We start from the raw sequence: 56487 nt of genomic DNA, 5'->3' as shown, positions 1-56487 counted from the left end.
GCGGCCGTCTGCCTTCTCGCGCGGCGCGAGAGCAAGGATATCAGCCTGCGTTTCCTCGCGGGCGCCGAGCCAGGCCGCATAGTCATCCAGGAAATACCAGCCCACTTGCCGCTGGGTCCCCAGTTCGCGGTTCGCCAAGTACCGGCTTAGAACGACGCCGATGAGCTCGCTGGCGGCCTCTCCACGCTTGGCTGCGCGCAACACGATATCGCCCGAGACGTCATTAGCGGCATCGATCAGCTTGTCCGCCAGGGCGCGTAGCGCGTCTTCACCGATGCCAAGATTGAGGTCGGCAAGCCGTGATCGGACCATGGCTCGCAGCAAACCCAGCGGCGCTTGGGAGGAGATGACGACGTTGCGGCCCTGGGTTGCAGACTGCTTGTAGCGAATGACGCGGACATTCTGGTTGCGCAGCTGCCTCCTGTCCAGGAGTTCGTCATAATTGACTACCCATGCGCCCAGGTCGTGGGTCTCGGAGAAGATACGGGCGGTTTGCGGGTCATGAAAATCGAGTTGGCGCGTAGGGAGAAGTCGCCGGCCCCCATCTTCCAGAAAATCACCCTTAAGGAAGGTGGTGGCAGCGGAGAGGAAGGACCAGCCTTCGAGGCTTTGAACCGGGCAGCACAGATAGACGGCGGATTTGAGGTCATCTGCCGAGGCCGGTCGCCGCCGCGACCAGCGCGCGGGCAGCAGCGTCTCCAAATCCGCCGGCCGCGCGTTTTCCGCATGCCATTCGAGAGCCGCGTGCCGGGATATCACGTCCTGACTGAAAACGATGTCATAGGGGCGGCCATCCCGGGGATCGGGCGGCGGTGCTTCGTCGGCGATGACGCTGATACGCAGTCGAGCCATGAAATCCTGCGTGGCCTCCGAAGCCGAGTACGCATCGGCATCCTCGTCATCCATGAGGATCGAGCGGTAGAGTTCGCGCAGCCGCGCCGGATCGACGTGGCGGAGCAGAACCTGACACCGCACATCTTCCGCGTCATCGTTGATGCCGCCCATGCCCTGGACAACCTGCTGGGGCAGGCGCGCAGAGTCGCAGTTGAAGAGGACAACCGACATGTTGGCCCGTTCATGGGGGTGCAGCGCGAGATAGCGCCGGACCAGGTCCAAAACCGCCTGCGCGCCCTCAGCGGGATCGTCATTGACATCGGCCGAAGCGTCACCGCGCCACACGGGTGTCTCGTGCAGTGAGTAATCCGCCCGGGCATCGACGAGCGACAGGAGCTCTGCCTTGCGCTCGGTCCAGGACACGACGACTTCCGGGTAGAGGGGGTGTGCCAGGTCCGCGGCCAGATCGCGGAAATAGAGTCTGGTGTCGCCTTCCTGGACGCGGCCGGATAGCGCCATCCTTACCACGGATGCCACGAGTTGTGCCTTGCGCCACATGGCTGCCAGCCGCAGCGGGTGCCAGGGCGCCACGATGGCTGCGGGATCGCCGTCATCGACGGCCACGGTCCCGAGTTCCATCAGCGGCCGAAGCAAGGCTTCGCGGTTTCGGTCGCCCGGCGCCAGACGAATCAGAGCGTCCAGCAGCTGGGCATAGTCGGCCGCCTGCCCGCGATTGGCGGGGGCGCCCGGCCCATCCGTGCGGAACCGTGCTATCGCTGCGGCGTAAATGGCTTCGAAGCTCCGGAAACGTTCCTCGATCGTCGCTATATGGGCAGCGCTCACCAGACCGGCTCGGGCTTGCTCGGCCAGCCGCTCGGGCCAGAAGCGGGCAAGGTCGCGTTCCTTCCGGTAGGCGGGCAGCAGAGAGCCACGATCTCTATCATAAGCAGGCACCAGGGTGCGCACGTCGGCCAGATCGATTGCGCCGGCGCGTCGCCCTGCGATGGCTGGTTCACGTGCGGTTCGCCCAGCGGTGAAGGGGTGTGCTTCCAGGCGGGACCAGTCATCGACGAATTGAGACGATATGGCTTTGGGATCGTAACGCCAGATAAGCTGGGTCGACGTAGTTTGGACCGAACCGGTCGCAGTTTCGGTTTCGAAGTCCAAATGGAACCGAAGCTGATAGGCGGCTTTTGCCGTCGAGCGGTTGGGAAGGCCCTTGACCTTGTCACGGCGCCAGCTTTCGACGAGTTCGGGAAAGCTGAGCAAATGCCCGAGTTCCAGCTCAACCTGGGGTCCAAGCAGCCGCTGCAGGCCGGCGTAGCGCAGCGCGAAATACTCGCCCGCATCGACGTTCAGTCCGCGCAGGTCGCGCTTAGTAGCCTTGTCGCAGCGAATTCGGAGTTTTCGGTTCGCGCCAGGCTGCAACGCGAAACTTTCCATGGCAGCGGCAATGCCTGCCAGGAAATCGAGTGTCTCTCGCGCCTTGCCATAGATGAGCTTGTCCCAAGCCGATCTGAGCTTGCGATCGCCGCCAAGTTCCTCGCGATGCGCTTCGTAGAAGTCGATATCGTCTTCGTCGGGTTCTCCAGGATTTCGGATAGCGAGGAGGCGCAGATATTCTTCGTCTTCACTCGAGAGCAGCCCCGGCTCGCCTTCTGCATAGTATCGCAGCGTTTCGGCGCCCAGGTTGAACTTCTCGCGGACCAGCCCCTCGAAAAGGGGTTTTATCTGCTCCCAATCACATTCAGCCAAGGCCGCGGCCGCCTCGTTCCATCCCGGGTGCGCGCCAATGAATCTCTCGACGGCAGCGTGGTGGTCCTCCGGGATGACATCGCGGGATTTTGCAAATGCGGCACGAAGCTCATCTTCGTTGAGAAGGAGCTGAGAGGGCGTCTCCTTCAGCAGATAGCCGCGCCGTCGCCGAAAAAGGTTGGAGAATTCGCGCTGCCACGCCGAAGTGTGGCGCCGTGAGCGTTCCTTGATACCGGCGAAGGCCTTGGGATCGTTTGGAAGCCGCAGGGCGGGCAAAGCTGCGCCAAGCGCATCGATCAAGGGATGGCCTTCGATTTCCACGGCGTGACGAACGCGCAGGGCGTAGGCGGCGAAGCGATCGAGAGAGGTGGCCCGCAACTGCGCCAGGCCGTTAAGCGCGCGTTCGAAAATGATGCGGGCTTCTTCATCGAGCCCCAGCCCCTCGTCGATCGCTTCGACCCAGGCCGCCAACCGCTCCAGCAATTCCGCACCGCCAAGGCGGCTCAGATCCTGGAGCGACTGCCCCTCGCCATCTTCGCCGACGCTGGTGACAAGGTAGGCCAGACGGTCGCACTCGGCGTCCCGGAAGACCGTCGCGGGATGCACAGTCAGAATGTCGTCTGGCAGGTTCTCCGCCGCGAAGATGTCGAGGGGCAAGCGGATAGCGACGCGCTCCGCCAGCCAGGTATCGGCCAGAACAGCGCGGGCGACCGCAGCCGTCTGCTCCAGGCCCAGGCCATCGATGACGTAGCGAGCGGTGCCGCCATCCTCGCTACCGGCCAGTTCGCGACGAAGGTAGCTCGCTGCGACACGACCTATGAGTTCGCGGGGCGTCACCTTGCGCTCCTAGTCATGGGGTTTTCGACATAGGCGCAGGCATCCGAAAGGCGGCGCAGCATGCCCAGGGTCCGCAGTCGTCGTTCAAGCCGGGCAGAGTTGGCGGCAAAAGCTTTTTCGTCATAATCATCAGGATCGAGCGCAATTCGTGCCTCTCGTTCGCCGATCACGAGGCCATAGCGCTCGTAGAGCCGCGCCAGGAGCCCGCGATAATCCATCCGCGAACCCACATTGGCCAGAATAAGCGCCTTGAGGAGAGCGTCAGTGGGCGCATAGCGCAGTCTCGTCGTGCCGCGCCGCGACACAAGACCCGCGCCCAGGCCGTAGGAACGGTGGACATTGGCGACATGATTGCGGTGGCGGGCGACGGCGGCCCGGCGAAATTCACCAAGGAGCTGCTCAGGATCGTGAGGACCTTCATAATCCTGCGCGCTCGGCCAGCGGACGCGATCGACCAGGATGCGGCGGCAATCGGTATAAGGCGCCTCGCCAGCCTGCGCGGCTTGCCAATCGGGCTCCTCTGCTATCGCGGCGACGAACCGTTCGACCGCGCGCTCGGGCAGGGCGTTGTTGCGCTGGTAGCTTGTCACCGAAAGCTCGCGCACCAGTGTCTTGCGCGGCGCGACGATCTCGCAAATGAAGCTGGGCGCCGGGCGCTCGGTGATTTGGGCGCTGACAACGAGCTGATAGCGCAACAGGTGTAGCGCGCCCAAAAGGGCCAAATGAGGGTAGGCGTCGAACCGTGGCAGTCCCAGTTCGAGCACAGCGAGCCAATCCCGCCCGAGTTCATCGAAACAGTCGTGGGTCCGGTAAGGCAGAAATGCGTTGCCCCTGGTTTGTCGATCTTCCTCATAGTCGGGTTCCACGAGCGCGAGCAGCCGATCGCAGGGGTCCCCTCCAAAGGCCTTGGACAAGTGCGGGCGCAGGGCGGCGGCAGACGAAGAGCGGCAGAGCATCTGGTAGATGAGTTCGCCGGGCAGTCCGAAGTTGATATATTCGCGCGAAGCGGTGCCGGTCGAAAGATTGAGGTCCTCATAGAGGGCATGCCGACCGAAGGGAAAGACGAAACGGGAACTCCAGCGCTTGTTGCTACCGCTCTCGATCGTCGAAGAGCGCAGCATGCCGACCAGGTTCGCAAAATCGCGGAAGGAGGTGAAGCGGCGGCGAAGATAGCCAAAGTCACGGACAGGAACGCCCTGCGCGCGCTCGTTCATCGTGGCGATCCACTCGTCCCAAGCGGATGCATCGTTGCCCCCGCGTGCGGCGAGGCGAGTCAGGGACTCACTGTTGTAGAGAATGTTGCGTAGGTAGAGGCGGCGGGCGGGTTTGAACCGCAACGGATAAGGCTGTCCTCCGTCGTCGAGCAGCCGCCCCTCCCGTTCGCAAGCTTCTGCGACGCCCAGAAACTCCAAAAAGATCAGCCAGGGGGTCGTCGAGTCCCAGAGCCTGTGGCCCCAGATCTGTTCGTCCACCCACATGTCGTTGCGCGGATGGTCATGGACCGGCGGGGAAGGCAGGATATCAAGCATCCATGACCTCGATCACTTCGTCTTTTGGCTCGCCAGCCTCGTTCAGGGTCAGAAGCTTGAACACGAGGTCTCCATGATCGTCTGCCGGACGTACTCGCTCGAGCGCCGCCAGTATCGCGCTCTTGAAGGCAAGAATGTCTTCATGGCACTCCCGCGAGAAGCTTCCGGGAAGAGCGCCAGCAGCGACACGCATGAGGAACTCATAGCGGACCAAATCCAACGAAAGGCTGCACTGCAGGGCGTGGTCGAGCTGGACCACCAGCACCGGCTGGTCGTTCTCGAGCGCGACGTCGATGCGTTCGTGACGCTTGGGAGAGACGGATAACCGCTCCTCGAGCAACTGGCTGACGCCAGATCCGGAATAAGAGAGATTGGTTGCCAGCAGCAGCTCCCGTTCGGTCGTGACCAGCATCCCGGTGAACACGCGATTGAGCCCATTGACCAGACGCGCGACGATCCGCCTGGGAACGCGCCCGCTCGCCCGCAGCGGCGCCACAAGGTGTTCGAGATATTCGCCCGCGCGCGAGAAAACGCTTAGGTCCCATGGGCTGAGGTCTTCGATCAGCTCTTCGGGGATGCGAAAGAACATGGCGCGCCGCTGCGCCGCCATGGTCGCTAGAAAAGGATGCGGGCCGTCGGCATCACTGTCGGGGCTTTCCAGATAGGCGGCGCGCGCGGTTCGCAGCTCCGCCAGACGGCGGGATGAAGCATCCTGTTCGACCAGAATGTCAAAGTAGCGGCGCAGCGCCTCGTCTTCCGAACCGAAGAGCAGGATATTGTCGATCCGGTTCGTCGTTTCGTTGCCGATCCCGAAACGGGAAAGGAACTCCATGATCTCAAGGCCGTCGCGGCGAGCCTGGGTAAGATTTTCGCCGAAGACGTTGTCGAAGATATCAGAGCGGTGCGCCGTTCCGGTCGCGATCAGGTGTGCGACGTCGCCAGGCGTCATGAGGCGGTCCTTCACGCCCGGATGACCAAGCAGAATATTGGCGACCAGCAGCAACATGCGCCGGATGGGAACATGGAGGCCGCTGTGATCGAGCAGCTCGAACAGTTCGCGCAGCCGGCGTTGGAACAGCGGTTGGCTGAGGGTTTCGTAATTTCGGCGGATAGGACAATCAGGACCAAAGAAGCCCGCTTCGGACGCCTCGTCGTAGCTGGCCTTCCACCCTTCGTGGCCCAGAACGGCCCCCAGGACTAGGTCAAGAATTTGCGCGCCCGGCACCGTGCTCAGATTGTGGAAGGCGACCCCGTCGGAGAGCTGGTCGCGTTCCCCAACAAGGAGATTTTCCAGGAGCGCATGGGCGCGCCGGACATCGGGGTGGTCGAGCCGCCGCCAAGTTTCCATCAGTTGCCCGTCGTTGGCGGCAATGATAAAGACATGGTCAGGATCCGCGGCCACAATCGATTGGCTGATCGCGACAAGAAGTGCTTCACGGTCAACATAAGGTCCGAACGAGCCGCCGCGCAGCTTGGTCAGGTCCCGAACCACCCCGACGGTTCGCTCTCGACCGGCGATAATGGCCGAACTTTCATAGAAGACTTGATCTGCTGCCCAGACCTGCTCATCCCCGCCAATGGCAGTCCAGGCGTGGGCGCAGAGCCGGCTCTTGCCATCGCCCGCCGTGCCGGTGAGGACGATGCAGCGGGCTCTTTCTGTCTCCGACGATAGCTGATGTAGTAATTTGGCCTCTACGGGATGCGGGAAGGCGATCGGGCGCACGCCCAACCGTCGTGCCGACCGCTGGATATGTTCGTCATACATATTCTCATTCTTCGGTGCGGGCCCATAGAGCCGCAAAAACCGAAGCCAGCGTTCTCCAAGACCCGACATCAATCCCCCATCTGCGCACTTCGTTTGATCGCAATCACCTAGGCTTGTCGAGAGAAATGCTCCTTATGATGCGGTTATTTGGGCAATTGTTTGAGTTTCCGCCCCAATGAAGGCGCATGTGAACAACAAAGTGGGGGCGCTCCTAAGATTAGCGGCCCTCAAGTCGAGAAAATGCGGCGCGGCACGCTGCAGTGTCAGGCGGGCAGCGGCTCGCGGCTTACCGTCGCGATGGTGAGCAGGCGTTCATGACCATCCCGGTCGGGCCAGAGGATCGACTGTCCGGCACGCAGGCCGATGAGCCCGGCACCGACCGGGGTAAGGATGGATATACGTCCTTCGGCGATGTCGGCGTCCTTGGGATAGACGAGCTGGTAGCGATGTTCCTTGCCACTCGCTGCGTCCGTGAACTGGACGACGCTGTGCATCGTGACAATATCGGCGGGAATTCGATCAGCCTTGTGGATGGTGGCGCGTCCCAGTTCTTCCAGCAGCAACTGGCTGACCTGAGGCAGGCGGGTGGCGGCGCTGGTGGCGAGATCGGCCAGGATATCGGCTTCGCTGTCGATCATATGGATGGGCGGCCGGCGGGCCGCTTTGGTCTTGGTCATGGCTATAGCTTTCCGGAATAGAGACAAGGCGCACCAATCCTGGCGGTGCGTCACATTGCAATGATCGAGCCCCGGGCTCGGGGCAGGATGCGCCGGAACCCGGGGCTAAATGCCCGCGAGAAGCTGTCCCCCGTGGTGGCGGAACCGGAAGTGATGACGCAGCATCTGCATCGGGCGATGATGTCGCCCTTGCGTGGCCAAGTCAAACCCCATGCCAGCCTTCCGCCGAGATGTCGCTCGCCGGCCTTGCGCGTAGCACGGCGCATGGGCAACGTGTGCGGAGGGGGAAAGTCGATCGCAACCGTCAGCCCAGACCGCAGCCCAGCTGCCTTGTCCGAGCGCGCCAGTCCATTGGCGGCCTTGCCCCCGCGCGCCCATATCGAGCGCATCGCAAGTCGGAAGATCAAGGGCTTCTGCGGCACAATCGACGAGGACGGTGTTTATTACGATCCTGTCCACAAGCAGAACCAGAGCCTGTCCCAGCACATCATCGCAGACTATCACGGCCGCTTCCTGATCGAACTTATCCAGAACGGGCACGACGCGCATGATAAGGCGCGACGGGATGGAGAGATCGCTGTCCTGCTCGCGGGTGATGAAGGCGACAGCGGCACGCTCTATGTCGCCAATCGGGGGCAACCTTTTGCGTCCAGGAATGTCGACGCGCTCTGCGAAATGGGTTTGTCGAGCAAGCCGCCGGGCGAGGCGGTCGGCAACAAGGGCCTCGGCTTTCGCAGTGTCCGGCACGTCAGCGATATTCCGCAAATCTATTCGCGCCTGGCTGAGGACAGTCCGGGCGATCTCTTCGACGGCTATCGCTTCACCTTCGCCCGCGGCAGCGAACTTGATCCGCTGCTTCCCGACGAGGCCACGCGAGCACTCGCGCGCACCGACCTTCCAGCCTTTTACATCCCTCGCTGGCTGGACCAGACGCCGGATACGGTGAAGGAATTCGCGCGCAAGGGATTCTCGAGCGTGATCCGATTGCCGCTGCGCAACCAGGCTGCCCTCGATGTGGTTCGCGCCGAGATATTGAGCCTGGCCAAGGCCGAAGCGCCGATGCTGCTGTTCCTGCGCCGAATTGCGACGCTGCGCGCAGAAATCCAGGGTGACCGGATCAAGGAGGATGCGCTCGATCTGAAACTCACCCGGAGCGAGACGCCGCTCGATGACGCTCAAGGTCCAGCTTTGGTCGATTTGGGCGAAAATGGCTCCTTCTGGGTCGCGCGCGCGGAAATCCCCGAGGGCGACATGCAGGCCGCGGTTGCAGAGGGCCTTGAAAGTGGCGCACTGCCAGAGAGCTGGAACGGGTGGAAAGGCAGCGGCGAAGTGGCCGTCGCCGTCCCGATCGGCGAGACGATGCCGGACTTTCATCCTCGTCTTTACACCTTCCTGCCGATGGGTCGCGGCGCCACGTCTCCCTTCCGCGGCCATTTGCACGGCAGCTTTTTTCCAAGTTCGAACCGGACGAGCCTCGACCCTGCCGTGCGGGTCAATGCCCTGGTGCTCGATCATGCGGTAAAGCTAGCGTCTGCGACGGCGGCCTGGCTGCAGCGACGTGGCTCCGCGCAAATGGAGGCGAAGGTCCCGGTTCTCACCGCTGTGCGGGCAGCTGTCGACCTCTTGCTCTGGAATACGCCAACGAGCCTGCTGCAGGGCGAGAGTGATGGCGAGGGCGAGGAGGCGATTGACCTCGGCACCGCGATGACCGCTGCGATTGTTCGGCAGTGGGGGGCATCCTCGCTGGCGGAGGCGGACTTCGTTCCATGCCTGGCCGAATGGGCCGGGGATGCGCTCGCCCGGCCTCCCTTCGGGCCGGTTGCCTTCATCAGTCCGGCAGGTTCGCGCCGAGTGCAGGCCGCCGACACGTCCTTCTCGCTCGACGTGATCGCGCGGCACGGGCAATCCGCGGGCCTCGCCCCCTTCTGGCCGGGACTTGGCGAGCAGCGGAGCGAGAAGTTGGCGCTGTTTCTGCGCGGCCATGCCGGCGGCCATTTCAAGGATCGCCTGACTGCCTCGGAGCGGGCCATCATCGTCGAGGGGCTGGCCAAGGCGATCGCGAGGCCGCGCAGGCCCGATTGGGCGCGCTGGACCGCCTTTTATCGCGACCTGTCCGACTTCATGGGGAGCGATGCCTCGGCCCTGGCGGGCAAGACGATTCTGATTTGCCAGGATGGCTCGCTGCGCGCGACCCGGTCGCAAGCGCGACCCGAGCCGTCGTCGGGGGAGACGCACAAGCGCCGCACGCGCCGTGCGCCGCGCGAAGCTTCGGTGTTCGTGCCGCCACGGCGCGGCGACGCCGAGGACAGCATCGGCGAGGATTTCTATCCCCCGGCCCCGCTACGCGAATTCTTCGCCTTCCTGCACGACAGACTGCCCTGGTATGGGGAGCTCGCCGCCGCTCGTCAGTTCCTAGAGAAGGATCTGGCGACGGCATTCGAAAGCGAGGCGCTGCTCACCCGCATTTCGCAGATTCTCGAGCGGGACGAGACGAAGAAGGTCAGGGCAGCGGGACTGCGCTGGGCCTTCGCCATCTGGCGCCGCTCGGTAGCGATCAAGCGCGCCGTTACGCTGTCTCCCGCTTATCGCCTCTTCGTGCCGACGATCGATGGCGAATTCATCCGCGCGTCGGAGGCGGTCTTCTCCTCGGCCTGGCCAGACCGCACCTTGGGCTACGATCTGCAGCAATTTCTCGAGCTCGCGCCTGCCGGCTCCGCCGATCTAGCCGAGGTGCGCGCCCGGCGGCTGGCCGCGCCGTCCGCCGCCGTGTTTGGAACGCGGTTCGTGGACGACTGGACGGATTTTCTAATCGGGATTGGAGTGCAGCGAGGCCTCGAGCCGCGGACGAAGGAGCTTCAGCATTATGTCAGCGCCGGACGGGTGACGAGCTTCGATTTCCTCAAGGACCTCGGGTTCCCTGACAGTTTCGGATCACTGTTGAAAAAGGACATCGCGACCCGGCCGGGAGTTTCGCTCGGGCTGCCTACATCGACCGATTATGATGTCGGGGCGGTGTGGTGGATGCCAGGGCAAGCAGATGTCGACGCCTTCAGCGACGAGGCGCTCGACGCCTATGCCAAGCTCGTTCTTGCCTGGATCGGGCGTGCTGCGCACCGGCATCTCTGGATGCCGGTCAAACATCGATACAATCATCGCTCGGACAATCGCGATTGGCCCACACCGCTAGCGGCTTTTCTGCGATCCGCCGCATGGCTGCCCTGCGAAGAGCCGGGCGCCGACGGGCTGAAGCGGTCGCGGCAGGAAGGCGCCAAGGTCTGGCTTCCGCGCGGAAGTGATCGCTTCCCGCCGTTCCTTCGCCGCTTGTCTTATAAGCTCGCCCGGGCGCTGGACCGAACGCCCGACGCGGTCGCCGATACCCTGCGTAAGCATGCCGGGCTCAAGACCTTCAATGCGCCCGACACGTTGCTCGAACAGGCAGGCTTTTTGGCCGAACAATTTGCCCAAGGCTGCGTCCGGCGGTTTCACGAGCGCGAGCTCGTCAACATCTATGCACGCTGCTGGGCCCGGCTTGCCGAGAAATATGGGGCGGAAGATGCGACCGTGCCGCCGGGCAAGCCACCCGCGACGCTGTTGGTGCGCAGGCGAGGCCAGCTCGGCTTTGCCACAGTGGCGGCCGGTGCCGCCGAAACGATCTATGTTCGGGACAGCACGGATCTGATCGCGACGAGCCTTGTCGAGGTGCTTGGCGATCCGCTGCTCGACGTCCGCGGGGCCGAGCCGGAGCGCCTGGGCGTGCTCCTTCACAAGCTGTACGGCCACGGTGTGCGGCGAACCTCGCAGCTCGCTTACGCGATCGAGGTCGATGGATCGCCTCTCGAAGAGCTTGGCCTGGGCCCCAAGTTGGTAAGCTGCTGTCCCTGGCTGCGCTTGATGCTCGCCGTGGCGCTCGAGGCCCTCGACAGTGTCGATCTCAATCGCTTGCCGGCGGACCGTGCCGCCATTCTGCAAATGCTCGATCGGCTCGAGCTTCATCAGACCGCCGCGCTTCGCTTCCTGCTGAACGGCCAGGACGTAACACCGCCCACTGCGCGCGGAGCCTACCAGTTCGAGCGGGCCGAGGGCGAGCCACTGCTTGTGGTCATGGGAACCGGCCCGCTCGACTGGGCCAAGATCGAAGCGGCGTTGCCGGCGATCGGTGAAGCTATCGGGCATTCGGCGGTTGTTCCGCACATGAAGCTGCTGGCTCGCCAGCTGCTGCTCGACGATGTGGCGGTCGATGAGCAGCCTTCAGGTCAAGAGGACCTGCTGCGTCTGTGCCGCGCGCTGGAACTCACCGAACAGGCGGGCGAAGCCGCGCGTGACGCGCTTGGCGAAAGACTGGACCAGTCGGCGCCCTGGCTTCGCGCAGTGATCTTCCACCATGGCGGGGAGAACGCGTTCGAGACCTGGATGCAAGGCGAGGCCGCCGCGCTGGAGGATGCGGGCGCAGCGGCCGAGCAGTTGCGATCCCTGTTGCCTGCGGTGAGCAGCGTGGACGAAATCGTGGCGGCGGCCCGGGCTTCGCTTTCGGCAGGGGAGCTGCGCGAACGGCTGGGCCTGGAGTTCGAGAGCTTCAATGCCAGCCTGGTTGCGACGGGAAGCGCGCCGGACGTCGACCCGGAGGGCCAGCAGCAGCAGCTCGACTTCTATATCGCGGACAATCGCATCCTGATCGTCGACGCGCTTCGCAATCTGACAGCGCCGACGCTGCTCGCGTTCACGCCCGATCCGCGCTACAAGGCGGCCGTCGAAGCCTTGGGCGCCCTCAAGCCCGATCCCGATTGGCTTCTGCGATATGAGCGGATACCCGAGCCGCTCCTGGCCGGTCATGTGGCGGCATGGTTGGCGGCGACAGGCGCGCCGGCACTCGGGGAGAATCCGGAAGGGCTAGGCGATCTCGCGGCCGTTCGCACCGGCAACGCCACTATCTTGCGTCAGGTCGCTCGTACAGCGCCGCCGCTCGTGCGCGCCTGGGGCGTGCAGCATTCAGTTTCGGTGGGTGATCTGTGGCGCGACGTCGGGCAAGTGGAGACGGAACTTCGCCGCCGGCTCGACGATGCAGGCGCGTTCGACTGCCGCCTGTGGGATGAAGCCGAGCTCCTGATATGGCTGGAGAAGCTCGGCGCCTGGCCCTCCGGCATGAAGCACAGCCTTGATCGGGCCGTGCTCGGCGTTCCTGAAACCGACATTGAAGCGGCGGCGCAAAAGGCGAGGGAGGAGCGGGAGAGACGCAGTCGCGAAGCGCGATCGGTGCGGCTCAATGGGACGCTGCGCGATCCGCTCGAGGTGGACTGGCTCAGTCTTTCCGCCGAGCTGGCCGGCAGCCTGTCAAAGAAGCTTCTGAACCGGCCGATCGGCAGCTTTGCACAGCTGGCCGCCGGGGGAGGCGGACGCGGCTGGCGCCGGGGATCGGGATCCGGCGGCGGGGGCGGTGGCGGCGCCTATAGCGGAATACCGCAAGAGAAGAAGGATATGATTGGCCGGCTGGGCGAGCTTACGGTCTATCACTGGCTGAAGGCTCGGCAACCTGGTCAGGATATCGACCGATGCTGGGTGTCGGGTAATTCCGGGCCTTTCGTCGGCAAGGAAGGACGGGACAATCTTGGCTATGATTTCCGGATCAGCTTCAACAAGCAAGTCTGGTATATCGAGGTGAAGGCGAGCACCGAAGATCCTTGCCAGTTTGAGATGGGAGAGACCGAGGTACGGTGGGCGCGAGACATTGCCCGCTCTCGAGCGGCTGACCGCTATGTGATCGCCTATGTGGCCAATGTGGGCCAAACCGGCGCCACGACCATCGATATCCTCCCCAATCCGCTCGGCCCTGAGGCTGACGGCGTGGTGAACATCGCGGGCGATAGCATTCGCTATACGTTCGACCGCCGACGCTAGGACGGCAAGTGGGTTAAGGGTTCTGAACAGATAGGGTAGGATCGACGGGGATCGAGCCTCTTCAGACCCCCTTCCGAATCTCGATCTGCGGGCCGCGAGGGCGACCTTGCGGCCGGCCTTCGCATCTTATGGATCTGCGCCGCCTGTTCGTCGTCGGGCATGGCGGGCTTGTTTTTGCGTGATCAGGCCCCATATATTGCCTGCTACAGTCGCAAATAGACGGTCTTTCGGTGCTTTGCGGCTCTGCTCTTCCTTCTTTCCCTGCCCCTCGCAGCACGAGGGTTCCCGATCTCCGGGAGCCCGATCCTAGAAGGATATTTTACATGAGCACCATCACCGGCACCGTCAAATTCTTCAACGCCGACAAGGGTTATGGCTTCATCGCCCCCGAAACCGGCGGACAGGATGCGTTCGTCCACATCTCGGCTGTCGAGCGCGCGGGCTTTAACACGCTCAACCAGAACCAGCGGCTCAGCTATGAACTGGAAACCGACCGCCGCGGCAAGACCACCGCGGTCAACCTGCAAACGCAGGACTGAGCGACAAGGAGGGCGGCATGAAATGCCGCCCTTTGGTTTTGTATTCGAAAGGATTGTCACATGGCGAATGACGCCGAGCATTATCGCGGGCTGGCGGCCCGCGCCCAGGCGGAAGCTGACGCGGCGACCCTTAGCAATGCCCGCGACCGCGCACTGAGGTCCGTCGCGGCCTTCGAGACCATGGCGCTTCAGCACGAACATACCGCCAAACGGCGAGCGGAGCGCGAGGCCTCCACTGCGGCGGACCGGTTGGTCGCATTCGGCCTCCCTGTGCTGCAATAGCGGGCAGACTACCCGTGCGCGCCGTTTTGGAAGCGCATCCGCCCTCTCTTTTTCCTTAGCGTGCAACGGACCTCGGCACGTCGGATTCTCGTCCCGGCGGCAGTGCCGATGCGCTGCGCGCAGCCCGGCGCACTTAGCTGTCGAGGGGCATGGCGGCGATAAGCGCCGCGCTTCTGGGATCGATGTCCTCAAGCCCGCCTTTGGCGAGCGCGGTGTCGATGGCATGCTGAAGCCTCGCGATCACCATATCGTCGTCGATCTCGTCGAGGAAAGTCAGCGCCATGCGCATCAGACCAACTGCTACCGTCCGGCTTCGCGTGTCACTCCCATCCATCGGCTGACCTTCCTGGCAGAACCGTCGATGCGGAAGCATAAGGAGCGATCTCCCGAACTCCCGCGCACTGGACGCGGGAGCCGCCGGAGCTGCTAACATGCGAACACACATGCGCCGCCACCTTTAACCCTGAGGTCTGGACATGCGCAGCGGCACCCCGGGAACCGATGGTTCCGAGTTGCTCGCGTTCGCGGGATTAGCAGTCCCGGCGCCGCCCTTTTCGCAGCGCGTTGGCGGTCTACCAAAGCTGGCCGACAAGGCCAAGCCATGATGCCTGCCGGCGCCCTCATGGACGATATCGCTATGTCATCTTTGGGCGTCTGGCGAACAAACGCGTCTGGGCAGAAAAATGAGCCTCCAGGAATGCTCCGCCTTTAGCTCATTGGTAACGGCGGTCCTCTATGTATCGAGAAGACAGAGCGGGGGGGTCAAGCGGCTCGCGGCGCCGACCAGCGCTGCGGGCCGCACTCACCGGCTCTTCTGTTCGTGGTGATCCAGAAAGACCCTTGCGCGTCATCCGCCGTTCGCCGCGCCATTTTCGACGATTTCCCGCTCAAGCCAGGCGACGAAGCGCCCATCCTCGAAATTCGCCGGTGTCAGGGCATACGCCCCGTCCTTGGCCATCGCAGCCCCCATCTCCCCATCCTCCGCGATCCCCGCGTCGCCGGGAAGCACGATCCGCAGCTGGCCGATTGTCGTCTCTTCGCGGCGCAGACCGACCTGCCATTCACGAGCGAAGCCGTCCTCGCCAAGGTCCCGCATGATCGTGCAATCCACACCGTGACAGTCGAGCTTGTCGCGGAGCGCGATGAGCGCTTCGAGCGCGTCCCGCTCGAAGGCCGATCCCACGGGCATAAAGCAGCGCGCGCTCTTGATGACCTGCGCATAACCGCGCCGCGCCACCGCCTTGCCTGTGGGATCGACGGTACAGACGAGCAGCACGAGATGCGGACCTGGGAGGTCCAGATCACCCTCGATGCCGAGTTCGACGACCAGCGGCGAGGCATGGCCGAAAAGGACGGCGCGCGGCGTGACCGCCTGGGCGAGTAGCAGAAGAAAGCCTTGCCGCGCCTGTTGCAGGATGAGCGTGCGGGCTAGCGCGCCGTTCCAGTAGGGGCCGCTGCGGGTCCAGAGGAGTTCGCTCAGGCGGTGGCCACTGGTGAGAACCACCTGGCCGGCAGCCTCCACAAGCGCATCGAGCTCGTCCGTGAGGCCTAGTTCGCTTCTATGAACGGGGCCGGGCAACACATTGCGACCGGCGCGCGCCATCAGCGACCACAGGCCGCGCCCAAGATCCGAAGCGATCCGCTCAGGCTTTTCGCCGGGCAGCGGCGGAAGCGCGTTGTCCAGGGATATGGAAAGAAATTCAGGCGCGGAGTTCCGCGCAAAGACGTCCTGCATGATCGTCGCCCCCTCCTGCAAGTCTGCCGTCTCTCTCCAGGTTCAGCAAGTCATGGCGACCACCGAGGGTCGAACCGCGATGCTGTGACTACCCAGCCATCTAGCTGCGTGCCGGCGTCGTGCCCGTCGCCTCGGGCGCCGCGGGCCAGTCGCCATCGGCGAGCCCAGGCAGCGCCTCGAACCATGTCTTCTCATGATGCAGGGTGAAGCCCTCGCAGCCAAAGTCGAGATCGCTGCGTGCGACTGCGCGCAGCGTCTCGCCGATGCCGCCCACGCCGCCCGAGCGTATGACCACGTAGCTCACGGTGCCGTCCGCGCAGGTCACCAGGGCCTCGACCACGGTGCCGACCACATCGCCGTCCGCTGCCGTGACGGGGAGGCCGGTGATGCCGGTGGCCGTAAAGAGCGTGGGCAGCGTCGAGCGTCGGCTCGCTTCGCTGGCGGATTGGCCGCCATCTTCATAGGCGCGCTGCCGGCCGAGCCAGCGCCAGATGCCGATCAGGTTGACCAGCGTCAGGAAGCCGTTGGTCGCCAGCAGATTTGTCTGCCCGGTCGAGAGCCCGACCACTGACCAACAGATCGAGCCTAGCGTGAAGACGACGAAGCCCCAGCCCGTGACGCGAGCACCGAGATTGGCGGCTGTCATCATGGCGGCGATCATCGTGGCGATCGGGGCGATCCATCCGGCGGCGTCTTCCAGCTTGCTCTCCTATCGCTTGGCCAGACGTCCGATCGGTCGGTTGGGAGGTCCGTGACCCTGGCATCGATCGGAACCCCCGCTCCGCGGTGACGTTCCCGAACGAAGGAGATCCGCAGCCATGACAGATTCTGAAATGCGCAGTCGCACCGCCGGACAGGATGACGCCCCCGTCACCGCGTCGAAAACCGCCGATCCCGATCGCAAGCTGCTGGCCGAGGCGGTGACCATCAACCGACCAGCGCGCGAGCTCTATGATTTCTGGCGCGATCCCACGAACCTGGTTTCGTTCATGGACAATATCGTCTCGATCGAGCCGATCGACCGCGATCGGTCGCGCTGGACCGTGAAGGCGCCGGCGGGCCGCGAAGTGTCCTGGGAGTCGGTCATCACCAAGGATGTGCCGGGCGAGGAGATAACCTGGCAGTCTGCCGAGGGCGCCGACGTCGCCAATAGCGGCCGGATCGAGTTTCGCGATGCGGGGCGGCGCGGCACCGTCGTGCGCGCCGTGATCGCCTATGATCCGCCCGGCGGCGTGATCGGCGAACTGGTCGCCAAGCTCTTCCAGCGCGAGCCGAGGATCCAGACGCGGCGCGACCTGCGCCGGTTCAAGCAGCTTATGGAAACCGGCGAAATCGCCACGAACGCGCGCAATCCGCGCATCCTCGCAGAAGAAGGAAAGTAAGCGCGATGAAGGCGATCACCTGGCACGGCAAGCACGACGTACGCTGCGACACGGTCGACGATCCCGCGATCGTCAATCCGCGCGATGCGATCATCCGCGTGACCTCCACCGCGATCTGCGGGTCGGACCTGCATCTTTATGACGGCTATATCCCGACGATGCAGAAGGGCGACATTCTCGGCCACGAGTTCATGGGCGAAGTGGTCGAGGTCGGGCCCAAGAGCAGCCTCAAGACCGGACAGCGCGTCGTCGTGCCGTTCACCATCTCGTGCGGCAGCTGCTACCACTGTTCGAAGACGCAATATTCGGCCTGCGAGAATGCGAACCCGGCCGACAACCAGGATATCGGGCGCGAGGGCTATGGCCATCCGATGCCCGGCCTGTTCGGCTACAGCCACATGACCGGAGGCTATGCCGGCGGGCAGGCCGAATATGTCCGCGTGCCCTTCTCTGATGTCGGCCCGCTCGTCATTCCCGACGAAAGCATCCCGGACGACAAGGTGCTGTTCCTCTCGGACATCCTTCCGACGGGCTGGATGGCGGCGGAGAATGCCGAGATCGAGCCAGGCGACACAGTGGCGGTCTGGGGCTGCGGTCCGGTGGGCCTGTTCGCGGTGCAGTCGGCTTTCCTGATGGGCGCCGAGCGGGTTATCGCGATCGATCATTTCCCCCGCCGCCTCGAACTTGCGCGCAAATTCGGTGCCGAGACTGTCAATTTCGAGGAGAGCAAGGTCTATGAGGCGCTGATGGAGATGACGGGCGGGATCGGCCCCGACGCGGCGATCGATTGCGTGGGCCTTGAGGCGCACGGCGCCTTTGCCGACAATATCATTGACCAGATCAAGGCTTCCACCTTCCTGGGGACCGATCGCATCCACGCCATCCGGCAGGTGATCCTGGCGACCCGCAAGGGCGGGCGTGTCTCGATGCCCGCCGTCTATGGCGGCTTCGTCGACAAGTTCCCCTTGGGCGCGCTGATGGAGAAGGGCCTGACCCTCAAGACCGGCCAGACGCATGTGCAGCGCTATCTGCAGCCTCTCTATGCCGCGATCGCGGAGGACAAGATCGATTCAACCTTCCTTATCAGCCACCGCATGGCGCTCGAGGATGGGCCACTCGGCTATCAGAAATTCCACGACGAGCAGGACAGCTACACGAAGATCGTTTTGAAGCCAGGGCAGGCAGCGGGCGCAACGGCTGCCTGACGCTGCACATTCGCCTTGTCACACGCCCGCGAGCGCGTCGATGGAAGCCTGTACGTTCTCGTAAGTATAGGGCTTGGTCAGGGTCCGGGCGCCGGCATGGCGCTCGGACGGCGCCTGGAGGTTGCCACCCGTGGCAAGGACGAACGGGATGCCGCGATCCTGAAGCGCGTCGGCGACCGGCCAGGAGGTTTCCTTGCCCAGGTTGAGGTCGAGGATGGCGAGGTCAAAGCTCTGCGCTTCGATCTCGGCGAGCGCGTCGGCGACGCTTCCTACGGCCGCGCCGATCCGATGACCCATCATGTCGATGAAATCCTCGAGCATCATGGCGATGAGCGGTTCGTCCTCAACGACAAGAATGTTGCGTGTGTTTGTCATGGGGTCGGCAATATGCCTCCCTTGTAGGCGCGCCAAGCTTTATCCGGCCTGCCCGGCCTGCCCGGCCTGCACGCCTCCGCAGCCGTCGTCACTCGCTGGATCGTCGTTGCGGCAATGCGGCTGCTCCGTTGGAACAGCCGCGATGCGCAACCGCCTAATTGCGCATGTCGTCGGGAACAATGCCGCCATTTTCGGCAAGCTTGTCCATGACGGCGCGGTGAAGCGCGATATTCTGTTCGGCTGAACCGGGTTCGCCGGCATTCACCCCGAGTTCCTCGGCCAGCTCCTTTCGGGCGGTGAGACTGGAATCGAGATCGAGAAGCTTCAGGAGATCGACGATCGACGTCTTGTAGTTGCCGCCATGATCGTCCTTCATAGCGGCCATAGCCTCCAGGACGGGCCCGACGTCGACCGATGTTTGCGCCGGTGCAGCGGCGGCGGGGGCCGGAGCAGGGGTCGTGGGGGCTGGGGCGGGACTTGGCGCGGCAGGCGCGGCGGAGGGCGCAGGACTCGCGGGCGCGGCCTTGGCCGCGTTCGGGTGGAAGATCTTGCTCAGAATGTTGCCGAAGATGCTCATCGTCTCGTCTCCTTGGGTCTCATGCCGCGCGGCAGGCGGGCAGGGGTGAAACGTCCCGCGTTCGAAAAGGTCCGATGCTGGAACGATGAAGCCTGGTCCGCGTTGAGCAGGCGTCCTGCTCGAATGGGGGAGTTATTCATGAAACCGCTTCTTTTGGTATCTCTTTCGGCCGCCGCGCTCTGCGTTTCCGCTTGCGGCAAGAAAGCCGAGCCTGTCGAGAATACGGCAGCGACCTCCGCGGCCGAACCTGCCGCGCCGGCACCTGCGGTCCTGAGCCCGGGACAGGCCTTTGCAAACACGGCGGCAGCAAGCGACGCTTTCGAGATCGAGACGTCGAAGCTCGCGGCGAGCAAGGCGCAGTCCGCAAAGATCAAGTCCTTCGCCGAGCAGATGATCAAGGCCCACACGGACTCGACCGCGAAGCTCAAAACGGCGGCCGCGGCCGCGACGCCGGCGATCGCGCCTGATGCGGCGTTGACCCCGGCCCAGCAGCAGGAGCTCGCCGATCTGCAAACCAAGTCGGGCGCCGAGTTTGATCGTGCCTATGCGCGCCTCCAGGCCGATGGCCACCAGAAGACATTGGATGCGCTCAAGGCCTATGCGGCAAGCGGCGACGTTGCGCCCCTCGAGGCTTTCGCATCCGAGCTCGTGCCGATCGTTACTGCGCACCTCAATATGGCCAAGGGCCTCTAACGCCAGCCAGCTTCACGAACCGGGTGTCTGGTGGACGCCCTGACCTGCGCATCATGAGGCGCCAGCGCTCCGAACGGGCGCTGTGCGCTCGTCAGTAGCGTTTGAGCAGAGTTTCCACGGTGCGGGTGACGGTCCGATCCTTGTCGTCGTCTGCTTCATTGCGGATATCGTTTTCCAGGGCTTCCCGAATTTTTGCGATCTGGGCGTCGGTCAGATGCTCGATGCCCACGAACTCGACGCGCGCCTTGTCGAGCGCGCGGATGATTTCGTCGAGCTTGGCCTGCATCGCGGCGCCATCGCGGTTCTGGCTGTTCTGGATGAGGAAAACGGCGAGAAATGTCAGGACGGTCGTCGCGGTGTTCACGATGAGCTGCCAGGTGTCGGAGTAATTCAGGAATGGTCCACTGACGGCCCAGAGGATGATGAACAGGGTCGAGAGAATGAAAGCCAGCGGCTGGCCCATGATCGTGGCGGAACGTGTGGCGATGGCGGTGAAGAAACGATCCATGGGTGATTTTCCAAATCTTTGCTGAGACGATAGCGGTGCTTTGACGACCAGGCGGTGTGTTGCTGTACGATTGCTGGGGCGCCAGACCAAGACCATCCTGATGTCGACCACAGGCCTCGGGAATCACTGGAAAAAGAAAGGGCGCGCACCTATTTTCAGGCTGTGCGCGAGCACGCGCACATAGTCACAACCTGGCATGGAGAAGACGATGTCCGACCATTATCTGAACCATCTGCGCGAGGAGCACGCCCGTCTGGAGGCAGAGATCGAGCAGGAACTGCGGCGGCCTGTACCCGACCAGCTTCTGGTCGCCCGCCTCAAGAAGCTCAAGCTCGCCGCTAAGGATCGACTGACGGCCATGGATCGCGGTCGCGACCAGAGCTCGGCGGCCTGACGACAGGACGGCGGAGCCGAGAACGTCGGTTCCGCCTTTCCGCTGAAGCGGCCATGACAAGTATCTTGGGTTAGTGCGGTGGGAATTGACTCGCGGGTGCTACAAATGTCCCGTCGATCGCGTTAGACGTGGACCATGTATGTGCGTTGTCTTCTGGGTCGGCATAAGCCGTCTTCCGCTTCCATAGCGCGCGACAAGCAGGGCCAGTACAAAGCGTTCTGCGAGCGATGCGATTTGCCGATCGAAATGGATCACAAAGGCGCCTGGCGCGTGCCGCCCCCCATTTACGACCGGCCCCAAGAGAAAGACAGCGTCGCAGCTGACGATTAGCTGCGGGCTGCGGGCAGGATTACTGCGCAAGCAGCAGGTCCGCCTTGGCAGCGCCAAGCAGTACCCATCCTACTGAATCGGCAACGCCGAGCGCGAGGGCCAACCATTGCAGGGACAAGCAACGCGCCGCCTGCCGGGCCCCCGCGACGGATTTGAGGCTCATCATCCCGCCGAACTGGTGCGTCACTCGGGTCCTGCCCCGCGATCACGCCGGTTCCCCGGGTTGAAAAACCGGGCGGTGCCAACCAGATTTCGCCCGCCATTCCAAGGAGAGCGAAATATAGCGATGAGCACGATTACCGACGCTTCCCCCGACACGCGGTCCTTTGAAGCCGATGTCGCCAAGCTGCTGCACCTCATGGTGCACTCCGTTTATTCGGACAAGGATGTCTTCCTTCGCGAACTGGTGTCCAATGCCGCCGACGCCTGCGAAAAGCTGCGCTACGAAGCGATAGCGGCGCCGGCACTGCTGGGTGACGACCCTCAGCCGCGGATCACGATCACGCTCGATCCCGACGCGCGCCAGTTGACCATCGAGGATAATGGCATCGGCATGACCCAGGCCGAAATGGCCGAGGCGCTCGGCACGATCGCCCGCTCAGGCACCAAAGCCTTCATGGAACAGATCGCCGCCAAGAAGGATGGCGAGGGCGGCCAGCTCATCGGCCAGTTTGGCGTCGGCTTCTATTCCGCCTTCATAGTCGCAGACAAGGTCGACGTGTTGTCGCGCCGCGCTGGCGAGGAGGGGGCTGGCCTGTGGACGTCTGATGGGCTCGGAACCTACGCGATCGGGGATGCTGATCCGGCCGAGGCCCCGGCGCGCGGAACGCGCGTCATTCTTCATCTCAAGGAAGACGCGGCGGACTATACCCGGCGCTTCAGCGTGGAGCCCAAGATCAAGGCTCAGTCGGGCCATGTCCCAGTGCCGATCGTCCTCAAGGACAAACCCGATGCGGAGCCGGCGCAGATTGCCGATGGCGCGGCGCTGTGGACGCGGTCCAAGTCCGAAATCAGCGAGGAAGACTATACTGACTTCTATAGGACCAACGCCGGACAGTTCGACACGCCGGCACTGACGCTGCACTACCGCGCCGAGGGCGTGCACGAATATAATGTGCTCGCTTTTGTGCCTGAGATGCGACCCTTCGACCTGTTCGACCCCGATCGGGCGGGGCGGATGAAGCTCTATGTCCGCCGGGTGTTCATCACGGGCGAGGCGCAGATCCTGCCCCGCTACCTGCGCTTTGTGCGCGGACTGGTCGACTCGCAGGACTTGCCGCTCAACGTCTCGCGCGAGATGATCCAGGAGAGCCCGGTTCTGGCCGCCATCCAGAAGGGTGTGTCCAACCGCGTGCTGAGCGAACTGGAAAAGCTCGCGAACAGCGATGGTGACAAGTATCTCAAGATCTGGGAGAATTTTGGGTCGGTCCTGAAGGAGGGTCTCTACGAGGACTATGCCCGGCGCGAGACGCTGCTGGGGCTCGCCCGCTTCAAGACCAGCACGTCGAACAATGAATGGCGGTCGCTCAAGGACTATGCTGCCGATCTGAAAGAGAACCAGACCGCCATCTATTATGCGGTGGGTTCCGACATCGAGCGGCTCGCCTCCTCGCCGCAGCTCGAAGGCTTCCGCGCGCGCGGCATCGAGGTGCTCCTGCTGACCGACCAGATCGACGGTTTCTGGGTGACCGGAGCGCCGGATTTCGAAGGCAAGCCGTTCAAGTCGGTGACACAGGGCATGTCGGATCTGGGTCTCATCCCCCTCGCCGATGGCGAGCAACCGCCGGCGGAAACGTCGGACGAGGTCGCCGGCTTCATCGACTTCGTCAAGGCGACGCTGGGCGACGTGGTGTCCGATGTCCGCGCGTCGGAACGGCTGACCGACAGCCCGGTCTGCCTGGTCGCGCCCGAACACGGCATGGACCGCCAGATGGAGCGGCTCCTGGCGGGCGCGGGGCAGCTTGCGCAGGTGAGCAAGCCGGTCCTCGAGATCAATCCCCGGCACGCGCTCGTTACCCGGCTCAGCGCGGTAGGCGCAGAGCAGGCGGATCTGCGCGAGGATGCAGCGCATCTGCTGTTCGACGAGGCCCGCATCGCCGACGGGGAACTGCCGCTCGATCCGCGCGCCTTTTCTGAACGGCTTGGCCGGGTCCTGCTCCGCGGCAGCGGCCCGATCTGAAGGCCCGGTTGGGGCGTGTCTCAGCCGGCCGCTCATGCCAAGGTAAGATTTACTGCCCGGGTCCGCTTCGCAGTGGGTCCGGGCCATACCGCATTCTTCGGCTCCCGCCCCCTGCTGATGTATAGAACATCAAATCTCTATATTCACAGCCTCTATCGACAGATGGTACATGTATGAGCGAGGCATGATGCCTCTGTGGGCGCAAGGCTGATCTCGCAGGGAGCTGGCCCGACGGAATCCAAAAGGGCCGGCACGCATTATGATCATCGCAGCGATCGTCATCATTTCCCTGATCCTGATGGTGCTGTTCTTCGCCGTGACCGTGGCCGGAGGCCGCGCCCATGATCGGCAGAACAGGGAAGCGGCGCGTCGAGCTGACCAGCAGCCCAGTGCGGCCGAGGACCGCCGGTCGTGACGTGTCGCTCTCTGGCTGTCTCGCGCCGAGCGCCGCTGTGCGTAAGCGGGCCGGTGTGACGCGGGGGCGGGCAGCCCGCAATGTCCAGGTCAAGGCTGGCTTCGGGCCCAATTTCAAACGCAACACGGCTTTGCGCGGCCATGGCGCGGCCTAAAGTGTCCTGTCCGCCACGGGCAGATATTCTGGCGCTCGTCGATGGCGCGGGCCGGCTTCCCGTTCGCGTGGCGCCCAATGCCTCCGCCGATGCCATCATCCTGGCGACTGCGGACGGTATCTTGCAGGTCCGGACGACAGCGACGCCTGAAGGTGGCAAGGCCAACGAGGCCGTTCTCAGGCTTTTGGCAGCTGCGCTCGGTCAACCGGTTTCTGCACTGGAACTGCTGCGCGGATCGACGGGCCGAAACAAGATCGTCCGGGTGATCTAGCTCCGCGCGGGGCCCGCAGGGAGGGCGCGGCGAGTATATCGCCAAATCCTTTCACAGGCTGGAAAAAAGGGTATGACAGCCACCTTTGGCGCGGTCGGGACAGGATACGGGGTTGGCGGAAATGTTGGGGAATAAGAGCACGGCCGTTGGCACGCTGCGGCGGAAGAATAACGGGCTCATTGCCGGTCTGATCTTGGGGCTGGCTTTCTTCCTGATCAGTACCTGGCTTGCCTTTTCGAATATCCAGGCGCTGCGCGAGGCCGATAAGGCCATTCGCCATACCCATGAAGTGCTGATCGCACTCGACGAAGTTCTTTCCACCGCCAAAGACGCAGAGACGGGCCAGCGCGGCTATCTGCTGACCGGGACCAACGCTTATCTCGAGCCCTACCGGACCGCAGTCGCCGCCTTGCCCGCGCGGCTCGCGGCGCTGAAGGCGCTGACCGCCGACAATCCAGTGCAGCAAGCGAGCCTGGGACCGCTCAACCGCCATATCGATGCCAAGTTGGCTGAATTGCGCGAGACGATCGAATTGCGGCGCACGCAGGGCCTGACCGCTGCCATGGGGATCGTGACAAGCGACCGCGGCAAGGGCGAGATGGACGCTATCCGCGCCCAGCTTGACGGCATGGCTCGCGAGGAAGTGCGCCTGCGGGAAGAGCGCATGGGCGACATGACGGACGCGGCGCGCGCGGCGATCACCAGTGGCGTTGTTTCGGGTCTGCTGGGCTCCGCACTCACCATCGCGATCTTCGTGCTGCTGCTCCGTAATGGACGGGCGCGCGCGCGGCAGGAATGGCTGCAGTCCGGCGAAGTCGGCCTCTCCGAGGCGATGCGCGGGGACAAGTCCGTCGAACAGCTTGGCGAGGACATCTTGGCGTTCCTGGCCGAGCATACAGGGCTCTCGGGCGGCGCCCTGTTCAAGGGCGAGAGCGGCCACTTTAGGCGGGCGGCCGTGGTCGGGGTTCCGGCCGACGCCAATATGCCCTCCTCCTTCAACATCAAGGAGGGTTTGCTGGGCAAGGTCGCAGTCGATGGCAAGGCGCTGGTCCTGGAAGACGTGCCGGAGGGCTATCTGACGATCGGCTCGGCTTTCGGTCGCGAGAAGCCGCGCCATCTGGTCATCGTACCGGCCAAGGCGGACGCGCAGGTCAATGCGGTCCTGGAGCTCGGCTTCTTCAAGCCGGTCGATCCCTTGGTGCTCGATCTCCTGGAGCGTGTCTCGCCGGCGATCGGCATCGCCCTGCGCTCGGCGCGCTTCCGGGCCCGGCTCCAGGACGCGCTCGAGGAAACGCAGCGCCAGGCCGGCGAGCTTCAGGCCCAGAGCGAGGAACTGCGCGTCTCCAACGAAGAACTCGAAGAGCAGGGGCGGGCGCTACGGGAATCCCAGGTTCGTCTGGAACAGCAGCAGGTCGAACTCGAACAGACCAACAGCCAGCTTGAGGAACAGGCGCAGACGCTGGAAACCCAGCGGGACGAACTTGAGCGGGCCGGCGCGGCGCTGGGCGCCAAGGCGCACGAACTTGAGCAGGCCAGCCAGTATAAGTCGGATTTCCTGGCCAATATGAGCCACGAATTGCGCACGCCGCTCAATTCGCTGCTGATCCTCTCCAAGCTGCTGGGAGACAATTCGCAGGGCAACCTCTCGGACGAGCAGATCAAATATGCCAATACGATCGAGTCTTCTGGCAATGACCTGCTGACCCTCATCAACGACATTCTTGATCTGTCCAAGATCGAGGCAGGGCACATCGAGATCCGTCCCGAAACCGTCGCGCTGCAGCGGCTGACGGGCGACCTGCGGCGGACCTTCGACCCGCTTGCCGAGAAGAAGGGCCTTGGTTTCGACATCAGGCTTTCCGATGACTGTGCCCGCACGATCGAGAGCGACCGGATGCGGCTCGAGCAGATCCTCAAGAATCTCCTGTCCAACGCCTTCAAATTCACCGAGCGCGGACAGGTGAGCCTCGCCATTGAGCGCGTGGATGATGCGTCCATCCGCTTCGCCGTCAGCGACACGGGCATCGGCATTTCGGCGGAGCAGCAGGCCTCGATCTTCGAGGCCTTCCACCAGGCCGACGCGACGATCAGCCGGAAATTCGGCGGGACGGGCCTTGGCCTTTCCATCTCTCGCGAGCTCGCGCGCCTGCTCGGCGGCCGGATTGCGCTGGAGAGCCGCCCTGGCGAAGGCAGCACCTTCACGCTCACCATTCCACTGGGCTATGAGACCGTCGCCCAGCCGACCCGGCGGCGTTCCGACCCGGGTCCCGCGCCGGTCGCGGCGGCCCCCGCCATCCCCCTGCGTCCGGCGCCCGCGTCATCGGCATGGAGCCTGGAAGACGACCGGGCGAGCCTGACCGAGGGCAACCGGGTCCTGCTCGTCATCGAAGATGATGCGGTGTTCGCACAGATCGTGTGCGAGCTTTCACGCGAACTCGGCTTCCAATGCGTCATCGCCGGCAATGCGGAGGACGCGATCAAACATGCTCACGAGTTCAAGCCGAGCGCAATTGTTCTCGACCTGGGTCTGCCGGACCAGTCCGGGCTTACCGTCCTTGACCGGCTGAAGCATGACGATGAAACGCGCCATATTCCGATCCATGTGATTTCGGCGGCCGACCAGAGCCAGACCGCGCTGTCGCTCGGTGCGGTCGGCTACCACATCAAGCCGGTCAAGCGCGAAGAACTCGCGCAGGTGCTCGAGGGCCTGCAGGCGAAGCTTGCCTCGCGCATGCGCCGGGTCCTCATCGTCGAGGACGATGCGGTTCAGCGCGACGCAGTGGGTAAGCTTTTGGGCTCGGACGATGTCGAGACGATCGGCGTGGGCACGGCCGCCGAATGCCTGGAACAGCTGCGGCGCGAGACGTTCGACTGCATGGTGCTAGACCTGACCCTGCCGGACACCTCGGGGTTCGATCTGCTGGAAACGCTGAGCCAGGAGGGCGATCATGGCTTCCCGCCGGTCATCGTCTATACCGGGCACGACCTCTCCGCCGACGACGAGCAGCGGCTGCGGCGGTATTCGAGTTCGATCATCATCAAGGGCGCCAAATCCCCTGAGCGGTTGCTCGACGAGGTTTCCCTGTTCCTCCACCAGGTCGTCTCCGAGCTGCCGCCCGAGCGGCGGCGCATGATCGAAAAGGCGCGTCACCGCGATGCCGCGCTCGAGGGTCGGCGCATCCTCATCGTCGAGGATGATGTCCGTAACGTCTATTCCCTGTCGAGCGTGCTCGAGCCGCGCGGCGCGATCGTCCAGATCGCCCGCAACGGGCAGGAGGCGATCGATGCGCTCGCCCAAGCCGGAGACGATGTGAAGAAGGCCGTCGACCTTGTGCTCATGGACGTCATGATGCCGGTCATGGACGGGCTGACCGCGACGCGCGAGATCCGGGCCGATCCGCGCTGGACGAAGCTGCCGATCGTGATGCTGACCGCGCAGGCCATGCCGGACGATCAGCAACGCTGCCTGGAAGCGGGCGCCAACGACTATATGGCCAAGCCCATAGACGTCGATAAACTTTTGTCGCTGGTGCGCGTCTGGATGCCCCGATGAGGAGATCTCGGTGACAGGCGGCCTCGAGGATCTGGAGATCGGCCTCCTGCTGGAAGCGCTCTACCAGCGTTATCATTACGACTTTCGCCCCTATGCGCGCGCCTCGATCAAGCGGCGCCTCGTGCAGGCGCGGAGCCAGTTGGGCTTTGCGAGTTTTTCGGCGATGCAGGAAAGCCTGCTCCATGATGAGCAGACGCTGCCGCGCCTGCTCAATTACCTGACCGTGCAGGTCAGTGAGATGTTCCGCGACCCGGCCTACTACAAGGCGCTGCGCGAACGCGTCATCCCGCACCTTAGAACCTATCCCTCGCTCAAGGTCTGGGTAGCCGGCTGCAGCAACGGCGAGGAGCTCTATTCGCTTTCCATCCTCTTCCGCGAGGAGGGTCTCGGCGCGCGGACGATCTTCTATGCGACCGATATCAATCCCGATGCCTTACGGGCGGCGCAGGCGGGGATCTATCCGCTCGACCAGATACAGAAATATACGGCCAATCACCAGAAGTCGGGCGCGCGCACGTCGCTATCTGACTATTATACGGCCGACTACGGGCATGCCGTGTTCGACAAGACGCTCAGGAGCCAGGTCGTCTTTTCCGACCATAGCCTGGTGACCGACGCGGTGTTTGCGGAGATGCATCTCATCTCGTGCCGCAACGTGCTCATCTATTTCGATCGCGAGCTCCAGGATCGCGCCATCGGACTGTTCCGCGATTCCCTCGCCCGTAAGGGATTTCTGGGGCTCGGCTCGAAGGAGAGCCTGCGCTTTTCCCGGCACGCGGCGGCCTTTGCCGATTTCGATACAGCAGAGAAGATCTATCAGCGGGTGGACGGATGAGCCGGGATCCGATCAGGGCGGTCGTCATCGGCGCCTCGGCCGGCGCGGTGCAGGTCCTGCTGGAAATCCTGCCCGCGCTCCCGCCAACGTTCCCCGTCCCGATCTTCATCGTCGTGCATATCCCGCCAGATCGCACCAACGCCCTCACCACCCTTTTCGCGGATCGCTGCGGGCTGACAGTCAAGGAGGCGGAAGACAAGGAGACTCCTGTCCCGGGCACGGTCTATTTCGCGCCGGCCGATTATCATCTGCTGATCGAACAGGACGGGCGCGTGGCCCTGGCGATGGACGAGCCGGTTCATCATTCGCGGCCAGCGATCGACGTCCTTTTCGAGACCGCGGCCGACGCGTTCGGACCCGATCTCGTCGCCATCGTGCTGACCGGTGCGAACGAGGATGGTGCCGCGGGCCTGCGAGCCGTCGGGGAGGCGGGCGGGCTGACCCTTGTCGAAGACCCGACGAGTGCCTCGAGTTCTACCATGCCGGCCGCCGCGCTTGCGGCGTGGCCCCAAGCGCGGGCTCAGGATGTGCCCGGCATCATCGCTTACCTTCAGACCCTGGTGGCTCCATGACGAGTGCGAACCCTCTGCCGAACTGTCTTCTGGTCGACGATCTGGAAGAAAACCTTCTGGCGCTCGAGGCGCTGATGGGCGACCAGGGTGTGTCGATCCTCAAGGCCCGATCCGGGGAGGAGGCGCTAGAGCTTCTTCTCCAGCACGACGTGGCGCTCGCCCTGCTCGACGTGCAGATGCCCGGCATGGACGGCTTCGAGCTTGCCGAGTTCATGCGCGCAAGCGAGCGCGCGCGCGATGTTCCGATCATCTTCCTGACCGCCGGCAGCGCCGACCAGCAACGCCGCTTCCGGGGCTATGAGGCGGGGGCGGTGGATTTCCTCCAGAAGCCGATCGAGGCCGATATCCTTCGCTCCAAGGCCCGCATCTTCTTCGACCTCTATCGTCAGCGCCAAAAAATTGGCGCGCAGCGTGATGCGCTCGAGGAGCTGACCGGCGTGCTGCAGACTGCAGATCGCCGCAAGAATGAGTTTCTGGCGGTCCTCGCCCATGAACTGCGCAATCCGATCATGGCGATGGGGGCCGGGCTGCACCTGATGGAACGTAGGCCGGATCTCGAGACAGCCACCATGGTGCGCGGGCAGATGAGCAAATATGTGCGGCATCTTGGCAGCCTGGTCGAGGACCTGCTCGACATCGCACGCATCGACCAGGGCAAGATCGCACTCAAGAAGGAACGTCTGCTGCTCCAGGACTTGCTGAGCTTTGCTGTCGAAGGATCACGCCATCATATCGATGCGGCCAGCCATGAGCTGATCCAGCATGTCGCGCCCGAGCCGATCTGGCTGGAGGCCGATCATGCCCGGCTTGCGCAGGTTGTCGGCAATCTCCTCACCAACGCCGCCAAATACACGCCTGCTGGCGGGGAAATTCGCCTCTCCGCGAGGCGCGAGGAGGATCAGGTGCGCATCGAGGTCGCCGATACGGGCGTCGGCATCCCGGCCGAGATGCAGGCCCGGATCTTTGATCTGTTCGCCCAGATCGATGGATCGAACCAGCGCACGCAGGAAGGACTTGGGATCGGACTCGCGCTCGTCAAACAGTTGGTCGAGCTCCACGGCGGGACGATCGCCCTCAAGCGCAGCGCGCCGGGAGAGGGCAGCGTTTTCGAGGTCGTAGTGCCGCTCTGAGGCTGGCCGCGACCTTTACGGTTCATCGTCCCCAGCCTCGGCCGCCCCTGCTATTCGCTCCTTCTCGAAGCCATGCATGCCCCACCACCACTGCAGCGCGATAATTGCGCCTTTGGCGGGCTGCAGCAGGCCAAGGAGCAGAACAAGCGTCAGCGGTACGATGATTGCCATCATGGCGGTGACCGAGAGCGCGAAATCGCGGGCCAGCGCGATGATGAGGGGCGCCATGATGTGACCGGTCACGATGATCGCCACATAGGCCGGGAAGTCGTCCGCGCGTTGATGGCTCCAGTCCTGGCCGCAGTGCGCGCAGATGGTCACGGGTTTGAGAAATCGGTGGAATAGGTGCGCTTCGCCGCACCTTGGGCAGCGGCCGCGCAGGCCGCGCAGCGCGGCGGTGCCCAGCGTTTCGGGCAGAGCGCAGTCTCGCCGTTTCGGCACAACGAACTGGGCAGGCGGGGGGCCGCCCGGACGATCACGGCGATCGAACAGCGTTCGGGTGAAATCAGGCAAGATCATCTCGCTGCTATCGATGAGAGAGACAAGGGCGGGGCGGTAGACAGCAGACTGCCCCAGCAATCATAGGGCTTTTAGACTCAAATGTGAAGGCGCACTTATGATGTATAAACCATCATTGTGCCGTCCGGTGTGTGCGGTCGATTTGATTTAGAGCGGCGAGCCGAGCGCTTGCGCTGCGTCGCCCAGATCCGCCTCTGCAATGACATAGCTGTCGCCCTCTCCGGCAAAGAAGAGGTTCAGTTGCGCCTCGCTCCTCGTATCTGGTGCGGGACCATGGTGCGCCTCGTCCCAATGCGCGTCGACGAAGCTCCACAAGGCCGCGCTGGCCGCTGGCTGATCGTCATAGATGCCTACCTTCTCCGTCCCCTGGAAGACGATCACCAATACCGTAGCCAGCACAGCCTTCTTCGCCCTTGAAACGTTGCCTTTCGTGGGATTCCGCACGAACCCGCGACGCTTCAGGCACCCCGTGCGGCCTTCATTCACCCTCCGGGCAAGATGGGCAAAGAATGAGCGGGTTCAACAGGCTGAATTAAGACCATTTTGGAGCTAAACCATTTGCCAATATGCTTGTGCTAGGAAGTGTCGAACGCGCGGGAACAGGTGTCGTCTCAAGCGCGTACTGGACATGGCAAGAAAGACATAGAGAATCATGGCGCAGTTGACGCAGATGGAAATTGCCAATTGGCTTGCGATTTACGTTGGCGTCGGCCTGTGCTGCGCGCTCGCGGTTTCGCTGTCGGTCGCGGTGCTTATCGGACAGCTGGTTCAAGAGCGTGCCTGGCGCCAGATCCACGATGTGCGTGGAGCAGCATTGTTCCTGCCCCGGACCTGGTGGCGCTGGCAGAAACTCTATTTGCTGTCGACGCCGGTCACCTTGTGCATCGTGGCATGGTTTGCCGCGACGCTCCGCTGGTCCTGAGCAGAGGGGCGCGCTAGCCGCATCACAATTGTCAGATGCGCCGGGCTCACAGGCCTAGGGCGGTTCGTACGATATCCGGTACGGCACCGCGTTCGAGCGCGTCGGGCCCCAGGCTTATCAGCGGCGCGATCGTCTCGAGGCGCGGATGGATGGCGGCTTTCACCGCCAGATAGTTCTCGTCGAGCGGGCTCTGCGCCGCAACGACCAGCTGCCGGATCTCGCCGGTCTCCCTCGATAGCGCTTCAAGCCGGAAGTCGGGCCGACAGGGGCCTTGCGGGGTCAAATGGTCGAAGAGCGGCTTTTCGATCACCAGGTCGATGCCGAGACGATCGAGCGCGCGTCGCGCGTCGAGCAGGCTGCGATAGAGAGATCGCTCGAATTCGGAGGCAACCGGCACGAAACGCTGGCCTGAGACGATGGGCTGCGCATAGGCGCGCAGCGCTGCATAGCCGTCGGCTTCGGGATATTCGCCGACCACGACCAGCACCAGGTAAGGACCTTTGATCGGGTTGCCGCGGATCGATGGCGACTGCACCCGATTAGCGAGCACCAGCGGCTCGGCGCCCGCGACATGGATGGTCGCACCCTGCACCGCTGTTGCGTAGAGCGCGAGGAACGCCTGCGGTGCGTGACCCGGTGGCCACTGATGGGATAGCGCGCGCAGGCCTGCGAAAACGCGATTGCTGTGAAAGGGACGGGCGTGTGTCCATAAGGCGCGACCGAGCTCGATGCCGGGTGCAAGCTCGATCCGCGCGGCCGCCGCGCTCAAGGCCCTGAATTCTTGCGCAATGGAGCGTTCGGGCGGCTCCGCCCCAAGCGGCGGCGTGCGCTGGACACCGGCCAGGGTCATAAGCCGCCAGAGAAGTCGGGCGAGACGCGGCACCGTCGCATTGCGCGTCCTGTCGTCGATACTGTCGGCCTGCGGCTTCTGCGCGAGCTTCTCAGGGGCTGGGCGCAGCACTTCGAAATAGCCTTCCGGGGGATCGGCCGGCGAATGGGGCGTGCGGATTTCCGAAATGCGATTGGTCGCCTGCTCGCGGAAGAAGGGGCATTGCGGACGATGCTCGGGCCGGTCGGCGCCCGTCAGGCGCCGCAGATAATAGGTTTCAGCTTCTGACAGAAAGGCAGGGGTCAGGACCGGCGGCCGGGTGTCGGGCCCCAGGCAGTCGCATGCGATCCACTTGGCGCCGATCCGGGCTTGTTGGACAAGCGCGATCCCTGCCTCTTCATCGCCGCGCGAGCCTTCGCCCATATACCAGCGCACCAGTGCGGATCGCACCAGGTCGGGAAGGGGGATGCGACGACCTTTCTGTCCGTCGCCCTGCCGGTCGATAAGCCACATGGAGGAGCCCTTCTGGAGCGCAATGGGCAAAGTCTGACCAGGGGGCGCGGGATTGACAACGGGATTTGGGTTGACCTCCACTCTGGCAAGGACAGGTTTCGGGAGGTTTTATGAAGACCGCGCTCCTCGCTGCACCGCTGCTCACCATCACCCTCGCAGCCCCGCTTGCCGCCGCCAGCCCGCAAGGTTCGCCGCGCACCGTTCAGCTCATCACGATGGGCGTGCCGGCGCCGCCACGCCTGTCGGCCGCTGCGGGCCCAGATGGCACAGATCGCCCGGACAAGCCGGCGGTGGACGAAGGAGCACCACCCGCTGCGGCACGTCCAGCCGCGCTTCCAGCTTCGTTCAGCGTTCATGATCTCAGCCGCAAATGGGTGCAGTTCCAGATGGCGCAGACTTATGGGCAAGCGGCCGTGGCCCCCGGCGAGACCTCGCCGGTCGACGTGTCGGCTTCCGGGGCGGCGCCGCCAGTTGCGGCCGCGCCCGGCGTTTCTGCCGAGCCGACGCTGGAGGCGATACCCGTCCCTGCGTGGATGCGCGGCGGACTGGCCTTTGCCAGCGCCGCAACCCGCTACACGCCAGGATGCTATGCCGCAGGCTATCGGCCAGCCGGCTTTCTCAGTGCGCAGGCGGAGATCCGCCGGGCGGGCTATTACGGAATGATGAGCGCGATCGCGTGCCAATATGGCATCCCGGTCGGCCTTTTCGACGCCATGATCATCCGGGAAAGTCGCTACAATGACCGGGCCGTTTCGCCGAAAAACGCCTATGGATTGACGCAGCTCATGCCCGGCACCGCGGCGGGGCTGGGCGTGGATCGCTACGATATCGAGCAGAATCTGCACGGCGGCGCGCGCTATCTGCGCAGCCAGCTCGATCGCTTCGGCCAAGTCCATCTGGCGTTGGCGGCCTATAATGCCGGGCCGGGACGGGTGCGGGGCGGCCAGGTGCCGCGCATCGCCGAGACCCAGGCCTATGTCGACGATATCCTCCTCAACTGGCGGCGTCTGAGCGGTTTCACGCGGACGGCCAATGTCACCGGCCCATCGTTGCCGCCGGCTCCAACATCTCCGCGTTTCAATGGACGCAGCGCGATCGTTTCGCGCTTCTGAGCCGAGACCCGAGGCAACGGACGCCGGTGCGAACCGCGCGGACGGCGTCCGACGATCAATCCAGGCGGAAGCTCTGTTCCATGCGGGCGCGACGCTCGATGATCGCTATGACCTCGCGTACCACCCGATCAACGACGCCGTCGCGCAAGGGGCCTGCCCATTCGCGGCGGATCTCGGTGCCATCCATGCCTTCCACTTCGTTGAGTGCATGGACAAGCGAGAGCGGCAGGCTCGCGAACACCTCGGAAATCATCTGCATCATCGTCGAGAATCGGCCGTCATGGAGAAGATCCAGATCGCGAAGAGTTTCGACACCGAGAACGGCCTGGATGAACCCGATTTGAAGGACATGAAGGATCGTCTGGAACTCGACGAGCGTCATGCTCTCGCGGGTGGAAGGATCGGCGGTGGGCCGCAGAAGATTAGACAGGCGGTTGCGTCTGATGCCGGTCTTGAGCGCCAGTTTCCGCACGCTCACATTTTGATCCGACATCGCCTGAAGAATGTAAGGAATATAATCCCTGAAGGGGATCGCAGCGCTCTCTTCAGCGGACTTGCTTTCGTCCGTCGAGGAAGGTGCCCCGCTGCTGGCAAGGGATGTCATGAACCGGCCCCCTGATCCTGCTCCGTAAGAGCACCAAATCACAGCGGGAAACGCTTTGCAACAACCTCTGACCTGAATTTCTTTACAGGTATCGGCTAAGCCATTGGAACGGACGGACTTGTCTGTTGCGAATCGCTCGCAATTTTTCCGGCGGTCTTGGCAGGTGGTAAATCGAGCCCCTGTTCGCGCAGCTTCGCCACGACGGCCTTCGCCTTCTGCTCGACGATATAGTCGAACAGGAGAAGCGACAGCATGTCGCCGGCGGACATGCCCTGCCCGAGTTGCCTGGCCAGAATATGCTGGGCCTCACTGAGGTTCTCGGCGCTGCTTGCGGTCACGCGCAGTTTGATACGAATGCCGCCTTCGGTGGGGATCTTGTCGAGATGCGAGCGAAGCACCTCGGAATCATGATCCATGGCCGCGGCGGACGCCGCGCGCGCATTCACCAGCGTCGCCAGCGTCTGGTATGAATGGGTTTCGTTCGAGCGCAGCCGCACGCTTTCGGTGGTGAGGCGAAAGAAGTGCTCGGAAATATCGATGCTGACCTGTCGGGGGAAACCCACTCCCGCCGCGTCCTGTCCCTGTGACGTTTTGTAACCCTGCCCCACTCGACCCCCCTGGAGTGCCGGATCCCGCGTCCTTGCTACGCGGCACGAACCTCATGCCGATTCCGCGGTAGAACTTAACCGTTAACCAATCTTATCGCAAATTTTCGCGAGTCGCGCGGGTGGCTCGGATTTCGGGCCAGCGTGGCGCGCGCTGGTGGCCGTCCTGGTCTGCACGGCGGGCCACCCCGGCTCGCAGCGCGTACCGAAGCGGTTCGCGCGCAGCGCCAAGCGACTCGGGCGGGAAGAAAAATTCATGCCTCCCGCAACGCGCCGAGCCGGGGAAGGTTGCCCGGCCGGCGAGCGAGGGGACAGCCTTCGATTGGGCGCGGAACCGCCGCGTCTCAATCGGAAGGAAATGCTCATGCAACAGGTACTGAAGCATGGCGGCCGGGCGGAGCTTGCGATCCTCGTGATCGCGGCGCTGGCCTTCGCGCTGCTCATGTTTGCCGGACCGGCCTTCGCCGGCGCCGACACCACCTTCGACACCGCGCTCACCAAGTTCACCGACTTCCTCGAGGGATCGGGCGGCAAGATCATCACCGTGCTCAGCCTCGCCGGCGGCGTGGTGGCGCTCGCCTCGGGCCGCTTCTCGATGGGTCAGATCGCCATCCCGGTGGGCGTCGGCGTGGGTGCCGGCACCGGCGTGCCGATCGTCACCTCGACCGTCACCGCAACGATCTGACGTGGTTCGGGCCGGCGGCGTAGCAGCGCCGGCGGTCCAAATGGAGGGTGGTGCGATGTCTGCGGACAAATATGTCATTCCAACTCATCTGGATGATCCAGAACTGATCGGGCTGTGGACCCTGGATGAGTTCCTCGCGATGGTGATTCCGTTCACCTGGGGGATCCTGTCTCAGCATATCCTTATCGGCATTTTGCTCGCTGGAGCAGGCTGGTGGGGCTTGAAGCGCGCTAAGGCGGGACGGGCGGCATCCTGGCTGCTGCACATGGCCTATTGGCATCTTCCGGCCGGGTTTACCGGCATGAAGGCGACACCGCCCTCCTACCTTCGACTGATGGCCGGCTGACATGGAGATCGCCAACAGCCACGCGCAAAGCCAGCGCGTTCTCAAGCAGCGCAACCTCTTCGTCGCCATCGCCGGCGTGCTCGCAGCGCTTACCGCCATCCTCTTCCTGATGGTTGCGACCCGGGATCGGGAGATTGTCTTGCAACCGATCCTGCGGTCGCCGCTCACAGTCAGCAGCGCCGGGGTCAGCCGCGAGTATCTCGAGATGGTTACCCGCGATGCCGCGGTGCTGACCCTCGATCGATCGCCCAGCAACCTGGAATACTGGATGAAGTCGGTTCTCGATATCACGGCGCCAAGCGCACAGGGGCGGCTCAAGGCGGACCTTCTCAAGATCGTCAACGAGCAGCGCGGTTCCTCGATCGCGCAGTTCTTCGCGATCCAGTCGATGAAGCTCGATCCGGACAATCTGACCTCGGACGTGACGGGCGACCTGCACACGATCGTAGGCAGCAAGGTCATCTCCAAGGACCGCCGGACCTTCCGCTTCAAATGGAAATATTCGGGCGTCTCGCTGCAGCTCGTCGGCTTCGGGATGGTGTCCAAAGCCGAGGAAGGAGATCAATGATGAGTGCTATCGCCATCGGCAGCACGGCTGCCGGCGCCGCCTTGTGCTCCCGATATTATTGCCACGCGAGCCGTTTCATGGGCGCGGGTTTGGTCGCGGTCGGCCTGCTCCTGATCGCCGAGCCCGCCTGGGCGGATCAGACGATCATGGCGTCCGACAGCAGCCAGGTCGACTGCCAGGCGTCGGCCAAGGACCTGACCCGCATCAGCCTCGTCGAGGACGAGTTCGCCAGCGTCTCGAAGATCTCCACCGGCAATCCGACGGACGATTTCAGCGTCGTCAACGAACCGGTGCGCGGCGACATCTATCTGTCGGTACCCGAGGGTTTCGGGCGGCCCGCGCTCTCCTTCTTCGGCACGACCAAGCGCGGCTATGTCTACAAGTTCGTTTGCCGCATTGGCGGCGAGCAGGCGGCGCAGGTCTTCGTTTCGAATCCGGCGATCGCGAAAGATCGGTCGGGTGAGGCGGTCGCCGCCACGATCAAGGCCGGCCCGCAGGATGCAGCCGTCGAACTCGTTCAGGCGATGTATTCCAACAGCATAGTCGATGGCTACGAGATGCGGCAGCGCACTTTGCGCCCGGTCTTCGTCGGCGGGCTCAAGGTCCAGATGATCGCGGAATATCGGGGGCAGGAGCTTACCGGCAAGGTTCTGCGCATCGAGAATATGAGCAACGCGCCGATCGCGCTCAACGAAGGCGCGGTCGCGCCGCGCAGCGCGCTCGCCGTCTCCATCGCCGAGCCGACGCTCGCGCCCGGCAAGGTCACCACGGCCTATCTCGTCTCGCAGATCGGGAGGTAGTCATATGGCACTCGCGGACATTTTCTCGCGCACCCGTCGCACCCTGGACGGTCCCGACGAAGAAACAGAGAATGTTTCTCCGGTAACCGGCGAAATCGGCAGCAACGAGGCGACCCGCAAGAAGCAGCGGTTGTTGCTCGCGGGCGTTGCCGGCGCGGGGCTGGTGCTCTCGTCCTTCTGGATCTTTGGGGGCAACGATAAGGACGCGGCTGAAGAGGACGACGGCGAAAAGGTCGAGGTGTCGACCAAGGATCTCGTGAACCGCAACCTCTCCCAACAGGAGTGGATGGGGATGTCCGAGAACCAGTTCCAGTCGATGGAAAACCAGCTGAAGTCGGTGAATGCGCAGCAGAACCGCGTCGACGCACTGGCAGCCCAGGTCGAAGCGCTGAAAGGGCAGAACCAGGCCCTTCAGGCTGATGGCCAGCGGGTCTTCTCCGCCTACCAGGCCGAGAACGAACGGCTCAAGCGCGAGGCGGCGCAGCAGCGGGCGGCACCGCCGCCCCAGCCAGGTCCAACCGCGCTCTACGGACCCGGCGGGACCCAGGCCTATCGGCGGCCCGATGGCACGCCGGGGGCAACCGGGCCCGCCGGCGCGCCGATGGGCGGCGCGGAGGTCAAGATGGTGAACTTCCAGACCACCGAGACCGGCAATGCCTCGCGCGTCGCCAAGGGCAACACGGTCTATACCGACAGCGTCAATTACCTGCCGCCCAACAGCTTCGCATCCGCCAAGGTGATCGTCGGCGTCGATGCCAGTGCCGGCGTCAACAGCCAGTCCGACCCGCTTCCGGTCGTGCTGCGCGTGACGGGCCCTGCACGCAGCGTCTTCCAGAACGGGCGCCTGCTCACCACGAAGATCGAGGGCTGCCTCATCAACGGGGCGGCGCGCGGCGACCTTTCGGCTGAGAAGGTCTACGTCAAATTGCAGAAGATGACCTGTCCGCAGCCCGGCGGCCGCTATGCGGTCTCGGAGGTCAAGGGCTTCATCGCCTTCGGCGGCAAGACCGGGGTGCGCGGCCGGGTGGTCTCGCGCGAAGGCGGGCTGGTGACGCAAGCCTTCATTGCCGGCCTCTTCGGTGGCTTTGGCCGCGGTTTCTCCGCAAACGCCAATTCGGTGTTCCAGGGCACCAACATCACCACAAATGGCAAGCGCGACAAACTCTCGGCGGGCGAGATCCTGGAGGGTGGCTTCGGGGAAGGCGTCGCCCAGACCGGCGACATGGTCTCGAAATATCTGATCGAGCGCGCCGAACAGTATCAGCCGGTGATCGAGATGCCGACCGGCATCGATGTCGAAATCGTCTTCTTGGAGGGTGTCTATGTCCGTAACTGATCGCCTTCGCGCCGCTGCTGCGCGCACGCCCTGGTCCTATGGCCTCATCGCCCTGCCCGTTGTGGGACTGGGCGCTGCAGCCATCGCTGCCGCCGCCGTGCCGACCGAAGACAGCCAGGTCGCTGGCCTGCTCAAGGCCCGGCTCCCCAAGACCGAGATCAGCGCTGTCAACTGCGCCAAGGTCGCAGGGCTGTGCGAAGTGACCGCCGGCGCCAACCTCTTCTATGTCGATCGAGGCGCCCGCTATCTCGTCATCGGCCGGGTCTACGACATGGAAACGCGGCAGGACGTGACGGCCGCACGCCTCCTGGAGATGAACCCCGACATGCTGGTCGGCGGCGCGGCCAAGGCCAATGCGACGGCCGCCCTCGACGGCGAGGCGGAAGCTTCTCCCGTCGCACCGACAGCCGCCGCGCGCCGTGTCTCCGTGCCAGTGCGGCCGGCCACGCTGTCGCTCGCGGGGCTGCCCCGCGACGGAGCGATCGTCTGGGGCAACAAGGCATCGAGCCAGTCGGTCACGGTCTTTACCGATTTTCGCTGCGGCTACTGCCGCGCGCTTACCAGCGTGCTGCGCAGCATGGACGTCAAGGTCATCGAACGGCCCATTTCGGTCCTGGGCAGCCGGGATCTGGCCGACCGCGTCTATTGCGCCAAGAACCGGGAAGAGGCGCTTCACGCCGCCTATTCCGGTGCGCCGTTCGAAAGCGGCGGCAAATGCGACACGCGCGGTCTCGACGCCAACGAGCAATTTGCCCGTAGCCATGGACTGAGCGGGACCCCGGTGATCGTCCGCAGCGACGGCGCCATGCTTGAGGGCTACCGGCCCAAGGACGTGCTCGAAGCGTGGCTGAAGGGAGCCAAGTCGTGAAGGGCCGCGCCACGCACTGGCATGCTGGCCTGGCGCTCGCCGTCCTGCCACTCATGGGGGGCTGCGCATCGTTCGGCAGCAATATCGCGGGGAGTTTTTCCTGCCCTGCGCCGGACGGAATTTGCGCGCCGTCGTCATCGATCGACGACCGGGCACTGGCCCTCATCACGGCTGAAGCACCGGACGCCGTGCCGTCACGGGCGGGACCCTATCGCGATCCCGACATGGGAGCAGGAAAAGGCGCCCGGACGGCGGTGGCAAGCCCGCGGCGCTTGCCGGTGTCGATCGGAGAGGCGGGCCGCACGCGTGAGAAAGTGCTGCGGATCGTCTTTCAGCCTTATATCGACGAGCGCGGCCGGCTGCATGAGACGAGTGCCGTCCATGCCGTGGTTGCGCAGGGCGAGTGGCAGCAGCAGGCTATCGCGGACGCGTCTGGCCTGTCCTCCCGCAATGAGCGCGCCGCGGCCTATGCGGGCGAGACGCTCGCCGACGCGGTCGATCGCGCTGAGACGCAGCGCCTCTCTTCCGCCGAAGGCCTGCCTGACCCGGCGGCTGTCGCCGCCGCGCGGGCGCGCGTGACGGCGGACCCGGTTGCCAGCATCAAGAGCGATGTCGCGGCCCGGTTGACGCCAAGGCCCGATGCGCGGGCGCGGCGCAAGGTCGCGGCAACGCCCGCGCAACCCGGGAGCGCCCCGGTCTCGCCCGCCGCGCCGACTGCCCCTTCCTCAGCAGCGGCTGCACCGCCGGCGCGTGCGGTCCCGTCCGCTCCGCCGGCTGCGGCAGTCCCTGGCGCTCCCGCCAAGACGGCCGCTGGCGCGGAAGCGGCGGCGCGGGTGAAAGCCGATAGCCGGTACCAGGCGGTGGCGTCGCAGGCACAGGATGGTGCGCGGGGAGCAGCCACGGGCGCGCAGGCGCCCGATCTGCGGCCGGTGCTCAAGCCCACGGTGAATTCGGCCTCATTTCCCGGCGCCGTCGCGGAGGAGAACTGACATGGCGAAAGGCGGCTTTTTCGACAGCATGCTTTCGGGGCTCTTTGGCGATGCCGCGCGTCCTGATGATGACCGGCCCGCGCTTGGCGTTCCCATGCTGGCGCATTGGCTGCCCTATCGCAGCTACGATCCCAAGACGGGGATCTTCTACAACAGCGCCTCGCGCGGATTCGTGATCGAGGCCGCCCCGATGGTGGGCGCGGACGAGCGCACCGCGGAGATCATCACGCAGTTCCTGTCGGAAGGCATTCCCGCGCCGGGCTGCATCCAGTTTCATCAGTGGATGAGCCCGCGTGTGGGTGAGGCGCTGAGCAAATGGTATCTGCCGCGCTATGCCGCACGCGGCGTCTACGAACGGATGGCCAAGCACCGGGTCGATTTCCTGAGCGACGGCGTATGGCAGTCGCTCTCGAAGGACGCGCCCTTTTGCCTGCGCCATCACCGCGTGGCGATCTCCTATTCGACGCCCGAGAGCTCGTCGGTGTCCGATGACGACATCGTCTCGGTCATGGAGGGCCTCGTCTCCGCGCTGGCTTCGGTGGGGGTCACGACCCGGCGCATGGATCCGGTCGCGCTGATCGCCTGGATCGACGACATCACCTCACCGACCACGGCTGCCGGCGAGGACGTCGTCAGCTACAATCCCTTCGATCCCATCGCCGACCAGGCCATTCGCCGCGACATCGAGCTCCGGGTCGAACCCGACCGGATGCTACTGCGCACCGAGCGGTTCCGGCCGACCGGCAAGGTCCACGAAGGCGCCCCGGAGATCGGCGAAATCTATCCCGATGTCTTCGACGTGCGCTCCTTCTCGGTGCGCAACCTGCCCAGTCGCTGGGCGCCCTGGGACATGGCGAAGCTGGTGGGCGACATGTTCACCGACAAGCTGCGCATGCCATGCCCGGTCGCGACGAACCTGTGCGTTGAATATCCGGACACCCAAGCCTCGTCGAACAAGGCGAGCTTCAAGTTCATGCGGACGACGAGTCTCGCCGATTCCAAGTCCGCGCGTTTCCTGCCGCAGCTGCGCGACCAGAGCCAGGAGTGGCGCTTCGTCAACGACGAGATCCGGCAGGGCCGCAAGCTCGTGCGGGTGTTCTTTTCGGTCACTTCCTTCTCGCCCAAGGGACGCGGCGACGCCAACGAACGCGTGCTCAAATCCGTCTACCGCGCGGCGGGCTGGGACCTGCTCGACGACCGCTACCTGCAGGTGATGGGCCTGCTCTGCGCCATGCCCATGACGATGGCCAACGGCCTGTCGCGCGATCTCGAGCGGATGAAGCGCATGCGCACGCTGCTCACGACCACCGCCGCCAATCTCGCGCCGCTCCAGGGCGAATATCTGGGCGGCCATGTGCCGCATCTCCTGATGGTGGGACGGCGCGGCCAGCCCTTCTTCTGGTCACCCTTCGAAAACGCGGCGGGCAACCACAATGTCGCGGTCTTCGGCAAATCGGGATCGGGCAAGTCGGTGGCCCTGCAAGAGCTGTGCGCCTCGCTGTGCGGCGCTGGCGCAAAGGTGGTCGTGATCGACGATGGCCGATCGTTCGAGCATTCGGCCAAATTGCAGGGCGGCGCCTTCGTGGAATTCACCATGAGCTCGGGCTTCTGCCTCAATCCCTTCTCGATGATCGACGAGGCCCAGGCGGCGGAAGATGAGGACTATCTGCTCGACTGCATGGCGATGCTCAAGGCCATCGTGAACCAGATGTCGCGCCACATCGACCGTCTCAACGACACCGAGCGCGGCCTCATCGATGGCGCGGTCAACACGGTGTGGGAGGCGCACGGCCGAAGAGGATCGATCGACCTTGTGATCGAGGCGCTCAATGCAACCGGCAACGCGCTCGCGCACGACCTCGGTATTGCGATGCGCCCCTTCTCGGCGGCGGGCACCTACGGCCGGTTCTTCCAGGGGGAGGTCAGCTTCGAACTGAAGGCGCAGCTCACCGTCTTCGAGCTCTCGGATCTATCGGCGCGCGAAGAACTGCGCAGCGTGGTCCTCACCGCCATCATGTTCATGTCGCAGCAGGTGATGCGCAAGGTCGATCGCGCAATCCCCAAGGCCTTGCTGCTGGATGAAGCCTGGCAGCTGCTGCGCGGCGGGGCCATGGCCGACTTCATCGAGACCTATGCGCGCACCTGCCGCAAATATGGCGCTTCGCTCGTCACCGCCACGCAGTCGCTGAACGACTATTACAAGTCGGCGGGGTCGATCGCGGCGCTGGAGAACAGCGACTGGTTCGTCATCCTGCAGCAGAAGCCGGAAACGATAGCCGATTTCAAGAAGCATGATCGCTTCGAGATGGACGATTATACCGATGCGCTGCTGCGCTCCTTGAAGCGTAACGGCTTCGAATATTCGGACATCATGATCAAGGGACCCGAGACGCTGGCGGTGGGTCGCCTGGTCCTGGATCCCTATTCGGCCACATTGTTTTCCTCGAGCCCGCAGACCTTCGCCCGCATCGAGGCGCTGATCGGCGAGGGTCTCAGCATGGACGAAGCGATCGAGCGCATCGCCTTTCCCGACAATCCCGAGAAGTGGGCGGCGAACGCGGAGAGTGATCCCGACGTCGCAATCGCCGCGGAGTAGGCCCGGTGGCAACGATCCCGCGAGAAGAGACCCTTAAGCCCAGCCCATCGGCCCCGGCTAGCCCGCGCATCCGGCTCGACCTGCGCACCATCCTCTATTGGTATCTCCACCTTTTCGGTTTCGCCCTGTCGTCGCTGCTGATCAGCTGGGGACTGTTCTTCCTCTTCTTCCTCGCGATTGGCGGCTTCTCGGTCGACGGCATGATGCACCAGCTGGCCAATATGGCGAGCCGCTACGTCGCCGCGGACCCAGCGCGCATCGCATCCTTCAAGCAGGTGCTGGCCGGCGCGCAGCTTCTCCTGGCCGGCGCGATCATCGTGCTGCGCCGACATCTCATCATTCCGCGTCATGTGTCTGAAGGGAACCGTTCCCATGGCTGAGCAGGCTGAACTCGATCTTCCTCCCGTCCCCGCGCCGTCGGGCAAAGCCACGCGCTCGCGCCGCGCGGCCCTTTTCGCAGGATTGACCCGCTGGCAGATGCTGGGTGGGCTCCTGCTGCTCGCGTCCCTCGTCTGGGCGATGTGGGTGACCCGGCAGGTGAGTGCCAGGCCCGATCATATCGTCTCGGTCAAGCTCTCCGAACTGGTCGGCGAATATGTCGAGGCGCAGCGCTACTCGGCATCGCCACCTGAGCGGGTCAAGGCCGAGATGCAGGCCTTCATGGCATCGCTCGACAAGGAGCTTGCGCGTCGCAGCGCCCATGGCGACGTCATCCTCGTCGGCGAGGCCGTGCTCAGCAAGAATGTCGATGACATCACGGAAACAGTGAAGAAGGCAGTCTATGCCTCGGGCGTGCCGATACCCAAGCGAATAACGGCCGAGGAGCTGCAGCGCCTGCAGCAAATGAGCCTGCAGGCGTCGCCCGAGATGCCCGTGCCGCAGGATCCGCGGACGACCGCGCCGGCGAGCGCCGCACAAGCCACTGCCCAACCGGTTCCCTCCGTTCTTCCCCCGCCCGTTGGTGCCCAGGGAGCCACCGTCTCGAGCTTTGGAGCGCCCGATGTCGGCCCTGCTCAGTGACAAGGGCGAAACCCCGATGGTGCCGGCGCGCGCCGCGCCGGCCTGGCGACCGCGCAAGCATCTCTGGACGGCGCTGGGGCTCCTGTCGGTCGGCACCGTGGTTCTGGGCGCGATCGCGGATTGGCGCGATCGTCATGCCTTCCTCATCAACACGAGCGAGTCCCTGCCCAACTGGGCGTTCCTCATCGATCGGGGCCGACTGCCGGCCCGCGGTGACTATGTTTTCTTCGACCCGCCCGCGACCCCTCTCGTCCATCGCCATTTCGGAGCGCGGCCCGCTATGTTCGGCAAGCTGGTTTATGGTCTCCCCGGCGATGTCGTTTCCCATAGCGGCAACGACGTCCTGATCGGCGGGCGCCTGGTGGCGCGCATGAAGCGAGCCTCGCGCCTGGGCGAGCTGTTGACGCCCGGCGCGACCGGGCCGGTCCCGGCGGGCTGCTATTTTGTCGGGACGCCGCACAAGGACGGGTTCGACAGCCGCTATGCCGACATCGGATTCGTCTGCGTGCGCCAGATTATCGGGACCGGGGAGCCGCTCCTATGAGGCGCACCATCCTGCTGGCGGCGACGACCGCATGCCTGGGCGGCACGACCCTGCTTCTTGTCGGCTCCGCCAGCGAGGCGCGCGACTATGGAACGGCAGGGCAGGCCTTTCCAATCATCGAGCCTGATCTGCTCGCGACGATCGAGGCGCGGCTGCGCCGTGCCGAAGCGAGCGGCGAACTGGCGCGAACCAACGCGCTTTTCGCCAAGCGGGTCGAGGCTAAGGTGCGGCGGCCAGATCCCGTCGCCGGTATCTCGCCGGCCCAGGAGACGCGCAGCTGGGATTTCGATCCCTCGGTTCGCATCGACCATGATGTCCGCGACCAGAAGGGGAATATGATCGCAAGGGCGGGTCAGAAGGTGAACCCGCTCGATTTCGTCGGCATTCATCAGGATCTTGTCTTCGTCGATGGGGACAATGCCGAGCAGTTGGCCTGGGCCTGCGGCAAATATAGCGACGTGAAGGCGAAGATCATCTTCGTGAAGGGATCGCCGATCGAGGCGATGTCGCAGCGCAAGCGGCGCTTCTATTTCGACCAGGAGGGCAAGCTCACCGGCCGCTTCGGCATCGAGCACACGCCCGCCGTCGTCAGCCAGGCGGGCCGCGTGATGCGGGTCACCGAACATGCGCTCAAGGGGAGGGCGGGCTGATGCCCTTGTGGCTCGACCTCCTGCGCACGCCGATGGCCGCGCCCGAGACAAGCGACCTGCGCCGCATGCGCCGAACCTGGCAGGCGTTGTGCATCCTTCTCGCGCTCGTGGTCGGTGGGTTCGGCCCGCTGCGCCAATGGGTCGGCCGCCCGGCCGTGGCGGCGGTGGCCCTCGCGCTGCTCGTCGGCACGGCGCTCTACACAGCGCTGTATCTGGCTCGCAAGCAGCGCGCTGACACGGCCTATCTCGATCAATTGGGAGAGCGAGAATGACGCGCGGTCTTCGATCCCTGCTCGGCGCTGTGTCGCTTTCCCTGACGCTGATGCTTTTTGCGGCGCCAGCGCAAGCGGCCGGACCGACCTGCAACGGCAAGTTCGTCAATCCGATCACCGACGTCTGCTGGTCGTGCCTCTTTCCCCTGTCGGTGGGCGGCCTCAAGATCTGGCCGAGCGGCCGGCCCGATACCAGCAATCCCGCCTCGCCGGTCTGCGCCTGCGCGGATCCGTTGCCGCGCATTGGCATTGCCGTCGGTTTCTGGGAGCCGGCTCGCCTGGCCGATGTGACGATGAAGCCGTGGTGCTTCCCGAACCTGGGCGGTATTCGCATCGCCCCCGGGTTTGATATCGGGCAGGGCTATCTCGCCGGTCCCTCGATGGTCGGCGGGCGGTCGCAAAGCACGGCCAAGTGGCATGTGCACTGGTACGTCTATCCTCTGCTCTACTGGATGGAGATTCTGACCGACTTCGTCTGCTTCGAGCAGGCGAGCTTCGACATCGCCTATATGACCGAGATCGATCCGCTCTGGCAGGACGATGCTCTCACCACGCTGATTAACCCCGAAGCGATCATCTTCGCCAATCCGATCGCTCAGGCCGCCTGCGCGGGTGACTGCATTGCCGGGACGGTCAACCTACCGCTCGATCCGCTCTTCTGGTGCGCGGGTTGCCAGGGTTCGATGTACCCGCTCAACGGCAATGTCCCGGCCTCGATCGGCCATGTCCAGTCGTCGCGGCTGGCGGTCTCCCGCTTCGCCTACAAGATGCACCGCGAGGCGCTGGCCTGGGGGACGATGGGCTCGAAGGGCCTCTGCAAGAAGTACCTCATGCCGATCATGCGCAAGCAGCAATATCGCTTCCAGATGGTCAATCCGATCCCGACCGTAAGCGGGCGGTTCGCCTGCTCCGCAATCGGGGCTTCCACGATGCCGCCCGATGCGGGTCGCGCCTATCCCGCCGGCGGCGAGGACATGGGCTACCTCGTCTGGCGCAAGCGCAACTGTTGTGTCCTGTAGGGAGGGGTCGATGCGTTTCGCTGCCTGGGGCGTTACTGCCCTGCTTGCTACCGCCGGTGTTTCGGCGCTGCTCGCCCAGACCGTGGACGGTCTCGACGTGCAGGCCATCAAGAAGCGCTCGGTCGACCTCGCCGCGGATGCCGAAGCCTTCGTGAACCACGTCAAGGATCGTGGCGACCAGTTCCGCGAGGAAGCCGTCGCGGTGCGTGAAGCCGGCACTGAAAATATGCGGCAGGTCGCGGCCAAGGATCTGCCCAAGGGGCCGGATGGCGCGATCGATTTCGATGAGATCGTGCAAGGCGCCGCGGGCAATGCCAGCGTCAAGAGTGGCGAGGCGCCGCAATTCATCGTCTTTGCCAGTCTCTCAATGCCGCCGCAGTCGCTGAAGCCGCTTATCCGCGATACGGCGCGCGCTGGCGGCGTCGTGGTGTTCCGCGGCTTTCCGAATAACAGCATGAAGGAGTTTTCGGCTCGGCTCGGGCAGATCGTCGAGCGCCAGGACGAATTCGCCAATGTCGGCGTGGATCCGCGACTGTTCCGAGCCTTCGATGTGCAGGCGGTCCCGACCTATGTTGCCGTGTCGTCCGATTTCGACCTGTGCGCCGGCTTTTCCTGTCAGACCAAGGTGCCGCCCTATGACCGCATGACGGGCAATGTCACGGTGGAGTATGCGCTCAGCAGCTTTGCCGACGGTAATGGTCCCGGCGCCCGCGTTGCCGCCGTTGGCCTCTCGAATATGCGGGCGCAGCGCTGATGCGCCTCGCGATCGCAATCAGTCTGGCGGTCCTGGCCGGGGCCAGCTTCCCCGCGCAGGCGCAGACCACGCTGGAGGAAGCGCGCGAGCAGGGAAAGGCCATGGGAACCGCGGCCAAGGCCAATCCGGTCCTGGTGCCCAGCGACAACGCGCAGGCCGAAGCCGTGCCGGGCTTCTCGGGAACGACCCTCCCGCAGGGCAGCTATTTCGATGACCCGGACAAGCTGATCAACGATGCCCAGGCGCTCAAGTCGAGTAGCGAGCAGTACCAGATCACGACCGACAGCGGCCATGTGCGCCCGACCTTCAGCAATGCTGAGATTCTTTCGACGACCAATCGCGCGACCACCATTGAGGAAGATCCCTCCACCTATCTGGCGGGAGAGGCTTATGGCGGGACGAGCGGAAGCTGCACCGCGCTTCCGCCTGGATCGGGCACGAGCGGCTATTATGAAGCGAGTTGCAACGCGGGCGCCAAGGTAACGACCAACGCCCGCAATTGCACCGTCAATCTGGATGTGCGTACCGATAAGCGGACGATCTACACCTATTACACCGGCCGTTTAAGTTTCCTGCCGAGCGATGGCGGCCCCTATCCGGCCCGTGCCGCGTTCGACGATGAAATCGCCTCGGGAGTCTGCTGGGAAAGCCGACCCATCGACTATTGCGACAATATGGCGGCCTACGGCTACACGGCTGCCGACACCTGCAAGAGCCTGGGCCACACGGCCGTCGAAGTGAAGTGCAGCGCTGAAGCGCAAGGGATTACGGAGGGCGCCTATCACCCCGGCACGGTGATTTCCACCGGCAACTACTGGCTGACCAGGCAGGAGGAACCGGCGGTTCCCGTCATCACCCGCAACGAGGGTCTCTGCGCGGCCTATGCCGGCGACAGCAACTGCGCGCTGGAATCGGAGATCTGCACGGCAAGCGATCCGGTTACCCGGATAGTCGATGGTGTACCTGTCACGCAGCCGTGCTGGGCGTGGCAGCGCAGCTACCAGTGCCACACCATTTCGTCGGCCAACGACTGCTCGGAACTCGAAGCCAATGGCAGTTGCACCTATCAGCGCACCGAATGCCTGGACGAGGATCCTGACGGCGGCCCCTGCAAGGTCCAGGAGAAGATCTATCGCTGCCCGACGCCGTCGGGCACCTCGGCCGACGCCCCACAATATATCTGCGGCGACGACGTCTATTGCATCAACGGCGACTGCGAGCCGATCGAACGGCAGGCCTCGACCGAATTCAAGGATGCGCTGGTGGCGCTGCACTCGATCGACCAGGCCGGCAAGGAGTTCGACGAGACCAATTATCGGGTGTTTTCCGGCACACGCGAGACCTGCCACAAACCGGTATTTGGCCTCATCAACTGCTGTGCCGGCAAGGTTTCGGGATTGGTGCCGGTAGCGGCGGGCGCCGCCGCACTGGCCGGCGGGCCGGCTGCGATCGCGGCCTTCGCCACGCCGTTCCTCGTGTTGTTCGCCTGTTCTCAGGACGAGATGAGGCTCGATATCAAGGACCGGATGGGCTTTTGCCACAATCTGGGCACCTACTGCTCATCGAGTTTCCTGGGCATCTGCAAGACCAAGCGCACGGCCTATTGCTGCTTTGAGAGCAAGCTGTCGCGAATCCTCCAGGAGCAGGGCCGGGTGCAGTTGGGAAAGCCCTGGGGGGCGCCCAAGAAGGAGCAGTGCCAGGGTTTCACGATCGAGGAGTTCGCCTCGCTCGACCTCTCGGTGATGGATTTCACCGAAATCTATTCGGACTTCCTGGATGCAGCAAAGCTTCCCGACGAAGTCCAGACGATGACGGACATTCAGTCGAAGATACAGGATTACTATGATCTCCACGGCAAATGACCCGGGGCTACCCCGGGATGCCGGGGACGAAAGCGCGATGACGGTTCTCGAGCTGTCGATCTTCGTCTGCGCCTTCCGCGCCCGCACTCCCATACGAGCAAGCGAGATTTTCGCGGTCATGCATGGCTGGTTCGGCGACATGCCCGCCGATCAGGTCGCGCTGCTGGTCCCCGGCATGGTGAGCCGTGGCTGGCTGACGCCGGTCGGCGAGGCCGTGAAGGCGAGCGAGCAGGGCCGCCGCGCTGCGCGGCCGCTCGTGGAGGGAATTATCCGGATGCTCGATCAGGGCACCCGCCTCATCGACGTGGCGCTGATGATGTCGGTGCTGCGCCTTACCAGGGGAGAATTGGACAATGGCCCTGCCGATAATTGATCCCGTCATCTTCGCCTTGGTGCTGACGCTGACGGGCCCAGGCGCACAGCCGCCGCCCGAGCCTGCGCCGGCGAGAAGTTCGCCGTGCCGCGCAGCGAAGGACGCCGACTTGTCCGATTGCTGCGTCCCCCCCCGGGCGCTCGACCCGTCCGCCGTCCCCCCTTCCGTGCCTCACTTTGCCGCTGCGCCACAGCCGCAGGAAAGGATCCCGAGCCATGTCGAAGTTCACTAGGATTTGCGCAGTGGTTCTGGCGCTGATGCCCATGGCTGTTGACGCGCAGGAGGCAGGGGCAGGCCGCGACACGATCGACGGGCAATCGCCCGACGACTTCTATTGTGGCGAGCGCCGCCTGGGGCAATGGTTCTATTGCTCGAAACCCAAACCGCGCGAGACCCGCCCGGCGTCGCCGCAGGCGCCCGAGCCCTCGGCTGCCGAACGCATGGCCGCGATTGCGAAGGAACTTGATGAGCTCAAGGCCCGCGCGATCCTTGACCCCTCCGAAGAGAATGTCATCGCCTATGTGCGCTTCCAGCGCGAGCAGCTCGACCGGGCCTCGACTTTCGCCGATACGTGGCAGCGCGCTCTCTGGCAGCATCCCGACATCGACTACACGCTGCAGCGTCCGGTTTCGACGGTCGGCAAACGGGCCTGGCTCGACAATCGCAAGGCGGATCGGGATGCTGTCCTGACGAGCCTCAGCCAGCGCTACGGGCTTTTCTATTTCTATGCGCAAAGCTGCGGCGCCTGCGAACTCTTCGCGCCGATCCTGCGCTCGGTCGCCGACAGCCATCGGATGGCGGTTATGGCGGTCTCGATGGACGGCGGTCCGAACAAGGAATTTCCCAACTATGTCGTCGACACGGGCCAGCGTGCCCGCATGGGACTGACCGGCAACGAAACGCCGGCGCTGGTCCTGTTCGACACCCAGACGAAGCGGACGATCCCGGTCGGGTACGGCATCCTCAGCGCCGATGAGATCATGGACCGGATCTTCATGCTCACCAACACCAAGGTGGGGAGTGACTACTGATGGCACGCAAGAGTTCCGGACGGGCACGGGCGGCGATCCGGCGCCTCTGTCACGGCGCCGCCATATTGGCGGCATCGCATTTCGCGCTGGTGGGCGTTGCCCATGCCGATGTCGCGGGCCAGATGAACAGCTTCTTCAACGACGCGGGCGGTGCGGCCAATGTGACGGGCCCCAGCGCCTTCCAGGGCCAGTCGGCCGGCTACTATTCGATGGGCAATGTCTGGACGCGCTTCCCGCAAAAGTCGGTGTCGCCGTTCAACCTGCAGTTGCCCAGCGCCAGGGCGGGCTGCGGCGGCATCGACCTCTTTTCGGGGTCCTTCTCCTTCATCAACGCCTCCGAGATCGTGGCGATGCTCAAGGCCACCGCCAACAACGCGCTCGGCTTTGCCTTCAAGCTCGCGATCGATTCCGTCTCTCCTGAAATCGGCAAGGTGATGGACGAGTTCAGCCAGAAGGCGCAGCTCCTCAACCAGATGAACATCTCGAGCTGCGAGACCGCCCAGGCGCTGGTTGGCGGCATCTGGCCGCAGATGGACACCACCCGCTCGACCATCTGCGAAGCCATCGGCAACAGCCAGGGCATATTCTCGGACTGGGCCGCCTCACGGCAGGGCTGCAACAATGGCAACCAGCGCGATAACACGATCGCCGGAAACAGCGATGCGTCGATGAAGGACCAACTTGTCGGCGAGCCGCATAACTATACCTGGGAGGCCTTGAAGAAGGCAGGGAAGTTTGGAGCATTCGACCAGAGCTTCTCCGAATTCATCATGACCCTGGTGGGCACGGTAATCACGAAGCCGTCGGACGATCCGAGTGTCGGCGGCAAGGTCGTGATGATCGGCCCGGCCGAAGACGCCGTGGTAACCGCGCTCCTGGATGGTACGGCCGATGCGCCGCCGGTGAAGCTCCTCAAATGCAATGACGAGAACTGCTACGAGGTCGGCGAGCAGACGCTGTCGGTGCCAGCATCGTCCGCGTTGCGCCCCCGGATCGAAGCGCTGATCCAGTCGATGAACGACAAGATCCGCAGCGACACGCCTCTCGATGCCGCGGAAAAGCAGCTTCTGAACATCGCGACGGTGCCGATCTTCAAGATCCTGAGCGTCCAGGCTTATGCGCATTACTCGCTGTCGCCCGGCGAGATCCAGGCAATGTCGGAGATCGTCGCGGTCGACCTGCTCACCGCTATGCTCGACAATATGATGGACCGGGTCGAGCAAAGCCAAGTCCACTACCAGACCTTCGACCAGGCTACCGCGGCCCAGTGGAAGGCGCAGATCGCCGCGGCTCGGGCCAAATACGCGCAGCGCGACGTCAAGCTCAACAACAAGCTGCAGGTCACGATGCAGCTCATCAACCGCAGCATGATGCTCGAGTCCACCCTGCAGAATTCGATGACGCCGGGCATGGCTTCGGCGCTGAACTTCTCGCGCGGGCTGAGCTCGCAGGGGCTGAACTGAAGCCGGGGAACAGGCGATGCTAGAGGTCTTCACGGTCGGTGGCGGCGAATATCTGGTCAACACCTTCAATGCTGTAGCGGCCTGGTCGGGGGGCGGGGGCTATCGCGCTCTGCTCCGGGTCGTGATGGTCATGGGCCTCATCTATTCGCTTCTCGTTGTGGCCTTCACACTCAACTACAAAGCGTGGATGAACTGGTTTCTCCAGGCCACGGCGATCTATCTGTGCCTCATGGTGCCGACCGTCGACATCAAGGTAACAGACCGGGTAAATCCGTCGCTCGCGCCGGCGACGATCGACAACGTGCCGTTGGGGCTGGGCGTGCTGGCGAGCTTCACCACGCAGATCGGCGACTGGATGACCCGCACCGCCGAGACCGTGTTCGTGATGCCCGGCGAGCTCAATTACACGACCAATGGCATGGTTTATGGCGCGAGGCTGTTCGATGCGACGCGCAACTTCGTGATCCGCGACGCCGAGTTTGCGACCAATCTCGAGAAGCATTTCAAGAATTGTGTGTTCGGCGACGTCATGCTCAACCAGAAATCGCTGACCGAGCTGTCGAAGGCGCAGGACCTTTGGGCCGCGATTGGCCCGGGCTCGGAAGCACGCTCCCAGGAATGGCTCGAAAAGGACGGCAGCGGCGCGGTCACGAGCTATATCGTGACGTGCCGCCAGGCCTATGACGGTCTTTCGGGTCAGTGGGCCAACATGATCGAGGCCAATACCCCGATCTGGGCGAAAGAGGTCTACCCCAAGCTCAGCAACGCGCTTGCCGCCGACAAGCTGAAGCATGATGTTCCTATTGTGAACCAGGCTTTCACGGGGTCGGGAAGCAGCTACGCCGACTATATGCGGCAGAACACTGCGATCAACGCATTCATGCAGGCGCGCAACTCCATGGCGGGTGGCACGGGGGCGGCGGCGATCGACACGTTCGCGCAGACCCGTGCCGACGTACAGGCCCGCAACACCTACAATTCGATTGCGCAACAGGCGATGGCCTGGGTGCCGATCCTCAACATCGTTCTGACAGTCGTGTTCTTTGCGATGTTCCCGGTCATCTTCCCGCTCTTCCTAATGCCGCAAACCGGGCTGAGCGCGCTCAAGGGCTACGCTGTCGGCTTCTTCTACCTGGCTGCCTGGGGCCCGCTTTACGTTATCCTGCATATGATATGCATGACGCGCGCCGAGACCGCGGCGACCGGCATCGCATCGGGCGGCGTTACGCTCGGCACTTTCGCAGGCATCGGCGCCGTGAACGGTGAGACTGCGACGATCGCAGGGTTCATGCTGATGTCGGTCCCGTTCCTCGCGGCCGGACTGGCGCGCGGCGCGATGTCTATCGCCGGCCAGTCCATGTCCATGCTCGCGCCCGCACAGAACGCCGCCGAAGCCGCTGCCCTCGAACAGACGACCGGCAACTATTCCTATGGGAATGTCAGCTGGGCGAACTCGACCTCCAACATGCAGCAGAGCGACCAGTGGACCAAGGCGCCGAGCTATATGGGCGGCGCGCCGATGACGAGTTGGCGCCAGGACAATGGCGCGCTGATCAATGGCTTTGGCAACGGGCAAGAGGTCTTCGATACGGGCGGCGCTATTTCACGCCTGGCATTCACGCCGACAATGTCGTCGGGCGCCGTCGCCGAATGGCGCGAAATGGCGAACGAGGCGCACCGTCAGTCGCAGGCTTATGAAAACGCCGCAAACGACATTCTGACTTCGACCCATACCAATCGCAGCGCATTCGGAACCTCGACCGAGCGGTCGTCTGGGTGGGACTCGAGCAGCGGCCGCCAGGCCAACACTTCGATCGAACAGTTCGACCGTAGAACGGGAAGCAGTTCTCAGGGGCTGGAAGATCGATCCTCGACGAGCCAGTCCGAACGGGTTTCGGATAGTCATGATCGAAGTGCAGTTACTGCAGACGTCGTAACCGGCAGACTCTCGGCAGGACTGGGAGGACCGCAAGCAGGAGGTTCGGGCACGAAGGGCGGCAACGGTGGCAGGTTTGGACGCCTCCCAGGAATCTCGGGAGACGTATCTAAGTCTGGAACGCAGCAAGAGCAGCTGCAAAGAAGCACCGGGCAGACCAATTCCACCGATAGCTCCAACACCGCTTCCAGCGGGGTACGCGACGAGCATTCGAACGGTACCGGCGCGAGCTCCTCGGACGGTACCTACAGCCGGAGTGGCGTGTTCAGTCGCGCCTCGCAGACTTCGTCGGCTTCGGTAAGCACTGAAGACGCCCTCTCCCGCGCGCGCTCATATCAGGAATCCGCGCGCAAGCTGGAGGAATTGTCCCAGCAGCTGTCTCGCGACGCCAGTTGGGCCGAGAGTCATGGCATGCAGCTCAGCACGAACCTCAGCCAGGACCTCGCAAACTGGTACCGTGCGCAGCAGGCGGCAAATCCTGGTCTGGGTGCTCCCGAAATTTGGGCGACGGACCTTTCCGAGCATCAGCGCAGTGTCCGGGATGAGATGGTGCAGCGGTGGATGTCGGAGAAGCGTGAAGCGATCTACGAGGAAATCCGTGGAAGCCTGAACGAGCCTGATCTCGTTGATGTGCACCGCACCGGCGTGTCCTCCGCGGCCGATGTCAGGGCCACCTATCATCCGCATGGTTCTGGCGGCATTCCGGCCGGGCCTAGTGCAGGCGATCCCGGAGTAGCAGCAGCTGTGATTTCGTCAGGCAAAGCTGCGCTAGACGGGGATCGAGCAGCCGCACAAGCGGGGAGAGCTTCCAATATGCAGGGCGCCTCCCGCATTCAGTCGGAGGTGAATGAGGGCCACGATAAAGGTTTCTTCCTGGATCCCGAGCTTCGGAAATGAGCGATGAACTACATCAAAAACCAATAGCCGAGCGCGCCCGCTGCCACTCCGTAAGCAAGCAGATAGCCAATCTTACCCCCGAGCGTAACTTCCCCCTCTTCGTCAGTAAATGGCTCGAGGGTCGGAATCGGTTCATCAACCTTACCCGTGATTATCGGGCCACCGGTCAAACCTTGGGTGCGGATGTAGGTATCGATGTCGAACGACATAGAAATCTCCTAAGCTCAGAAAATATATCCGAAACGCCGCCACCTCTCAAGTCCCGGCGACGGACAACGAACCTTGTTTAGGCCAAATTCAACCCCGGTTGGCGACACGCTTCCTAAGGACCTCGACCTGTCGAGCAACCTGGCATTTGTGTTTTCGTGGCTCCTCGTTTCAGCGCTAGGGCTGCTGCCGCTGTTTGACGAAACGCTCCCACGTGATCCCACACCTTCCGCGTCGGCATTGATCGTCTTTTTCGTTGCCGTTGGATCGGCCGCCGTGCTCAGGCGACACTACAGCTGGGTCGGCGTCGTCATGCACGTCTTCAGCCAGATTTTCATGTGGCTGTCCGTATTCTGCGTTTCGCTCGCGGGTGTCCTTTATACGGCCGGATAGAGGCAGGGCACAGGTCTTGAAACCACGGAAACTGAAACACATTTTTCGGCTCGTGGGCCGGGCGTGTCGCACTGAACGACAGGCCGGCGCACCGGGCGTGCTCGGTGTTGCGGTTCGCTATAAGCCTCTCGCTGCGCCAGCGCGATCTGTCGTCTTAATCGATGGAGAGAGCTATGGATTCATTGTTCAATCGGACGATGCCTTCGCAGCGCAGGGCAAGCCCCATCGACCGGGGCTTCGATGCCGGCCTGCGAAACCACATGATCGGCATCTATCGCAACATGGCGCTTGGTCTTGCCCTTACTGGTCTGGTCGCGTTTGGCGTCGCGTCCACGCCGGCCTTGTACGAGCCCATT

At 63.9% G+C, this 56487-nt stretch carries 54 protein-coding genes (2 of these 54 running past the window's edge); 38 read left to right on the top strand and 16 right to left on the bottom strand.

Going from position 1 to position 56487, the window contains the following annotated elements:
- The 4 genes from ACFFF7_RS09285 to rnk all read right to left on the bottom strand — a co-directional run.
- Positions 1-3426, bottom strand: the 5' portion of a protein-coding gene (locus ACFFF7_RS09285) for an FtsK/SpoIIIE domain-containing protein (protein ID WP_379481083.1). The gene continues 1785 nt to the left of window position 1, outside the view; the window shows 3426 of its 5211 coding nt (coding positions 1-3426); it begins with the start codon at positions 3424-3426; its stop codon lies beyond the left edge, outside the window.
- Positions 3423-4955, bottom strand: a complete 1533-nt coding sequence (locus ACFFF7_RS09280) for a methylation-associated defense system protein MAD7 family protein (protein WP_379481082.1) — start codon at positions 4953-4955, stop codon at positions 3423-3425. The genes ACFFF7_RS09285 and ACFFF7_RS09280 overlap by 4 nt, the downstream gene beginning before the upstream one ends.
- Positions 4948-6720 carry a hypothetical protein gene (locus ACFFF7_RS09275; RefSeq protein WP_379481081.1) on the bottom strand — a complete coding sequence of 591 codons (1773 nt, stop codon included), beginning with the start codon at positions 6718-6720 and terminating at the stop codon, positions 4948-4950. The genes ACFFF7_RS09280 and ACFFF7_RS09275 overlap by 8 nt, the downstream gene beginning before the upstream one ends.
- Before the next feature lie 263 nt (positions 6721-6983).
- Positions 6984-7397: a nucleoside diphosphate kinase regulator gene (gene rnk, locus ACFFF7_RS09270; protein WP_379481080.1), complete on the bottom strand. Its 414-nt coding sequence runs from the start codon at positions 7395-7397 to the stop codon at positions 6984-6986.
- 87 nt (positions 7398-7484) lie between these two features.
- On the opposite strand from rnk, the gene ACFFF7_RS09265 reads away from it, so the two are divergent.
- The 3 genes from ACFFF7_RS09265 to ACFFF7_RS09255 all read left to right on the top strand — a co-directional run bounded on the left by ACFFF7_RS09265 (position 7485) and on the right by ACFFF7_RS09255 (position 14110).
- The gene (locus ACFFF7_RS09265; RefSeq protein WP_379481079.1) at positions 7485-13289 is read left to right on the top strand and encodes a sacsin N-terminal ATP-binding-like domain-containing protein; all 5805 of its coding nucleotides are present in this window, start codon (positions 7485-7487) and stop codon (positions 13287-13289) included.
- Between the two features lie 323 nt (positions 13290-13612).
- Positions 13613-13828 carry a cold-shock protein gene (locus tag ACFFF7_RS09260; protein WP_379481078.1) on the top strand — a complete coding sequence of 72 codons (216 nt, stop codon included), beginning with the start codon at positions 13613-13615 and terminating at the stop codon, positions 13826-13828.
- 60 nt (positions 13829-13888) lie between these two features.
- Positions 13889-14110, top strand: coding sequence for a hypothetical protein (locus tag ACFFF7_RS09255; protein WP_379481077.1), 222 nt, complete (start codon positions 13889-13891; stop codon positions 14108-14110).
- Positions 14111-14243: 133 nt separating this feature from the next.
- Here ACFFF7_RS09255 and ACFFF7_RS09250 read toward each other — a convergent pair whose 3' ends face one another.
- From ACFFF7_RS09250 to ACFFF7_RS09240, 3 genes are all read right to left on the bottom strand, one after another.
- Positions 14244-14399, bottom strand: coding sequence for a hypothetical protein (locus tag ACFFF7_RS09250; RefSeq protein ID WP_379481076.1), 156 nt, complete (start codon positions 14397-14399; stop codon positions 14244-14246).
- A 558-nt stretch (positions 14400-14957) separates the two neighbouring features.
- The gene (locus tag ACFFF7_RS09245; protein WP_379481075.1) at positions 14958-15845 is read right to left on the bottom strand and encodes a DUF8535 domain-containing protein; all 888 of its coding nucleotides are present in this window, start codon (positions 15843-15845) and stop codon (positions 14958-14960) included.
- Positions 15846-15945: 100 nt separating this feature from the next.
- Positions 15946-16506, bottom strand: coding sequence for a PRC-barrel domain containing protein (locus ACFFF7_RS09240; RefSeq protein WP_379481074.1), 561 nt, complete (start codon positions 16504-16506; stop codon positions 15946-15948).
- Positions 16507-16663: 157 nt separating this feature from the next.
- On the opposite strand from ACFFF7_RS09240, the gene ACFFF7_RS09235 reads away from it, so the two are divergent.
- Positions 16664-17227: an SRPBCC family protein gene (locus ACFFF7_RS09235; protein ID WP_379481073.1), complete on the top strand. Its 564-nt coding sequence runs from the start codon at positions 16664-16666 to the stop codon at positions 17225-17227.
- Positions 17228-17232: 5 nt separating this feature from the next.
- Positions 17233-18432 (top strand): zinc-dependent alcohol dehydrogenase, encoded by a 1200-nt coding sequence (locus ACFFF7_RS09230; RefSeq protein ID WP_122129637.1) that lies wholly within the window; start codon positions 17233-17235, stop codon positions 18430-18432.
- An 18-nt stretch (positions 18433-18450) separates the two neighbouring features.
- Here ACFFF7_RS09230 and ACFFF7_RS09225 read toward each other — a convergent pair whose 3' ends face one another.
- Both ACFFF7_RS09225 and ACFFF7_RS09220 read right to left on the bottom strand, forming a co-directional pair.
- Positions 18451-18807, bottom strand: coding sequence for a response regulator (locus tag ACFFF7_RS09225; protein ID WP_008832005.1), 357 nt, complete (start codon positions 18805-18807; stop codon positions 18451-18453).
- A gap of 154 nt (positions 18808-18961) precedes the next feature.
- Positions 18962-19384, bottom strand: a complete 423-nt coding sequence (locus tag ACFFF7_RS09220; RefSeq protein WP_095687376.1) for a DUF3597 domain-containing protein — start codon at positions 19382-19384, stop codon at positions 18962-18964.
- A gap of 138 nt (positions 19385-19522) precedes the next feature.
- Here ACFFF7_RS09220 and ACFFF7_RS09215 point away from each other — a divergent pair, with 138 nt between their 5' ends.
- Entirely contained in the window at positions 19523-20077 is a 555-nt protein-coding gene (locus ACFFF7_RS09215; protein ID WP_379481072.1) for a DUF4142 domain-containing protein, read from the top strand.
- A gap of 91 nt (positions 20078-20168) precedes the next feature.
- Here the strand turns inward: ACFFF7_RS09215 and ACFFF7_RS09210 are convergent, their stop codons facing one another.
- On the bottom strand, positions 20169-20585 hold the full coding sequence (locus tag ACFFF7_RS09210; protein WP_008832008.1) for a low affinity iron permease family protein: 417 nt from the start codon (positions 20583-20585) through the stop codon (positions 20169-20171).
- 208 nt (positions 20586-20793) lie between these two features.
- On the opposite strand from ACFFF7_RS09210, the gene ACFFF7_RS09205 reads away from it, so the two are divergent.
- From ACFFF7_RS09205 to ACFFF7_RS09170, 8 genes are all read left to right on the top strand, one after another.
- Complete coding sequence (locus ACFFF7_RS09205; RefSeq protein ID WP_011950610.1) at positions 20794-20979, top strand: YdcH family protein; 186 nt, start codon at positions 20794-20796, stop codon at positions 20977-20979.
- Positions 20980-21595: 616 nt separating this feature from the next.
- Positions 21596-23488, top strand: coding sequence for a molecular chaperone HtpG (htpG, locus tag ACFFF7_RS09200; RefSeq protein WP_379481071.1), 1893 nt, complete (start codon positions 21596-21598; stop codon positions 23486-23488).
- Positions 23489-23747: 259 nt separating this feature from the next.
- Positions 23748-23903: a hypothetical protein gene (locus ACFFF7_RS09195; RefSeq protein WP_158305181.1), complete on the top strand. Its 156-nt coding sequence runs from the start codon at positions 23748-23750 to the stop codon at positions 23901-23903.
- Positions 23904-24124: 221 nt separating this feature from the next.
- Complete coding sequence (locus ACFFF7_RS09190; RefSeq protein WP_379481070.1) at positions 24125-24328, top strand: DUF167 domain-containing protein; 204 nt, start codon at positions 24125-24127, stop codon at positions 24326-24328.
- Positions 24329-24449: 121 nt separating this feature from the next.
- On the top strand, positions 24450-27881 hold the full coding sequence (locus tag ACFFF7_RS09185; RefSeq protein WP_379481158.1) for a response regulator: 3432 nt from the start codon (positions 24450-24452) through the stop codon (positions 27879-27881).
- A gap of 10 nt (positions 27882-27891) precedes the next feature.
- Positions 27892-28716, top strand: a complete 825-nt coding sequence (locus ACFFF7_RS09180; RefSeq protein WP_379481069.1) for a CheR family methyltransferase — start codon at positions 27892-27894, stop codon at positions 28714-28716.
- The gene (locus ACFFF7_RS09175; RefSeq protein WP_379481068.1) at positions 28713-29288 is read left to right on the top strand and encodes a chemotaxis protein CheB; all 576 of its coding nucleotides are present in this window, start codon (positions 28713-28715) and stop codon (positions 29286-29288) included. The genes ACFFF7_RS09180 and ACFFF7_RS09175 overlap by 4 nt, the downstream gene beginning before the upstream one ends.
- Positions 29219-30418: a hybrid sensor histidine kinase/response regulator gene (locus ACFFF7_RS09170; protein WP_379481067.1), complete on the top strand. Its 1200-nt coding sequence runs from the start codon at positions 29219-29221 to the stop codon at positions 30416-30418. Before ACFFF7_RS09175 ends, ACFFF7_RS09170 begins: the two co-directional genes overlap by 70 nt.
- 15 nt (positions 30419-30433) lie before the next feature.
- Here ACFFF7_RS09170 and ACFFF7_RS09165 read toward each other — a convergent pair whose 3' ends face one another.
- Positions 30434-30937 (bottom strand): DUF983 domain-containing protein, encoded by a 504-nt coding sequence (locus tag ACFFF7_RS09165; protein ID WP_379481066.1) that lies wholly within the window; start codon positions 30935-30937, stop codon positions 30434-30436.
- Between the two features lie 147 nt (positions 30938-31084).
- Positions 31085-31423 (bottom strand): hypothetical protein, encoded by a 339-nt coding sequence (locus ACFFF7_RS09160; protein ID WP_379481065.1) that lies wholly within the window; start codon positions 31421-31423, stop codon positions 31085-31087.
- 166 nt (positions 31424-31589) lie between these two features.
- On the opposite strand from ACFFF7_RS09160, the gene ACFFF7_RS09155 reads away from it, so the two are divergent.
- Complete coding sequence (locus ACFFF7_RS09155) at positions 31590-31859, top strand: hypothetical protein (RefSeq protein ID WP_379481064.1); 270 nt, start codon at positions 31590-31592, stop codon at positions 31857-31859.
- Between the two features lie 46 nt (positions 31860-31905).
- Here the strand turns inward: ACFFF7_RS09155 and ACFFF7_RS09150 are convergent, their stop codons facing one another.
- On the bottom strand, positions 31906-33201 hold the full coding sequence (locus ACFFF7_RS09150) for a DUF8535 domain-containing protein (protein WP_379481063.1): 1296 nt from the start codon (positions 33199-33201) through the stop codon (positions 31906-31908).
- Between the two features lie 110 nt (positions 33202-33311).
- On the opposite strand from ACFFF7_RS09150, the gene ACFFF7_RS09145 reads away from it, so the two are divergent.
- Complete coding sequence (locus ACFFF7_RS09145; protein ID WP_379481062.1) at positions 33312-34313, top strand: lytic transglycosylase domain-containing protein; 1002 nt, start codon at positions 33312-33314, stop codon at positions 34311-34313.
- Between the two features lie 55 nt (positions 34314-34368).
- Here ACFFF7_RS09145 and ACFFF7_RS09140 read toward each other — a convergent pair whose 3' ends face one another.
- The gene (locus tag ACFFF7_RS09140) at positions 34369-34917 is read right to left on the bottom strand and encodes a hypothetical protein (protein WP_008832024.1); all 549 of its coding nucleotides are present in this window, start codon (positions 34915-34917) and stop codon (positions 34369-34371) included.
- A 95-nt stretch (positions 34918-35012) separates the two neighbouring features.
- Positions 35013-35525 (bottom strand): hypothetical protein, encoded by a 513-nt coding sequence (locus tag ACFFF7_RS09135; RefSeq protein WP_379481061.1) that lies wholly within the window; start codon positions 35523-35525, stop codon positions 35013-35015.
- A gap of 361 nt (positions 35526-35886) precedes the next feature.
- Here ACFFF7_RS09135 and ACFFF7_RS09130 point away from each other — a divergent pair, with 361 nt between their 5' ends.
- The 20 genes from ACFFF7_RS09130 (at position 35887) to ACFFF7_RS09035 (ending at position 55531) form a co-directional block, all read left to right on the top strand.
- Positions 35887-36207 (top strand): TrbC/VirB2 family protein, encoded by a 321-nt coding sequence (locus ACFFF7_RS09130; protein WP_041380237.1) that lies wholly within the window; start codon positions 35887-35889, stop codon positions 36205-36207.
- Positions 36208-36262: 55 nt separating this feature from the next.
- Positions 36263-36553: a type IV conjugative transfer system protein TraL gene (gene traL / locus ACFFF7_RS09125; protein ID WP_008832027.1), complete on the top strand. Its 291-nt coding sequence runs from the start codon at positions 36263-36265 to the stop codon at positions 36551-36553.
- Position 36554: 1 nt separating this feature from the next.
- Positions 36555-37121 (top strand): type IV conjugative transfer system protein TraE, encoded by a 567-nt coding sequence (locus tag ACFFF7_RS09120; RefSeq protein ID WP_095687387.1) that lies wholly within the window; start codon positions 36555-36557, stop codon positions 37119-37121.
- Entirely contained in the window at positions 37118-37921 is an 804-nt protein-coding gene (locus tag ACFFF7_RS09115; protein ID WP_379481060.1) for a type-F conjugative transfer system secretin TraK, read from the top strand. Before ACFFF7_RS09120 ends, ACFFF7_RS09115 begins: the two co-directional genes overlap by 4 nt.
- 4 nt (positions 37922-37925) lie before the next feature.
- Positions 37926-39257, top strand: coding sequence for a TraB/VirB10 family protein (locus ACFFF7_RS09110; protein WP_379481059.1), 1332 nt, complete (start codon positions 37926-37928; stop codon positions 39255-39257).
- Positions 39244-40125 (top strand): DsbC family protein, encoded by an 882-nt coding sequence (locus tag ACFFF7_RS09105; RefSeq protein ID WP_379481058.1) that lies wholly within the window; start codon positions 39244-39246, stop codon positions 40123-40125. The genes ACFFF7_RS09110 and ACFFF7_RS09105 overlap by 14 nt, the downstream gene beginning before the upstream one ends.
- Positions 40122-41114, top strand: a complete 993-nt coding sequence (locus tag ACFFF7_RS09100; protein WP_379481057.1) for a TraV family lipoprotein — start codon at positions 40122-40124, stop codon at positions 41112-41114. The genes ACFFF7_RS09105 and ACFFF7_RS09100 overlap by 4 nt, the downstream gene beginning before the upstream one ends.
- Before the next feature lies 1 nt (position 41115).
- Complete coding sequence (gene traC / locus ACFFF7_RS09095; protein ID WP_379481056.1) at positions 41116-43710, top strand: type IV secretion system protein TraC; 2595 nt, start codon at positions 41116-41118, stop codon at positions 43708-43710.
- A 5-nt stretch (positions 43711-43715) separates the two neighbouring features.
- Positions 43716-44090: a hypothetical protein gene (locus ACFFF7_RS09090; RefSeq protein WP_008829963.1), complete on the top strand. Its 375-nt coding sequence runs from the start codon at positions 43716-43718 to the stop codon at positions 44088-44090.
- Positions 44083-44730, top strand: a complete 648-nt coding sequence (locus ACFFF7_RS09085) for a TrbI F-type domain-containing protein (RefSeq protein ID WP_379481055.1) — start codon at positions 44083-44085, stop codon at positions 44728-44730. The genes ACFFF7_RS09090 and ACFFF7_RS09085 overlap by 8 nt, the downstream gene beginning before the upstream one ends.
- A complete protein-coding gene (locus ACFFF7_RS09080) occupies positions 44711-45274 on the top strand; it encodes a S26 family signal peptidase (protein WP_379481054.1) in 564 nt (187 codons plus the stop codon). The genes ACFFF7_RS09085 and ACFFF7_RS09080 overlap by 20 nt, the downstream gene beginning before the upstream one ends.
- The gene (gene traW / locus ACFFF7_RS09075) at positions 45271-45924 is read left to right on the top strand and encodes a type-F conjugative transfer system protein TraW (protein WP_379481053.1); all 654 of its coding nucleotides are present in this window, start codon (positions 45271-45273) and stop codon (positions 45922-45924) included. Before ACFFF7_RS09080 ends, traW begins: the two co-directional genes overlap by 4 nt.
- Positions 45924-46196 (top strand): hypothetical protein, encoded by a 273-nt coding sequence (locus tag ACFFF7_RS09070; protein WP_008829959.1) that lies wholly within the window; start codon positions 45924-45926, stop codon positions 46194-46196. The genes traW and ACFFF7_RS09070 overlap by 1 nt, the downstream gene beginning before the upstream one ends.
- Complete coding sequence (traU, locus tag ACFFF7_RS09065) at positions 46193-47215, top strand: conjugal transfer pilus assembly protein TraU (RefSeq protein WP_379481052.1); 1023 nt, start codon at positions 46193-46195, stop codon at positions 47213-47215. The genes ACFFF7_RS09070 and traU overlap by 4 nt, the downstream gene beginning before the upstream one ends.
- A gap of 10 nt (positions 47216-47225) precedes the next feature.
- Complete coding sequence (gene trbC, locus ACFFF7_RS09060; protein WP_379481051.1) at positions 47226-47969, top strand: type-F conjugative transfer system pilin assembly protein TrbC; 744 nt, start codon at positions 47226-47228, stop codon at positions 47967-47969.
- Complete coding sequence (locus ACFFF7_RS09055; protein ID WP_379481050.1) at positions 47969-49831, top strand: conjugal transfer protein TraN; 1863 nt, start codon at positions 47969-47971, stop codon at positions 49829-49831. The genes trbC and ACFFF7_RS09055 overlap by 1 nt, the downstream gene beginning before the upstream one ends.
- Before the next feature lie 37 nt (positions 49832-49868).
- Entirely contained in the window at positions 49869-50204 is a 336-nt protein-coding gene (locus ACFFF7_RS09050) for a hypothetical protein (RefSeq protein WP_066701780.1), read from the top strand.
- Between the two features lie 215 nt (positions 50205-50419).
- Positions 50420-51235: a conjugal transfer protein TraF gene (locus ACFFF7_RS09045; protein WP_379481049.1), complete on the top strand. Its 816-nt coding sequence runs from the start codon at positions 50420-50422 to the stop codon at positions 51233-51235.
- A gap of 62 nt (positions 51236-51297) precedes the next feature.
- A complete protein-coding gene (locus ACFFF7_RS09040; protein ID WP_379481157.1) occupies positions 51298-52698 on the top strand; it encodes a conjugal transfer protein TraH in 1401 nt (466 codons plus the stop codon).
- 16 nt (positions 52699-52714) lie between these two features.
- Entirely contained in the window at positions 52715-55531 is a 2817-nt protein-coding gene (locus tag ACFFF7_RS09035; RefSeq protein WP_379481048.1) for a conjugal transfer protein TraG N-terminal domain-containing protein, read from the top strand.
- A gap of 8 nt (positions 55532-55539) precedes the next feature.
- Here ACFFF7_RS09035 and ACFFF7_RS09030 read toward each other — a convergent pair whose 3' ends face one another.
- On the bottom strand, positions 55540-55740 hold the full coding sequence (locus ACFFF7_RS09030; RefSeq protein ID WP_379481047.1) for a hypothetical protein: 201 nt from the start codon (positions 55738-55740) through the stop codon (positions 55540-55542).
- Positions 55741-55813: 73 nt separating this feature from the next.
- On the opposite strand from ACFFF7_RS09030, the gene ACFFF7_RS09025 reads away from it, so the two are divergent.
- Positions 55814-56131, top strand: coding sequence for a hypothetical protein (locus ACFFF7_RS09025; RefSeq protein ID WP_379481046.1), 318 nt, complete (start codon positions 55814-55816; stop codon positions 56129-56131).
- Positions 56132-56328: 197 nt separating this feature from the next.
- Positions 56329-56487, top strand: the 5' end (the start) of a protein-coding gene (locus ACFFF7_RS09020; RefSeq protein ID WP_379481156.1) for a Bax inhibitor-1/YccA family protein. Its footprint extends 543 nt past the window's final position; 159 of the gene's 702 nt are visible here — the first part of the coding sequence; its start codon is at positions 56329-56331; its stop codon lies off the right edge, out of view.

Source organism: Novosphingobium aquiterrae (genome assembly GCF_042434435.1).
In the GTDB taxonomy this organism is placed as follows: domain Bacteria; phylum Pseudomonadota; class Alphaproteobacteria; order Sphingomonadales; family Sphingomonadaceae; genus Novosphingobium; species Novosphingobium aquiterrae.
The sequence above is the reverse complement of the archived record's forward strand: the minus strand, read 5'-3'. Positions and strand labels throughout refer to the sequence as shown.

Excerpts from the sequence above, each read along its gene's own strand:
- traC (WP_379481056.1), top strand. The coding sequence starts at position 41,116 with ATGGCGAAAGGCGGCTTTTTCGACAGCATGCTTTCGGGGCTCTTTGGC.
- ACFFF7_RS09220 (WP_095687376.1), bottom strand. The coding sequence starts at position 19,384 with ATGAGCATCTTCGGCAACATTCTGAGCAAGATCTTCCACCCGAACGCG.
- ACFFF7_RS09225 (WP_008832005.1), bottom strand. The coding sequence starts at position 18,807 with ATGACAAACACACGCAACATTCTTGTCGTTGAGGACGAACCGCTCATC.
- ACFFF7_RS09030 (WP_379481047.1), bottom strand. The coding sequence starts at position 55,740 with ATGTCGTTCGACATCGATACCTACATCCGCACCCAAGGTTTGACCGGT.
- traU (WP_379481052.1), top strand. The coding sequence starts at position 46,193 with ATGACGCGCGGTCTTCGATCCCTGCTCGGCGCTGTGTCGCTTTCCCTG.
- ACFFF7_RS09245 (WP_379481075.1), bottom strand. The coding sequence starts at position 15,845 with ATGCAGGACGTCTTTGCGCGGAACTCCGCGCCTGAATTTCTTTCCATA.
- traL (WP_008832027.1), top strand. The coding sequence starts at position 36,263 with ATGTCTGCGGACAAATATGTCATTCCAACTCATCTGGATGATCCAGAA.
- ACFFF7_RS09215 (WP_379481072.1), top strand. The coding sequence starts at position 19,523 with ATGAAACCGCTTCTTTTGGTATCTCTTTCGGCCGCCGCGCTCTGCGTT.
- htpG (WP_379481071.1), top strand. The coding sequence starts at position 21,596 with ATGAGCACGATTACCGACGCTTCCCCCGACACGCGGTCCTTTGAAGCC.
- trbC (WP_379481051.1), top strand. The coding sequence starts at position 47,226 with ATGCGTTTCGCTGCCTGGGGCGTTACTGCCCTGCTTGCTACCGCCGGT.
- ACFFF7_RS09210 (WP_008832008.1), bottom strand. The coding sequence starts at position 20,585 with ATGGATCGTTTCTTCACCGCCATCGCCACACGTTCCGCCACGATCATG.
- ACFFF7_RS09120 (WP_095687387.1), top strand. The coding sequence starts at position 36,555 with ATGGAGATCGCCAACAGCCACGCGCAAAGCCAGCGCGTTCTCAAGCAG.
- ACFFF7_RS09110 (WP_379481059.1), top strand. The coding sequence starts at position 37,926 with ATGGCACTCGCGGACATTTTCTCGCGCACCCGTCGCACCCTGGACGGT.
- rnk (WP_379481080.1), bottom strand. The coding sequence starts at position 7,397 with ATGACCAAGACCAAAGCGGCCCGCCGGCCGCCCATCCATATGATCGAC.
- ACFFF7_RS09105 (WP_379481058.1), top strand. The coding sequence starts at position 39,244 with ATGTCCGTAACTGATCGCCTTCGCGCCGCTGCTGCGCGCACGCCCTGG.
- ACFFF7_RS09240 (WP_379481074.1), bottom strand. The coding sequence starts at position 16,506 with ATGATCGCCGCCATGATGACAGCCGCCAATCTCGGTGCTCGCGTCACG.
- ACFFF7_RS09145 (WP_379481062.1), top strand. The coding sequence starts at position 33,312 with ATGAAGACCGCGCTCCTCGCTGCACCGCTGCTCACCATCACCCTCGCA.
- ACFFF7_RS09140 (WP_008832024.1), bottom strand. The coding sequence starts at position 34,917 with ATGACATCCCTTGCCAGCAGCGGGGCACCTTCCTCGACGGACGAAAGC.
- ACFFF7_RS09195 (WP_158305181.1), top strand. The coding sequence starts at position 23,748 with ATGATCATCGCAGCGATCGTCATCATTTCCCTGATCCTGATGGTGCTG.
- ACFFF7_RS09085 (WP_379481055.1), top strand. The coding sequence starts at position 44,083 with ATGGCTGAGCAGGCTGAACTCGATCTTCCTCCCGTCCCCGCGCCGTCG.
- ACFFF7_RS09035 (WP_379481048.1), top strand. The coding sequence starts at position 52,715 with ATGCTAGAGGTCTTCACGGTCGGTGGCGGCGAATATCTGGTCAACACC.
- traW (WP_379481053.1), top strand. The coding sequence starts at position 45,271 with ATGAGGCGCACCATCCTGCTGGCGGCGACGACCGCATGCCTGGGCGGC.
- ACFFF7_RS09230 (WP_122129637.1), top strand. The coding sequence starts at position 17,233 with ATGAAGGCGATCACCTGGCACGGCAAGCACGACGTACGCTGCGACACG.
- ACFFF7_RS09185 (WP_379481158.1), top strand. The coding sequence starts at position 24,450 with ATGTTGGGGAATAAGAGCACGGCCGTTGGCACGCTGCGGCGGAAGAAT.
- ACFFF7_RS09165 (WP_379481066.1), bottom strand. The coding sequence starts at position 30,937 with ATGATCTTGCCTGATTTCACCCGAACGCTGTTCGATCGCCGTGATCGT.
- ACFFF7_RS09055 (WP_379481050.1), top strand. The coding sequence starts at position 47,969 with ATGCGCCTCGCGATCGCAATCAGTCTGGCGGTCCTGGCCGGGGCCAGC.
- ACFFF7_RS09250 (WP_379481076.1), bottom strand. The coding sequence starts at position 14,399 with ATGCGCATGGCGCTGACTTTCCTCGACGAGATCGACGACGATATGGTG.
- ACFFF7_RS09115 (WP_379481060.1), top strand. The coding sequence starts at position 37,118 with ATGATGAGTGCTATCGCCATCGGCAGCACGGCTGCCGGCGCCGCCTTG.
- ACFFF7_RS09255 (WP_379481077.1), top strand. The coding sequence starts at position 13,889 with ATGGCGAATGACGCCGAGCATTATCGCGGGCTGGCGGCCCGCGCCCAG.
- ACFFF7_RS09150 (WP_379481063.1), bottom strand. The coding sequence starts at position 33,201 with ATGTGGCTTATCGACCGGCAGGGCGACGGACAGAAAGGTCGTCGCATC.
- ACFFF7_RS09205 (WP_011950610.1), top strand. The coding sequence starts at position 20,794 with ATGTCCGACCATTATCTGAACCATCTGCGCGAGGAGCACGCCCGTCTG.
- ACFFF7_RS09070 (WP_008829959.1), top strand. The coding sequence starts at position 45,924 with ATGCCCTTGTGGCTCGACCTCCTGCGCACGCCGATGGCCGCGCCCGAG.
- ACFFF7_RS09280 (WP_379481082.1), bottom strand. The coding sequence starts at position 4,955 with ATGCTTGATATCCTGCCTTCCCCGCCGGTCCATGACCATCCGCGCAAC.
- ACFFF7_RS09265 (WP_379481079.1), top strand. The coding sequence starts at position 7,485 with ATGCGCCGGAACCCGGGGCTAAATGCCCGCGAGAAGCTGTCCCCCGTG.
- ACFFF7_RS09080 (WP_379481054.1), top strand. The coding sequence starts at position 44,711 with ATGTCGGCCCTGCTCAGTGACAAGGGCGAAACCCCGATGGTGCCGGCG.
- ACFFF7_RS09175 (WP_379481068.1), top strand. The coding sequence starts at position 28,713 with ATGAGCCGGGATCCGATCAGGGCGGTCGTCATCGGCGCCTCGGCCGGC.
- ACFFF7_RS09050 (WP_066701780.1), top strand. The coding sequence starts at position 49,869 with ATGACGGTTCTCGAGCTGTCGATCTTCGTCTGCGCCTTCCGCGCCCGC.
- ACFFF7_RS09275 (WP_379481081.1), bottom strand. The coding sequence starts at position 6,720 with ATGTATGACGAACATATCCAGCGGTCGGCACGACGGTTGGGCGTGCGC.
- ACFFF7_RS09260 (WP_379481078.1), top strand. The coding sequence starts at position 13,613 with ATGAGCACCATCACCGGCACCGTCAAATTCTTCAACGCCGACAAGGGT.
- ACFFF7_RS09155 (WP_379481064.1), top strand. The coding sequence starts at position 31,590 with ATGGCGCAGTTGACGCAGATGGAAATTGCCAATTGGCTTGCGATTTAC.
- ACFFF7_RS09235 (WP_379481073.1), top strand. The coding sequence starts at position 16,664 with ATGACAGATTCTGAAATGCGCAGTCGCACCGCCGGACAGGATGACGCC.
- ACFFF7_RS09045 (WP_379481049.1), top strand. The coding sequence starts at position 50,420 with ATGTCGAAGTTCACTAGGATTTGCGCAGTGGTTCTGGCGCTGATGCCC.
- ACFFF7_RS09130 (WP_041380237.1), top strand. The coding sequence starts at position 35,887 with ATGCAACAGGTACTGAAGCATGGCGGCCGGGCGGAGCTTGCGATCCTC.